Source organism: Achromobacter pestifer (genome assembly GCF_902859625.1).
GTDB classification, from domain to species: domain Bacteria; phylum Pseudomonadota; class Gammaproteobacteria; order Burkholderiales; family Burkholderiaceae_B; genus Achromobacter; species Achromobacter pestifer.
Genome location: NZ_CADIJX010000007.1, coordinates 227619 through 284785, shown reverse-complemented (window position 1 = coordinate 284785; position 57167 = coordinate 227619). Strand labels below are relative to the sequence as shown.

Genomic DNA, 57167 nt, shown 5'->3' with positions numbered 1-57167 from the left:
CGCGGCCTGCGCGGCTTCATCCGCGTCTACGCCAATATCTCCGCCATCACGCAATTCCTGCCCCAAGACATCAAGCTGTTCCTGAACGACTACCCGAACGTGCAGGTGGACCTGGAAGAAAAGATCACGTCCACCATCATCAAGTCAGTGGCCGAGAACGCCGCGGACGTGGGCATTTTTTCTGGCTCCGCGCCCGACCATGACGTCGAGATCTACCCCTACCGCGAAGACACGCTGGCGCTGGTCGTTCCCGCCGACCACCCGTTGCGGGACAAACCCGGCTTCCGCTTCGCCGACGCCCTGGAACACGACTTTGTCGGGCTGCACCGGGGCAGCGCCATCAATCGCATCCTGTCCAACGCCGCCACCGACGAAAAGCGCAACATCCGGCTCAAGGTGCAGGTCACGGGTTTCGACGCGCTGTGCTTCATGGTGAATTCGGGACTGGGCATTGGCGTGCTGCCGCTGGACATCGCGCGCCGCTATTCGGTCATGTTCGACCTGCGCATCATCCCGCTGTCCGAACCCTGGGCACGCCGCAAGATCCAGATCTGCGTGCGCTCGTTCGATTCGCTACCCACCGCTGCCAAGCTCTTCGTCAACCACCTTGGCCGTGGCCAGGCTTAGAAGGGCCTGGCCACGGGTTCGGTCTTGTTGCCCTGGCTATTGCTTCAGATCCTCAGGCTTGATCGCCTTCGTCACGGCGTCGTCCACCGACACCACCTTGCCGTCGATCCAGCGCACCAGGCGGAAGTCCTTGTACGACAGCGCCTCATGGTTGGCCTTGGTGAACGCCGGTGCATAGCTCTTGATCACGCCATCCACCTTGCCCAGGTTCTCAAGCGCCTGCTGAACCTTTTCGCCATCGGTGGACTTGGCCTGCGTCATGGCCGCCGCCAGGATCTTCACCGAGTCATAGGCATGCGCCGCGAACACGTAGGTGGGCAGCTTGCCCTCCTTCTTCATGATGGTGTCGTAGAGCGCCTTGGACTGCGGCGTGGAGTCTTCGGTGATGGACGCGGAGAAGATCATCTTCTTCGCCAGTTCCGGGCCGGCGATACGCAAGAACGGAGGGCTGAGATTCGACCATGAACCCAACGTGACGGGGTAATAGGCGATCTTCTCCTGACTGCGCATCAGGTGGCCATTGGAATCCGCCAGCGCGTAGACGATCAGCGTATCGGCGCCAGCGGCCTTGATCTTGTTCAGCTGCGAGCTCATGTCCGTGTCCTTCGGACCAAATTTCTCGTTGGCCACCGGCGTGATGCCGTGCAATTGCAGCACGGCGGCCGCGTCCTTGGCGCCTTGCTGCCCATAGCCCGTCGTGTCGGCGATGATGGCGATCTTCTTGTTCTGCGTGGCGCGCGCCGCGTAAGCGGCCAACAGCGTGATCTGGTCCAGGTCCCGCATGGACACGCGGAAGATGTAGTTGGCCGGTTCCTTGCTGTAGCGATTGGTGATCTCGGTGGCCGTGGCCGACGGCGAGATGGTCGGGATCTTCTTCTGCTGCACGATGTGCAGCCAGGCCAGCATGTTGCCGGAGTTCACGCCCCCCAGCATGGCAACGACCTTCTCGTTGTCGACGAGTTCATTGGCGTTCTGGATGGACTTGGGCGGCGAACCCACGTCATCGCGCGGGACGATGACGATCTTCCTGCCCAGCACCCCGCCGGCGGCGTTGATTTCCTCGGCGGCCTGCCGTGCGCCTGACAACGCCGACACGCCAAAGTCGGCCGAACCGCTGGCGGACATGTCGCTGTTGTATCCGATCTTGATATCGCTCTGCGCCCAGGCGCCTTGCGCGGCCACGGCCAAGGCGGCAGCCAACGCGAGTCGCGTCAGCGGATTCTGCTTGTTCATTGCTTTGTCTCCAGACTTTATGAAATGGTGCTTCGACTTACCGCCGCCATCGGTCTGTGCGCCGTTCGCGGTCCACCCTGCGCGCTGCTGATGTGGACACTGCCAAGAACAACCTACCCACTCAACACGCTAGAGAATCAATTCGATGGGATGCTCCAGAAAATGCCGGACTTCCTTCAGGAACCGCGCGCCCAACGCGCCATCCACCACGCGGTGGTCGGCGGACAGCGTCAGGCTCATGACATGGCCGATGGCAAGCGCGTCGCCTTCCACCACCGGCTGGCGCGTCACCGCGCCGGCGGCCAGGATCGCGGACTGCGGCGGATTGATGATCGCCGCGAACGACCGCACGCCATGCATGCCCAGATTCGACACCGTCAGGCTGCCGCCTTCATATTGTTCAGGCCGCAACCGGCCGCTGCGCGCCTGCTCGGCCAATAGCCGCACCTGGGCGGACAGCTCGCGCAGCCCCATGCGGCCGGCATCGCGCACAATTGGCGTGATCAGGCCCGACGCCAGCGCCACCGCCACGCTCAGGTCAACCTGCTGGTGATGCAGGATGCCCTCGTCCGTCCATTGGGCGTTGATCTCCGGCACCCGTTCCACGGCGCGCGCCACCGCCAGCAGCAGCAGATCGTTCACGGAATAGCGAACCGGATCAGGGCCCGCCTGGGCGCGCTGGTTCAGCGATTCGCGCGCCGCCATCACCGCGTCCATGCGGCAATCAACCGACAGATAGAAATGCGGGACTTGCTGCTTGGACTGCACAAGACGCCGCGCGATCGTCGCACGCATCGGCGTGTGCGGTGTCAGATCGCCACGGCCTCCTGGCAAGTCCGAGGCCGCTGGCGCAGGCTTGGCATCAGGCGCGGGCCGCGTTTGCGCAGCGGCATGCTCGATGTCCACGCGCACGATCCGGCCACCCGGGCCGCTACCGGCCAACGCATGCAGATCCACCCCCATGAGACGCGCCAGGCGGCGTGCCGACGGACTGGCGAAGAGACGGTGCGAAGACGGTTCGGCGCTTCCCTGCGCCGGGGCGGCCACGGGCGCAGCCGCCGCCGGCTTGATGGGCGCGGCCACGTCCTGCCGGACTTGCGGCGCGGCGGCCTTGCCCGACAGCAGCGTGGCGATGACGTCACCCACGGGCACCGCAGTGTCTCCCGCTTCGACATGGATACGGTCCAGCACGCCGCTGTCCACGGCCTCCAGTTCAATGACCGCCTTGTCCGTTTCGATTTCGGCAAGGATATCGCCCACCTTGACGGTGTCGCCGGACTGCTTCAACCACTGGAGAATCCTGCCCTGCGTCGTGCCCGCGCCAATCGCGGGCATCACGACTTCGATATCCATGTCTCACTCGCTTCAGGTGTTGGCCAAATTGCCCGTCTTCTCGATGTAAGCCGCCGCATCCGAAATATCCGCCACCACCGCGTCACGCGCGCCCTCCGCGTCGCGGCGCCGCAGCGCCTGCAATAGCGCGTCGTGGTGGCTGAACGATTCCCAGCTTTCCGACTTACGGTCCTTGCTGCTCATGCTGAGCGAAAACAGCGGCGCGATCTGAAGCCAGATGTTCTCGATCATCGTGACCAGCAGCGGCATGGCCGCGGCTTCATACAGCGTGAAATGCAGGTTGCGATTCGCTTCGATCGTCTTCAAGGGGTCGATCTTGCGCTGATGCCCCAGCTTGTTGAACTCGTGCGCGTGCCGTTCGATGCGCGCCACGGTATCGTCATTGATCACCTTCACCGCTTCCGCCGCGGCAAACCCCTCCAGACAGCAGCGAATGCGCACGATCTCCCGAAACTTCGGCAGGCTGGGCTTGGGCACGCGCAGGCCCCGGCTGGGCAGCATTTCCAGCGCGCCCTCGGCCACCAGCTTGTTCACCGCTTCACGCACCGGCATCGGGCTGGTGTTCAAGGCTGCGGCCAAGCCCCGCAAGGTGATTTTCTCGCCCGGCGGCACCGCGCCGCTCATCAGAAGCTGCCGCGTCTGTAGATAGATCTGGTCCGCGACGGTCACGCGCTCCTGCTTGTCCAGCAGGCCTTCCAGGATGCTGTTGTCCATATCTCGCGCCTAGTTCATGTAGACGCCACCGTTCACATCCAGCGTGGCGCCGCAAATGTAGCTTGCGCCATCCGAACACAAAAAGGCGATGGGCAAGGCGATCTCGCGGGGCTGGGCCATGCGTCGCAGGGGAATTCTATTCGCATCCAGGGGTGCGCCCTGCGTCATCGCCGTGGCGGTCGCGCCTGGCGCCACGCTATTGACGGTCACGCCCGAATCGGCCGCCTTGCGCGCCAGCCATTTCGCGAAGGCGTGCGTGCCGCCCTTGGCCGCCACATAGTGCGGGCTGGCCGCCAAGCCACCCATGCGCGCCGCCACCGACGACACCAGCACCATGCGGCCGCCGCCTTGCGTGGCCATCTTCGCCAGCGCCGCGCGCGTCAGGTGCATGACGCCCAGCAGATTGATGTCGATGACCTGCTGGAACACCTGGTCCCAACCGTCCGAATTCCAGTCGTCCCAAGGGCAGTAACCCGCGTTGGCCACCAACGCATCCAATCGGTCGATGCCGTGGATAGCCGCCTCTGCGGCGTTTCGGTCGGTGACGTCGAACGCGATGGCCCGTGCGCGGGATCCCCGTTCGCACAATTCGGCAGCCAAGGCGTCGGGCGCATCGCGGTCGGCCAGCACCAGCGCGGCGCCCTGTTCGGCGCAGACGCGCGCGGTCTCGCTGCCGATGCCGCCGGCCGCGCCGGTGATCAGGATGGTCTTTCCTTCAAGCGCGTAAGGCATGGACATTTCCTTGCGAGTGATCCAGAGCGCTGTCGCGCAGCATGCCGGCAATCAGCGTGCGCAGATCGTCTTCGTCAGCCAACGCCGCGCGCTCCAGTGCCTGCGACACCGTGGGCGGCGCCCAGCGGCCCGTGACGCGCTGCACCGGCTGGTCCAGATAGTCGAAATAACGGCGTTGGATCTCGTCCGCGATCAACGCGCCCAGACTGGCGCCGCGCGTGGTCTGTTCAACGATGGCGACGCGGCCGGTCTTCATGACCGAGCGCCCGATGGTGTCGTAATCGATATCGCGCTGCGACAGCGTGCGCAGGTCGATGATGTCGGCGCGCACCCCGGTTTCCAACGCGATCTGCCGGCATCGGTCGACCATGCTGAGCGTGGCCAGCAGCGTGATCTGGTCGCCTTCGCTCACGCGCTTGGCGCGGCCGATGGGAATGCAATAGTCCAGGTCCTTCGGCACCAGCGTCTTGTGCTTATGCAGTTCTTGCGGCTCGATCACCAGCACTGGATCCTGGCAGCGTAGCGCCGAATTCATCAGGCCCACATAATCAAAGGCGTTCGACGGCGCCACGATGCGCCACCCGGGAAACAGCGCGAACACGCCCGCCGGATCCATCGAATGCTGCGACCCATAGCCTTCCGCCCCCGGGATGCGCGTGCGCAACACCAGCGGCACGCTGGCCGTGCCATTGAACAAATGGCGGATCTTTCCCGCCTGATTCAGCAACTGGTCGCCCGCGACCAGGAAGAAATCGCTGTACATCAATTCGACCACGGGCCGCAGCCCCGACAACGCAGCGCCGGTGGCCAGCCCGCAGAAGCCATTCTCGGTGATCGGGGTGTTGACCAGCCGATCCGCATACGTCTGCGTCAGCCCGCGCGTGGCGCCGACCGTGCCGCCGCCCATATTGGCCACGTCTTCGCCGAACACGTAGATGCGTTCGTCCTCGGCCATGCGCGCGCCCATCGTGCGCGCCATGGCTTCGATGTAGGACAGGCTTTCCATGTCGTCCGGATGGAAGTCCTCGGCCTCGGCAAAGCGCGCGCCGTCGAACTCGCGCATATCGCTGGTCAGATGATCGTCCACGCTGGAGGCCGCCGGCCAGAGCTCGGCGCGGATGCGGGTGGCGGAGCCCGTCCCCTCCACGCAGGATGCCGCCGCAGCCTCCACGGCATCCGTCACGGTGGCGTCGATCGCCGCCAGCGCGTCGGCATCCAGAATGCCGCGCGCCGTCAATTCGCGCTGCAAGAACAACCAGGGATCGCGCGCTTTCCAGGCATTCTCTTCTTCGCGCGTGCGGTAACCGAATGCGCTGCCGGGTATCGACGAACTCTGATGGTAGTAGCGGTAGACCTCGGCCAGGATGAAGGCCGGCCGGCCCTCGCGTTCAATGTGCGCCTGGGCCCAGCGCGTGGCCAGCCAGACAGCGAAGGGATTCATGCCGTCCACCTTGACCGCCTCGATCCCGTGCGCTTGCGGACGGGTCAACAGTTCGGTCTGGAACGTGGATTGCTCCACACTCATCGACACGGCGTACTTGTTGTTCTCCAGGAAGAAGATCATCGGCAAGCCGTACAGCGCGGCCAGGTTCATCGCTTCGTGGGTAGCGCCTTGATGCACCGCGCCGTCCCCAAAGAACGTCACCATCAGCTTGCCCGAGGCGCGCTGTTTTTCCGCGAAGGCATGGCCGCAGGCAATGGGAATCCCCCCGGCCACGATGGCGTTGGTTCCCATGATGCCCAGCTCGGCGCGGCGCAGGTGCATGGAGCCGCCGCGCCCGCCCGTCCAGCCGTCCTTCAGACCCAGGATCTCGTGCATCAGGCCTTGCATCTCTTGGCGCATGCGCAAGCTCAGTCCGCTGGCAGCCGGGTCCATGCCTTCGTCATACAGCGCGTTGATCGCCTTCGCAACGCATTGATGATGAGCGCGATGGGTGCCGTTCATCAGCGTGCCGATGGGCAGGGCGGCGATGCAACCCGCCGCGCCGCCTTCCTGGCCAATGCTGGAATGAGCGGGTCCATGCACCAGGTTCAGCTTATCCAGTTGCAGGATCTTTTCCTCGAAGCGGCGTGCCGCCAGGAACAAGGTCGTCAGCCGCATGGCGTCGGCGCGCGTCAGTTGCGCCCAGTCGCTGTCTTCCACGACCAGCGTGCGCGCCTGCGCCCCCTGCCCGATATCCTCGAAAAGCATGTCTCCTCCTTGTGCCGGGCGACCGCTTGCGGGTAGCCCTGCGATCGGCCGGCTTGGCGCCGTTCAGATGTGCGCGGTCACGCCGCCGTCCACCACCAGGCTGGCGCCCGTCACAAAATCGGAAGCGGCGCTGGCCAGGAATAGCGTCGAACCGATCAAGTCTTCAGGTTCGCCCCAGCGGCCCAGCGGCGTGGTGGCGACCACCCGCTCGGCGTGGCCGGGAATGTCCACCCGCGCCTGGCGCGACAGCGCGGTATCGATCCAGCCCGGCTGGATCACGTTGACGGTGATGCCGTCCGCCGCCCAGGCGCATGCCAGCGAACGGGTCAACTGAAGCACCCCGCCCTTGCTGGCCGAATAGGCCGCCGTCACCGCATTGGAGGCCAGCGCCAGGATCGACCCGATATTGATGATCTTGCCCTTGCCGCGCAGGCTCATCGGCGCGTGCACGGCCTGGCACATGTTGAACGTGCCTTTCAGATTGATGTCCACGATGCGGTCCCATACGTCTTCCGCGTACAGCTCGGGCCGCATGCGCGTATTGACGCCGGCGCAGTTGATCAGCACGTCCACGCCGCCATGACGCGCCACGACCTCGGCCACGGCGTCGGCGCAGGCCTCGCGGTTTTCCACGCTGAGCGCGATGGCTCCGATCTTCGCGCCGGATTCGCGCAGCTGGGACGCCAGCGCGTCCAGCTTTTCCCCCGCCAGGTCGGCCAGCACCAGCGTCGCGCCGCCTTGGGCGAATGCCCGGCTAAGCGCTGCGCCGATGCCGCCTGCGGCGCCGGTAATCAATACGATCTTGTCTCGGACACTGAATAGTTGTTGGGTCATGCCTGGCTTCGCTGCTGACCGCGTTCTGGCGGATGCCAGACGCTATTTCTGATATGTGATCACAAATTGGATTCTAGGAATCACATTGGCGAGCGTCAACAGGATTGGGATCGGGGTCTACCCGTAGACCGGGCGCCCACTGCGGTGCAGCAAAAATAAAACGCCGAGGCGCAGGCCCCGGCGTTCATCGTCCGGCAGGCGTCCACCCGGACGCCTGGCAAGATCAGTACGTCATCCGCACGCCCAGCAGCACGCTGCGGCCGGGCAACGGCGCCACCGACGAGATGAACGAGGCGTGGTTGTATGCCAGCTTGTTCAGCAGATTGGTGCCGCGCAGATACACCTCATAGCCCGTCTCGCCGTAGCGGCCGCGATACGCCACCACGGCGTTGACCTGGTTGTAGCCGGGCGTGCTGCTTTCGTAGGACGCGATGTCCTTTTGCGAGAACACGCGCGCATATTCCACGCCGCCCGACCACTGCTGCCACGTCACGTTGCCGCGCACGCCGGCACGCGCCGCCGGGATGCGCGGCAGGTTGCCGTCGCCGCCCGTCAGCTTGCCACGCACGTAGTCGCCGAACACCGCCGCCGAGAACACCGGCGTGAATTGATGGCGCAGTTCGCCTTCGACGCCCGTGAACTCCGCGTCGCGCTGGGTGTATTCAATCAGGCGGAAGTCTTCATAGCGGTCCAACGTATTCGCGTAGATGTAGTTCTTCACGCGGTTGTGGAACACGCTGGCCGAGAACGTCGTGTCGCCCGAGTGCTTGCGCAGGGTCAGGTCGATGTTGTGCGAGGTCTCACGGCCCAAGTCCGCATTGCCCAGTTCATAGGTATTGGTGGCCAGGTGCACGCCGTCCGCATACAGCTCTTGCGCGCTGGGCAGGCGTTGCGACCGCGACAGCGACAGCGCGACCGAATACTGCGGCGCGAAGTCCCAGATGGCGGCGGCCGACAGCGAGGTGCCCGACATGCTATTGCGCGACGCCCCGCCCGACGGCGAGATGCGCTGCCAGTCCTGGCGCGCGCCCACTTCAAAGCGCCAATCGTTCAGCTGGTATTCCTCCAGCACGAACAGGCCGTTCGTGCGCGTCTTGCTGCGGGGCAGGAACGCCTCTTCGCCCTCGGCGCGGAAGTCGCTGTAGGCGTTCTGCACGCCCACCACGCCGCGCCATCCGGCGATGGGCTTGTGTTGCAGTTCCACGCGCAGGTCGTAGCCCTTGTTCTTGAAGCGCGTGCCGACTTGGCCGCCTTCGATTTCATCGTGTTGGTAGTCGGTCAGGCCGCCACGCACGCGGATCTTCTCAAAGCCCGCGAAGGGATCCTGATATTCCGCACGCAGATCCAGACGATTGCTGCGCAGCTTCACGTAGGGCGTGTCACCGCCCTCGTGCTCGTGATCATGATCGTGCCCTGCTTCTTCTTCTCCATGGCCATGGTCGTGACCACCGCAATGCAGATGCGAGCCGTGCGGATGGCAGCCTTCGTATTCGTGGTTGTGCCCAGGCAAGCCATACTTGCTTTCCAGGTGCGTGAAGGCCAGGCCGACATAGCCGCGCGGGGTGATCCACGACATGCCGACCGAGCCTTGCGTGGATTCGCTATACGAGCCCGCGAGCTTGCCGCCCGGCCAGTCGGGCACGTCGTAGTCACTGGTGCGGCGCTTCATGCCTTCGACACGCACGGCGAATTGGCCTTCGCCCGCCGTGATGCCCACGGCCCCGGCACGTTCCTTGGTGCCGGTTGCCCCGCGCAGTTCCGCTTCGGCCTCGATGCCCTTCTCCGGCACCGCGGTCGGGATCTTCTTGTCCACCACGTTGACGACGCCGCCAATCGCGCCGCCGCCATACAGCAACGTCGCCGGGCCGCGCAGTACTTCAATGCGCTCTGCCAGCAGCGGCTCGACGGTCACGGCGTGGTCGGGCGAAATGCTGGAGGCGTCCATCACGTCCGAACCATCGGACAGGACTTTGACGCGCGGCGCGGTCTGGCCACGGATCACCGGCCGGCTGGCGCCGCCGCCGAAGGTATCGCTATTCACGCCGGGCAGGTTCTTCAGCGTCTCGCCCAAGGTGCCGGTGCGCTGTTCGATCAGCGTGGCGCCCTCCAGCACGGAGGCAGGCAGCGTGGTGCTGTTCAGATCCAGGCCCAGCGGGTTGGCCGACACGGTGATGGGAGCCAGTGTCTTGGCGCGGTCAGGGTCCGTTTCGCTCTCTGCCTGCGCCACAGGCGCGATCAGCATCAATGAGCAGACCAGCGGTTTCAATGCGCCCCGGCGGCGTGCCCGCCCGTTGCCCGCCCCGCCGCCTGCCCCGCTACCCCCAAGCTTCTTGCCTTTCATTTTCGCTCTCTCGGATGTTATATCATTACAAATAGCTGACGAATGATATAACATTTCAAGATATGCACAAGAGCATGGCGACAAAGTGGGCAGGCGCCTGCGTCATGCCGCATCACGCCCGGATGTTGCCGTTACTGCGGAACCGGCTGGCTGCGTTCGGCGATTCCGCCCGCAGCCAGCCCTGGCTTTCCGATCAACCCGCCTTGAATTCCTTGTTCCAGAATTCCAGCATGTCCGCCTTGCCTTCCGTCAGGCTCTTCAGATCGTAGGCGTGCAACAGCTTCACTTCCGCGTCGGAGAAACCCACGCGCTTCAGGTTTTCCGGCAACGAGGCATTGGTCACCGTCGGCGCATAGCCCATTTTTTCGGCGAAGCCGATCTGGCCTTGCGGGTCCAGCATGGCGTTCAGATATTCCCATGCGGCGTCCTTGTTGCGGCTGTTCTTGGCCACCCCGGCCTCGAACGACACGGGCACGGAGCCTTCCTTGGGAATCACGAAACCCAGCGGCAAACCGCTGTCCTTCCATTGCAGCGCGCGCGCCTTCCACATGCATGCGATGGAGATTTCGCCCGACTTGAAGGCGGCGGCCACGGCCTCGTTGGACGGGTAGATGCGCGGCGCGTTGGCCTTGAGCTTGGTCAGGAAGCGTTTGCCGCCGTCAAAACTCTTGGTGTCGCCGCCCGCGCCCAGGCCCACGAAGACCGCGTTGTACAGATACAGGATGTCCGAGAAGCCGACCTGTCCCTTCAGCTTGGGATCCAGCAAGACCTCCAGTGAATCCGGCGGGGTCGGGAACTTCTCGGTGTTGTAGACGAGCGTCATCGCGCTGAAGATGTGCGGGATCGAATACGCCGTCTTCAGCGCACCAATGGCGTGTGCCAGATTGGGCAACTTCTTCGCGTCGATGGGTTCCAGCGTGCCCGAGCGCTCGGCGTCGTACATATCGACTTCGCCCAGCAACGCCACGTCCATGCTGCCGCGCCGCGAGTTTTTCTCGGCGCGCAGCTTGGTCACGCGACCCACGGCGTTACCGGTGTCATAGACGACCTTCACGCTCTGCTTGGCGACGATGGGGTTGATGATCTGTTGCAGCAGGTTCTGGTAATCGCCGCCCCAGGTCCCCACTACGATTTCTTTTTCGGCGGCGTGCGCCATGCCTGGCACCCAGCCCAGCGCTGGTGCCAGCGCCAGACCGGAGGCGGTCTTGATGAAGCCACGGCGAGTCAGGTTTTTGTCTTGCATAACAACCTCGTATCGAAGGGGAACTGACGACTTGCTACGGTGCGGATGCGCGGTCGGCTGTGCCCGGCCGCGCATCCCGGGTTCTGAAAACGTTCAGGCCAGCATTTCCACGGGCGCGTGGGGTGCGGACGCCCGGATCTCGCTGGCCTCGATGTCGCGTGCGATCACGATGATGGCGTCCGGCGCATCTGGTTGCCGGACCAGCCGTTGCGGCACGCTGAAGGTGGTGCCGACCGACTGGATCAGGATGGGCTCCACGCATTCCTTGACGCGCACCACGGCCTTGACGCGCAGCAGGCGTTCGCCGCACAAGCCCGCCAGGTTATCCAGCCATTCCGAGAATTCCGTCCAACTGATACCGGCTTGCGCGCGGGCCGCCATCACGCGAATGCGCGGATGCGCGGCGCGCGGCTCGCCCGCCCTCAACATCCGGGCGGCCAGCCCCGCCAGGTCGGCCACGCCTTGCGATGGCGCGAACGCGGTCTGCACGGCGCGCGCACGATCCGGGTCGGCAATGACGACGGCCAGCGGGTTCAAGGTCGCGGCGCGCGCCGCGCGCGGTGCCAGTCCTTGCGGCGCCAGCAGGTCCGTCTTCGTCAGCACGATGCGATGCGCTGCGCCGAACTGCGCCATCGCTTCGTCCATCTCGGCCAACGCATCGGGATCACGCCCGCAGTCGTCGGTGCAGACCACCGTCAGGCGCAAGCCGCGGCTGGCCAGTTCGGGGTCCGCCAGCGATGCGATGATGGGTCCGGGGCGGGACAAACCGCTGCATTCCAGGATCACGCGCTGAAGCGGGCCGGCCCCCTCCGGGCGGGGCGCGTCCAGCAATGCACTCAGCGTGTAGACCAGATCGCTGCGCAGCGAGCAGCACACGCAGCCATTGGCCATCAAGGTCATCGGCACGTTGTCGCTGTCGTTGGCGACGATGGCGCCGTCCACGCCGATCTGGCCCGCTTCGTTGACGATCACGCCCGTGTCCTTTGAGGCGGGATCACGCAGGTAATCGACCAGCAGCGTGGTCTTGCCGCTGCCCAGGAAACCGCACAACAGAAACAGGTCGATGGCCATGTCAGGGAGCCTCTTGCGGATCGTCGCAGGGCGAACCGGCGGGAGATCCACCGAAGGGCGGGCGTTCGCCGTCGGGGTCTTCCGCCCAACTGTCCCGCACCATCGCCCGCACATCCGCCAGCAGCTCAGCCGTGTCATACACCACGCCGGACTTGATGGTGGTACGCAGGCACCGCTGCCATTCCACCTTGGCCGTGTCGTCGTTCAAGCGCATGGCGCCCGTGCCGAACAGCAGTTTGAAGTCCGTCAATGGGTTCTGGTCATGGATCAGCAGGTCGGCGCGCTTTTGCACATCGATGGAACCCGTGTCGTCGTCAATGCCCAAGAGCGCCGCGCTTTGGGACGTGGCCGCGCGCAAGACTTCGACAGGGTGAAAGCCCGCTTCCTGCAAGAGTTCAAGCTCGCGCACGAAGCCGAAGCCGTAGATCTGGAAGATGAAGCCCGAATCGCTGCCCGCGCAGACGCGGCCGCCCAGGTTCTTGTATTCGTTGATGAACTGCATCCACAGCCGGTAGTTCTGCTTCCATTCGATTTCGTTGGTGGTGCTCCAGCGATACCAGTACGCCCCGTGCCCGCCGCGTTGCGGCTGGAAGTACTTCCAGACGGCCTTCCACGTGTATTCGTCGTGCCAGTCCGCGCGGCGCGCACGCATCAGATCCCGGTTGGCGTCATAGATGTTGAAGGTGGGCACGAAGGTGTGGCCAAGTTCCAGGAACTGATCCATCACCTGACGCCACTTGGCCGACCCAGGTTGAGCGGCCTGCATGAAGGTCTGGCCAGCCACGGCGAAGCGGTAGTACTCATCGCTGTAGTTGTAGTCCGTCGGGAAGGACTGCACCACGCGGTCCTCGAACAGCGCTTCCGGCAAGCCGTAATAGTGTTCGGAACTGGTCAAGCCCCAACGGGCGGACTTCAGCGCGTTCACGCGCGTGACCGCCATCTGCGCATGGTGGCAACCGGATCTCAAGCCCCATTGCGCCGCTTCATCCAGCGCCGCTTCCATGATGGCGGGCGGGGCGCCGAAGAACTTGATCCCGTCTGCGCCACGCGCCGCCAGCTTGCGCACCCATTCGCGACCCTGCTCGGGCGTATGGATGGTCTTGACGCGATCATTCACGGCCGGGAAAACGGAGTGCACGATCATGCGCGGCGCGGCGATCTTGTTGGCGGCGGACAGCTCCCGCTGTTCCAGCGTCCAGCCCAGCCCGCCCATGGCCCCCATCTCGCGCACGGTCGTCACGCCATGCGCCAGCCACAACTTATAGATGTAGTCGGCGGGCGGAACAATGCCGCTCATCGCGTGATACGGGGTGCCGATGTGCGCATGCGCGTCCACGAAACCCGGCGTCACGAATTTTCCGTGGCAATCGATCTCGTGGTCGCCCGGCCCGGGGCGGCGCTTGGGGTCGATGGCCTTGTGCGGCGTGCCCACATTGACCAGCGCCGTGATCCGGTCGTTTTCGATCACGATGTCCACGGGCCCCCAGGGTGGAGCGCCGGTGCCGTCGATGATCGTCGCGCCGCGCAGGATCAGCCGCGGGAATGGCCCCAGGCCGCGATCACGCGATGCCGGGGCCGACGGCGGATGCCAGCCCTTGGCGGCATTGACGTCACGGGATTCCTCACCAACCTCGGACTGCGAAAACGTGGGATCGCTCATGGCGCTTACACCCCCAGTGTGTTGTGTTCGATGACGCCGCCCTTCATGATCAGGGCCAGATGCTCGCCCTGCCCCAACAGGCAGGACAGATCACGATACGGATTGCCGTCCACCAACAGCACGTCCGCCAGGGCACCCGCCTGGATGCGGCCCAGCTGGCCGACCTGGTTCAATACCTCGGCCGCGGTGGTGGTGGCGCACTGGATGACTTCCTGCGCGGACAGGACTTCATTGCGGATGCGGAATTCTTCGCTCTGCAAGCGCTGCGACGGCCCCAGCAGATCCGACCCATAACCGATCTTCACGCCCGCCTTCTTGTAGATTTCCAGCGAATGCAGCCCTGCCGTGCGCACGGTGGCGATCTTCGCCACCGAATCCGGCGGCAAGCCGTAGTCCGCGCCTTCGTTGGCCAGTGCCTCGTAGGTGACCAGCGTGGGCACCACGAACGCGCCTTTCTCCGCCATGAAGCGCGCCACGCGCTCATCCACCAGATTGCCGTGTTCAATCGTGCGCACGCCGTTGCGGATGGCGCGTTCGATGGCGTCTGCCGTGTACGAGTGCGCCATCACATAGGTCTGCCGGCTGGCGGCCTCGTCGACGATGACGCGGATTTCCTCTTCCGAATAGCCGAATGAGGCAATGGGATCCGTGGGCGATGCAACGCCGCCCGAGGCCATCATCTTGATCTGGTCCGCGCCCATCTGTAGTTCCTGGCGCACCGCCTTGCGCACATCATCGATGCCGTCGGCCACGCGGCCGATATCCCCTGCCCGGAAGCAGCAGCCGCAAAAGCTCATCGGGCGCAGGTGGTCGGAACGCGGACGCGGATCGCCATGGCCGCCCGTCTGGCTGATGGCGCGGCCCGAGATGAACAGGCGCGGTCCCTTGACCGTGCCTTCGTTCACCGCGCATTTCAATCCCCAGCCCGCGCCGCCCGCGTCGCGCACGGTGGTGAAGCCACGGCGCAGCATGGCCGCCATGATGGGCACGGCGCGCATCATCACCAAAGCGTCCGGCAACACGCCTTGCGTGCTGAGGTTCAGTTGCGTCGCCAGCACATGCACGTGCAGATCGATCAGGCCCGGCATCAAGGTGCGGCCCGCCGCGTCGATCACCTGCGCGGACGCGCTGCTCAGAGGCTTGTCCGACACTTCCTTGATGACGCCGTCCTCGACCAGCACATGGTGGCCTTCCAGCAGATCGGCCTGCAAGGGATCAAGCAGGTTCGCGTTCTTGAACAATACGGATGCCATGAGAGTTCCTTGTTGTGAATTCGGAATCAAGACGCCATGGTCTTGATGTAGCGTCGATGGATCAGCCAGTTTGAGAGCAGCGCGATGACCAGCGTGCCGCACACCAGGATGACGGCCAGCGCGGCGCCGAACGGCCAGTTCGATGCCCGCGTGATCTGGTCGTACAGCGCGGGCGCCATCATCGTCAGGCCGGAACCGCCCAGCAGCACCGGCGTGGCGTAGGCATTCATGCAGAGAATGAACACCAGCATCGTGCCCGCCGCCACGCCCGGCGCGGCGATCGGCAGCACAATGCGGCGGAACGTCGTGAAGAAGCCGGCCCCCACGTTGCGGGCGGCCTCCTCCACCGACAGATCCATGCCTTCCAGCACGCTTTGCAACGTCAATATCAAGTAGGGCATGACGACGGCCGTGGTGCCAATGACGACGGCGGTGGGCGTGTACATCATGCTCAGCGGCTTATCGATCAGCCCCAGCCCCTGCAACACCGCGTTCACCACGCCCGCGTTGCCCAGCGCCACCATCCAGCCCGCCGCGCGCACCACGTTGCCCACCATCAGCGGGAACACCAGCAGAATCACGAACAGGCTCTTGTATCTGCTTTGCGTGCGGGCCAGGAAGTAGGCCACGGGAAAGCCCAGCACCAGTGCCAGCACGGTGCACAGCCCCGCTACCCACAAGGTGGTCAGGAAAATGTCGCGGTAGTAGGGATCGCCGAAGAACTTGGCGTAGTTCTCGAAGGTGAAGGCGGTCTGCATCAGATCCGCCGGGTCAAACTGGTTGAAGCTGTAGCGCGCCAATTGCAGGATGGGGACCATGATGATCACCAGCACCACCAACGACGCCGGAAACGCCAGCCCCGGCCCCAACCAGCGGCTGGGCCGCCCGTCTTGTATCGCGGTTGTCATGGCGGCTCCTATTGCGTGAAGGCCACGCAGTCTTCCGGCTCGAAGCACGCATAGACGCGCGTGCCCGTTGCCGGCTGCGCGCGTCCCGCGCCGCCGTTGACGATCTGGCTGATCATGCGGTTGCCGCCTTCCAACTGCACGCGCACCTCCAGCACCGAGCCCAGGTACAGCGACGATTCGACCACTCCCACCAGCGCGTTGCCCCCGGCGGGCTGCGCAGCCAGACGCACCCGTTCGGGCCGCACGCCCACGTGCGTGGCCCCCGCCCCACCCGGCGTGGCGATGCGTTGGCCCGCGTCAGTATGGAATTGGTTGTCGGCCTGGCCCCGGCCCGTGAATACGTTCATCTTGCCCAGGAAGTCGGCCACGAACAGATTGGCCGGACGCTCGTACAAGGTATCGGGCGCCCCCACCTGCTGCACGATGCCGTCGTGCATGATGGCCATGCGGTCTGCGATCGCCAGCGCTTCTTCCTGATCATGCGTGACGAACACCGTCGTCAGACCCAGGCGTTGCTGCAAGGAGCGGATCTCTTCGCGCACTTCCAGACGCAGCTTGGCGTCCAGGTTGGACAGCGGCTCGTCCAGCAGGAACACCTTGGGTTCGATGGCCAGCGCGCGCGCGATTGCCACGCGCTGCTGCTGGCCGCCTGACAACTGGCGAGGAAAGCGTTCGCGCAGTTCGGTCATGCGAACCATGTCCAGCACGCGCCGTATCTTGGCGTCGCGGTCGGCCTTGGGCACCTTGTGCATTTCCAGGCCGAACGCCACGTTCTCGGCCACCGTCATGTGCGGGAACAGCGCATAACGCTGGAACACCATGCCGGTATCGCGCTTGTGCACGGGCAGCCGGGTCACATCGGTGTCGCCGATGCGGATACGCCCGGCGGTAGGGGTGATGAAGCCGGCGATCATGCGCAGCGTGGTGGTTTTTCCGCAGCCGCTGGGGCCCAGGAATGTCACCAGCTCGCCTTCGGCGATCTCCAGTGAAAAGTCCGATACCGCGACCGCAGCGCCGAATTGCTTGCGGATATTCTCGATTGAGACCTTCGCCATTTCTTACACCACCTGACTGAGTTTCACGTAGCGGTCGGTCACAAGCATGATGATCCCCAACAGCAAGATTTGCACCGAAGCCACCGAAGCGATGGTCGGATCCAGATTGAATTCCAGGTACTGCATGATGGCGATCGGCAGCGTCGTCTTGCCCGGCCCCACCAGCGACAGCGATAGCTCCAGGTTTTCAAACGACACCACGAAGCTGAACAGTGCAGCCGCCACGATGGACGGCCGCAACATCGGCAGGGTCACGCGCAGGAACGCCACGGGCGCGCTGGCCCCCAGATTGCGGGCGGCTTCCTCGATGGACCCGTCCAGCCCCGCCATGCCGGCCGTGACCAGGCGCACCGTCCACGGAATCGTCAGGCAGACGTGCGCGATGACCAGACCGCCGAAGGTGCCGACGATGTCCTGGTCCAGCACCTCTTCGGCGCGCAGGTAGAACAGATAGATGCCCACGCCCGCGACGATCCCGGGGATCAGCAGCGGCGACAGCAGCAGAGTATTGACGCCCTTGCTGCCCTGGAAGCGGTAGCGCGCGATGCCGACCGCAGCCAGCACGCCCGTCACCACGCCAATCGCGGCCGCGACCAGCGACACTTGCAGGCTGAACAGGAAGCCGTTGGCGAACGCAGGGTTCTGCCACGCCTTCACGTACCAGGACAGCGTGTAGCCAGACGGGGGGAAATAGAGGATGGCGTCTTTGAAGAAGCTCAGCCAGACCACCAGCACGATGGGGCAGAGCATGAACGCATACATCAAGACGACAAAAACACGGTGCAACCACGTTGCCCACGGGATCACGCGAATAGGCTTGACCCGGGCGGCCGTGACGGCCGAGTTCAAAGGAGGCGTGCTATGCAAATCCTGTTTCCTTGTCAGCGAGGTGCCGGCTCGGTTTGAAACTCCTCCGGTTGGAACTCTTCGGTTCGCTCGGTTAACCCAAGCATATCGACGGGTTGCTGCTCAGCTCAACTAGGGATAACCCAACACTACCCGCCACTCACGGGTAATCCCTGCCGCATGCGGAAAACAGGTGCAACCCGCCGCAGCGCAACAGCGCTGGCGGGTGCAACCCGGGAATACAGGATCGTGCTTGATGAAGGCCGAAGGCCGCCCTTACCGGGCCGCCTCCAGCCCGCATAGCGCTTGCAGAACGGCCACTCGGCTTTGCCCCAGCACCATGCCGTGCCAGTCGTAGGCGTGGCAATAGAAGGCGTCCTGCGTCGCTTGCAGGATGTCGCGGCGCAATGCCGGCTGCGCGTCTGGGTGGGCGCGCAGCCAGTTGCGGCCCCGCAGCGCCAACACCACATCGTCGAAGGGCACGGTGCCATATTCCAGCGCCATCAGCGTCGGCGACGCCTCGGGACACACCTGATAGATCAGGCCCGCCAGATGACCCGTGATATCCACCGAGGCCGAACTGCCTTGATACGGCACGGCGATATCCGCGCCCCACCATTGCCGCGCGCGCGCCACTTCCGCATCGTCGCGCCGGCCGGCGTAGATTTTTTCGCCGTGGCCGCGCGGCCCCAGTCCGGTATGCACATCAATCCAGCCGATGTGCGCATAGCCATTCGCCTGGGTTTCCAGGATGCGCCGCAAATTCACGAGCGATGCCGCAGGCGCCGCGCCACCGTAGAACAGGCCATCGGCATGCGTGTACTGCCCACGTGATACGGCCTGCGCAAAAGCCGCCTGCCCGTGCTCGGCCACATAGCGCGCGATGTCCCGCTGGTTTGCGTCCGAGGGTGGCCACTCCGCTGGCAGCAGCAGCGGATGCAGGTCGCCGTAGCCCGGATTGGCGGGCAGCGGCTTGCCGTCGAACGGCTGGGCGTTGCGGTTCAGATCGACGTTGCCTTCATCCGTGCGGGCGATCCATGAAAAGCCGTAGGGATTCACGGCATGCACCAGCAGCACGGCAACGCCCGCCTGACGAGCGCGCTTGAGCAACGCGGCATCGTCCATCAAGGAAAACTGGCAACCCGCGCCGCAAAAGCCTTCCACGCCGTGCGTGGCGGAGGTCATGATCAGCAGACGCTGCGCATCCGGCCCGCCGATCAACGCCACATCCGTGGCCAATGCCTCGCCTTCGCTGCCCATGGCTTCGATCGGGTAGGACTGCACCGCCGCGCCCAGGCGTTCGGCGTCGGACAGAAAGCGCTGACGCGATTCGGCGTAGCTTCGGGGAAAGTAGCTGGTACTGCTGGGCATCATGCCTCCTGCTCGTCGATTGCATGGCCGGTGCGATCCTGTATCCAGAACAGCACCACGGTGGAAAGCGTCACGGTCACCATCAAATACCAGGCGGGCGCCATGGGGTTGCCGGTCACATGCAGCAGCCACGTCACGAAGAACTGCGCAAAGCCGCCGAAAACAGAGATACCCAGACCATACACGACGGACATCCCCGTCGTTCGCACCGCTTTGGGGAAGAGTTCAGGCAGCATCGTGATGACGGGCGCCGTCTGCAATGCCAGCAAGACGGCCAGCAGCGCGATCACGGTCATCAGCCGAGCCGTGCTGGGCGCGGACACCAGCCACTGAAAGCACGGCAGCAAGGCGCACACCGTCGCCGCACGCGACCAGAAGATCACCTTCTTGCGCCCCACGCGGTCGGCCAACATGCCCACGAACGGCGCAATCAGGAAGCCGATGGCGCCCAGCACCACGCTGGCGAACAACGCCGACGTGGCGGGCAGGCCCAGTTCCTTGTTGGCGTAGGCGGGCATGTAGAAGCCAATGATCTGGGCGCACACCATGCCGCCGATCACCAGCAGAATGCCCTTGACCACCTGCGCCTTGTGCGCCGAGAACACCAGGCGCAGGGGTTGGTGGCCGGATACGGCGCGCGCGCCTTGGGGAACGTTCGCGGGTTCCAGCGTTTCTTCCAGGTTGCGGCGGATATAGGCGCCGACCGGTACCGTCAGAATGCCGATCACGAACGGCACGCGCCAACCCCAGGCCTGCATCTGTTCCTTGCTGAGCGCGGCGGTCAACAGGGCCACCGTCAGCGCGCCCAGCATCACACCCAGCGACTGGCTGCCGAACTGCCAGCTGGAATAGAAGCCACGCTTGTCCACGGGCGCGTGTTCCACCAGCAAGGTGGTCGACGCGCCGACCTCACCGCCTGCGGCAAAGCCCTGGATCAGCCGCGCCAGCACCATCAGCACCGGGCCCGCCACGCCCATCTGGGCGTAGGTGGGAGCCACCGCGATCAGCGCGCAGCCCAGCCCCATCAGCCACAAGGTCAGCGTCATGGCGGCACGCCGGCCGTGCCGGTCGGCGTACGAGCCGATCAGCATCCCGCCCACCGGCCGCATCAGGAAACCCACCCCGAACGTCGCCGTCGTCAGCAACAACTGGCCGTAGCCGGACGCCGCCGGGAAGAACAGCGGCCCGATGACCAGCATCAGGAACGTGAAGACCGTGAAGTCGAAGAACTCCAGCGCGTTGCCGATGGTGGTGCCGGCGATCACGCGCCGACGCATCGTGGACGAACGCGGATCCAACCGGCCAGGCGCGGCGGCGATAGCGATAGACATGGTTTCCCCTTGATGTCTGTTGCCGGGGCGGTGGTCGGTGAACCCGGACGCTGTGCCTGCCCCATCGTCGTGAATATACGGATGGCGGACGATAAGGAAAAGATAGTATTTTTGTTCCAGTGAAAGCTTTTCCTTATATGCTGGCCAACCAGCAAGACCGTCCGAATCGGGTAGCCCCATGAACTTGCGCCAATTGCGCGCCTTCGTCCTGATCGCCGACCACCGCAGCATCCGGGCGGCGGCCCGCGCCCTGTTCGTCACCCAGCCCGCCGCCACGCGCAGCCTGCGCGAGCTGGAGCTGAGCGTGGGGGCCGAATTGGTGCGTCGCAGCGCTCGCGGCGTGGAACTGACGACCTATGGCGAAGCCCTCTACAAACGCGCGGTGCTGATCCTGCAAGAGGCCCGCAAGGCGCAGGAAGAGATCGGCCAGATGCGGGACGGCCAGGGCGGCACGCTGAATCTGGCCATCAGCTCTTCAGCGTTGAGGGCCCTGCCCGCCGCGCTGATGGCGTTTCGCGCCCGCATGCCGCGCGTGGCGGTGTCGTTCAACGAGGTCGCGCCGCCCTACAGCCACGAGCAATTGGAATCCGGCCGCTACGACCTGCTGGTACAAACGGAATACGACGGCAACATCGACGACGGCTTTGCGCGCCAGACTCTCTTCACCCTGCCCATGGCGGTGGGCGCGCGCGTGGGACACCCGCTACGCCATGCGCGCAGCCTGGCGGACATGCACGATGCGCTGTGGCTGCTGCCGGGAAACATCCAGGCGCCGTCGAACCTGTTGCGGCTGGCGTTTGACGCGCACGGGCTACCGCCGCCACGCGACATCATCCCCTGCCAATCCATCGCGATCGCGCTGGCCATCATGGCCGAAAGCGATGCGCTGGGCATCTTCGTGCGCGACTTGTTCGACCACCAACTGATGCCACGCCCCTTGCGCATGGTGCCGTTGACGCATGAGCTGCCTGCCGCGCGGGTGTCGATCCTGACGCGGGCCGACTCGCCGCCCACGCCCGCTGCCCAGTGCTTCATCGACTGCCTGCTGGCGGCGCGCGCCGGCCGGGCTGCCGGTTCCTAGATGCCGGCGGGCGGACTTCGCCGGGCAACCGGTTATCATGGGCGCCGTGCCTCGCCGGAGCCGTCCAGACCGGCCTGTCGCCTCTACTCTGCGGTCACCATCCATGGCGTTTCCACGACTTCCGTCTCCTCCCACCCTGACCGACACGGTCGCCAAGCGCTTGCTCGCCGAAATTGACGAGGGCCGCGTGCTGCCCGGTGAAAAACTACCCACCGAGGCCACGCTGGCGGAACAGTTCGGTGTCAGCCGCACCGTCATCCGCGAAGCCGTGTCGCGTCTGCGGCAAGACGGCATCGTCGAAGCGCGGCAAGGCAGTGGCGTCTATGTGACGGGCCTGACGGGCAACCGGGCGCTGCGTATTGATGCCGCCGAACTGACGTCGCTGGATGCCGTGCTGCACATCGTGGACTTGCGCCGTGCGCTGGAAACCGAGATCGCGGCCCAGGCGGCAGCGGTGCGCAAGAAGCGCGACATGACGGAAATCGACGACGCCCTGGCCGCGATTTCGCAAGCGGTCACCGATGGCGGCGATGGCGTGAAGGAAGACGTGGCGTTTCACCGCAGCATCGCGCGCGCCACCGGCAACCCGTACTTCCTGACGACCCTTGCCTTCGTCAGTCAGTTCCAGGAAGCGGCCACGCGCGTGACGCGCGGCAACGAAGCCCGCCACGCCGACCTGATGCGTGATGTGCTGCAAGAGCACATCGCCATCGTCGAAGCCATTCGCAACCAGGATGTGGAAGGCGCCCGCGAGGCGGCCCGCATCCACATGGTGAATGCGGCCAAGCGGCTGCGCCAGGCACACCGCTAGGCAATGCCGCGCGGGCTACCCGAATGCCTTGATGAAGAAATCCCGCGTGCCGAAGTTGCCTGATTTCAGGGCGATGCTGATATCGCCTTGCGCCGCTGGCGCATGGCCGGCGCACCAGGGCACGCCCGGGTCGATCTGTTCGCCGATGGCGATTTGCTCAAGGCCCAGCGCCTGCACCACCGCGCCCGACGTCTCGCCGCCCGCCACGATCAATTGCCGCACGCCGCGTTCAACCAGACCCACCGCGATCTTCGCAATGGCCGCTTCGATCATGGCGCCGGCGCGCGCGGCGCCCAACGCGCCCTGCGCCTGCTTCACCTGATCTGGCTCTGCGGTGGAATAGACCAGCACCGGCCCGTCCTGCATGCGGGGCTCGGCCCAATCCAGTGCTTGCGCAACCACGTCCTCGCCCGCCGCCAACCTGATGGGGTCCAGCGCAAAGGCCGGACGGCCGCTTTTGATGAACGCGGCGACCTGCCCGTTGGTGGCGCTGGAGCAACTGCCCGCCACCACGGCTTGCAACCCTTGCGCCCGGGCCTGGCTGGCGGCGCTGCCCGGGGCCAGCCCCCAGTTGCCCGGCAGGCCAATGGCCACGCCCGACCCGGCCGTCACCAAGGGCATGCCGCGCAGCGCCGGCCCCAGGGCCAGCAAGTCATCGTTGGAGATGGCATCCACGATGGCGATCTCGATGCCCTCCGCCGTCAACTGCGCGATACGTTCGCGGATCGCATCGCTGCCAGCAGCCACCACACGATGGTCGATCAGACCGACCTTGCGCGACGTCTGCGCCGACAGCACGCGCACCAGGTTCGGGTCCGTCATGGGCGTCAGCGGATGATGCTGCATGCCGGATTCGTTCAGCAGCACGTCGCCCGCGAACAGATAGCCCTTGAAGACCGTGCGCTTGTTGTCGGGAAACGCGGGCGTGGCAATGGTGAAAGCCGTGCCCAACCGCGTCATCAGTGCGTCGGTCACGGGGCCGATGTTCCCCTGCGGCGTGCTGTCGAACGTGGAGCAATACTTGAAATAGATCTGCTCGGCGCCTTGCGCACGCAACCATTCCAGCGCCGCCAATGACTGCGCCACGGCCTCGTCCGCAGGCAGCGTGCGGGTCTTCAGTGCCACGACCACCGCGTCGGCGTCATCACGCAACGGCGCACCGGGGATACCGATCGTCTGCACCGTGCGCATGCCGGCGCGCACCAGATTGTTGGCCAGGTCAGTGGCGCCCGTGAAATCGTCTGCGATGCAACCCAGTTTCAAGCTCATGTCGACTCCGGCAACGTGATGCCCGGGAAAATCTTGATCACCGCGCTGTCGTCCTCGCGGCCATGCCCCGCCGAGGACGCCTGCATGAACATCTGATGCGCGGTGGACGCCAGCGGCAACGGAAATTTGGTTTGCCGTGCCGTGTCCAGCACCAGCCCCAGGTCCTTCACGAAGATGTCCACCGCAGACAACGGCGTGTAGTCGCCTGCCAAGACGTGCGCCATGCGGTTCTCGAACATCCAGCTGTTGCCCGCGCTGTGCGTGATGACCTCGTACAAGGCATCGGCATCCACGCCTTCGCGCAGGCCCAGCGCCATCGCCTCGGCCGCCGCCGCGATATGCACGCCGGCCAGCAATTGGTTGATGATCTTGACCTTGCTGCCCGCGCCCGCGCTGTCGCCCAGGCGATAGACCTTGCCCGCCATGGACTCCAGCACCCCGCCGCACGCCTCGTAGGCCGCCGCGCGGCCGGCGGTCATCATGGTCATCTGGCCAGCGGCCGCCTTGGCCGCGCCGCCCGAGATGGGAGCGTCCAGATACAGGACTCCCTGGGCCGCCAACCGCGCTTCCAGCGCGATGGACCAGCTGGGATCAACGGTGGAACACATCACGAACACGGCGCCTGGGCGCAGGGCGGCGGCGATGCCGCCTTCGCCATACAGCACGGCGTCGGTCTGCTGGGCGTTGACGACAACGCTGACCACGATGTCGCAAGCAGCGGCCATGTCGGCCAGCGTGGCGCAGGCCACACCGCCCTCCGCAGCGAAAGCCGTGGCGGCGTCGGCACGGATGTCATAGACGTGCACGTCGTGCCCCGCGCGGCGCAGGCTTTGCGCGATGCCCGCGCCCATGGCGCCCAGGCCGATGACGCCGACCCGGCGCGGAGACGTAGGCGTAGAGGATTGCGCAGGGGTTTGCGCGGGATTGTTGTTTTGCGTCATCGCGGAGAATTCCAAGAAAAATCAGGGCGTACGCGGCTTAGCGCGGCAGGTCGTCGGCCATGTAGGCACGGATGATTTCGGCAAAGTCGCTGTCGCCCTTCAACCCCAGGCGTGCAGCACGGGTGGTGTCCCAACGACCGGGCCAGCTGCCAACGATGCGTTCAACGCGCTCGTCCGCCTGCCAGGTAATACGATCAGCAACCGAGTCGCCCGCCACCTCGCGCAGCGCCTGCGCCATCTCGGCCACCGTGACCGACACGCCGGGCAGATTGATCGGCGCACGGTCGGCCACGGACTCGGCGGACAGTTCGCAACCCGCGATCAGCGCTTGAATCGCGCCGCGCGGCGACAGCAGCCACAAGCGCGTATCGGCACCCACCGGGCAGACCGCGGCCTCACCATTCAAGGGTTCGCGGATGATGCCGCTGGCAAACGAGGATGCGGCGGCATTGGGACGGCCCGGGCGCACGCTGATGGTGGGCAGGCGCAGCACACGGCCGTCGACGAAGCCACGGCGCGTGTAGTCCGCCAACAGCAATTCGGCAATGGCCTTCTGCGTGCCGTAGGACGACTGCGGATTCAATGCCGTGTCGTCTCGCACGGTGTCGGGCAACGCACCGCCATACACCGCCACCGAGCTTGTGAAGATCACCCGCGGCTTGTGACCCAGCGCGCGGCAAGCGTCCAACAAGGCGCGCGAGGCATCCAGGTTGATGCGCATGCCCAGATCGAAATCCGCTTCTGCCTGGCCGCTGACGATGGCCGCCAGATGAAAGATGACTTGGGTGTTCTTGCTGATGGCCTGGCGCAACACCGCTGGGTCGGCGATGTCGCCCACCAGCGATTGCACGCGAGGATCCGTCAGTCCGTCTGCCTTGACGACATCCAGCAGGTCGATCTGCGTGATGGGTTGTGGCCCGATGGCGTCCAGCGTCAGCGTGCCTTGCTCAAGCAGTTTGCGGGCCAGCCGCTGGCCCAGGAATCCGGCGCCGCCGGTGATCAGAATCTTCATGTTGGAGTGCTCAGTGTTTGGCAAGATAAGAGGAGGCCCAGCCCAGACCCGCGGACGTGCCTGCCTTGGGGCGGTATTCGCAGCCGATCCAGCCCGTGTAGCCCAGCGCATCGATGCGATCGAACAGATAGGGATAATTCAATTCGCCCAGATCGGGCTCGTGGCGGTCGGGCACGCCGGCAATCTGGATGTGGCCGATGCCCGCCATGTCGCGTTGAAGCTTCACCGCGATATCGCCTTCGACGATCTGGCAGTGATAGCAGTCGAACTGCACTTTCAGGTTGCTGGCGCCGACCTCGGCGCAAACCGCCTGCGCATCATCCTGGCGGTTCAGGAAGAAGCCGGGGATATCGCGGGTATTGATGGGCTCGATCACCACCGTGATGCCAGCCGACGCCGCCGCCCGCGCCGCGAATGCCAGGTTCTTCAAGTACACATCGCGGTGGACCGCGCGGTCGTCGCCCGCGCGGATCAGCCCGGCCATCACGTGCACGCTGCGGTTGCCCAGTTGAGCGGCATACTCCAGCGCCTGGTCCATGCCGCGCTGGAACTCGCTTTCGCGGCCCGGCAGGGATGCGATGCCGCGTTCGCCCGCCGCCCAATCACCAGGCGGCGCATTGAACAAGGCTTGTGTCAGGCCGTTGTCTTGCAACCGCGCTTTCAGGTCGACGGCGGTGAAATCGTAGGGAAACAGAAATTCGACGCCGGTGAATCCGTCGCTGGCGGCCGCCCTGAAGCGATCCAGGAAGGGATATTCGGCATACATCATGGTCAGGTTGGCGGCCAGGCGCGGCATGGCAATTCCTTAAGGGTCAGAGGGCGCAGTGGCGCATGGGCATCAACGGTTCACCAGCTTGGCCGGCGTGAACCAGACCGCGATGGCGCCGACGACCAACACCGCCGCCAGCACATACATGCCGGAGGCTGTGGATTGCGTCACGTCTTTCAGATAACCGATCATGTAGGGGCTGGCAAAGCCCGCCAGGTTGCCGACCGAGTTGACGATGGCGATGCCCGCCGCGGCCGCAGTGCCTGACAGGAAAGCCGTCGGCAACGACCAGAACAGCGGCGCGCAGGTGAGCACGCCTGCGGCGGCCATCGACAGGCAAATCAGCGACACCACCGTGTTGTCGGCGAACGACGCAGCTGCGGCAAAGCCCACCGCGCCCGCCAGCGCCGGCACGATCAGGTGCCAGCGGCGTTCACGCCGGCGGTCGGCGGAATGGCCCAGCAGGTTCATCACGATGATGGCGCACAGGAACGGGATGGCGCTTAGCAGGCCGATATTGAAGGCGCCCGTGACACCGGTCGACTTGATCAGCGTCGGCATCCAGAACGTCAGGCCGTACTGGCCGGCGACGAACGCGAAGTAGATCAGGCACATCCACCACACGCGCTTGTCGGCGAACACGGCGCGCAGCGAGTGCTTCTGCGTGCCCGTCTGCTTCTGGTCCTGTTCGATCTCGCGGGTCAGCAGCTTCTTTTCGTCGTCGGTCAGCCACTTGGCGCTGGAAATGCCATTGTCCAGGTACATGACGGTGACCACGCCGATGAGCAACGCGGGGATGGCCTCGATCAGGAACATCCACTGCCAGCCCTGCAAGCCGTGCGTGCCGTGAAACGCCTCCATGATCCAGCCGGACAGCGGATTGCCGAAGATGCCCGCCACCGGGATGGCGGACATGAACAACGCGATGATCTTGGCGCGGCGGTGGGCCGGATACCAATAGGTCAGGTACAGGATCACGCCCGGATAGAAACCGGCTTCGGCCAGCCCCAGCAAGAAGCGCAGAATGTAGAAGCCGGTGGGCGTCTCGACGAACATGAACATGCCGGACAGGATGCCCCACGTGATCATGATGCGCGCGATCCAGATGCGCGCGCCCAGGCGGTGCATGAGCAGATTGCTGGGCACTTCAAACAGGAAGTAGCCGATGAAGAACACACCGGCCCCCAGGCCGAACACGGTTTCACTGAAGCCCAGGTCTTGCGACATCTGCAACTTGGCAAAGCCGACGTTGACGCGGTCCAGATACGCGATCACATAGCAGAGCATCAGGAACGGGACCAGCCGCCAGAACACCTTGGCGTAGGCTCGGGCGGTCTCGCGGGATTCTGGCTGTGTCGCCGCAGCGGGCGCGGCGTTGGACGCCAATTCCATCGGGGGCATGACAAGTCTCCAAAAGGGTGCGCCGCCGCGTTACGCGCAGCGCGCGTCCGGACGGCTTTATAGGAATAAAGGGGTCAGTAACGCGCGCCGAAGGTTGCGCGTAGTGCTTCGATGGCCTGGTCGGTCAACGGCGCGGGCCGGGGATCACTCATCAGCCACAGGCGGGCGGTTTCCTCCAGTTCTTCCAGCGCATAGGAGGCATGCGCCACCGAACGCTCCCACACCACCGGGCCCAGCCGTTCAAACAGCGCGCCGCGCACCTGTCCCGCCACGGCGGCAACGTCTGCGGCAGCCTGCGGGTCGCCCGGCCGGCGGTAGCTGATCAGCGGAATGCGGCCCACCTTCATGACCTGATATGGCGTGATCGGCGGCAGCACTTCGTCGGGCCGCCAGACGCCGGCAAGCGTCAGCGCAACCAGATGCGTCGAATGCGTGTGGATGATGCCGCGCGACTCGGGGCTGGCACGGTAAATGCCCTGATGCAGCACCAACGTCTTGGAAGGCTTGGCGCCAGACACCCATTGGCCGTCCTGATCGACCTTGGCCAGTTCCGCCGGGTCCAGCCGGCCCAGGCAGGCGTCGGTGGGCGTGATCAGCCAGCCGTCATCCAGCCGCGCGCTGATGTTGCCCGCCGCGCCCACGGTGTAGCCCCGGTTGTAGAGGCTGGCGCCGACCGTGCAGATCTCTTCGCGAATGCGGGATTCATCCGTCATGGCGCACCCGGGAAAGGCTGGGGCGGATCAGCGGAGAAACCCGCGAAAAAGTCGGCGGCGCAACCAGCATGATGACGTGTCTCTTGAGTTGAAGTTATCGGGTCATCATACAAATTATGGCTTTCGGACCGATACCGGGTAAACCCGTATTCGCCCAAAAAAGCCTGCCGGCTACCGAACGCCTGACACGAAACCACGGCGGCGCGCGGCCGCGTCCGCCATGTGTTCCGGCATGCTGGCATCCGTCAGCACGCGGGCCTGAGCCAAGGTGGCGCTGTCCGCCAATTCCGGGCGGCCGCAGCCGTTCGGAGGCTCGGGCGCGTACTCCATCACCAGCTCGATCGTCCGCGCGGCGTCGATCCCGGCCCACTTCTCCACCATCACCAGGCCGAAGTCGATACCCGCCGTGATGCCGCCGCCGCTGGCGCGGTTGCGGTCGATCACCACCCGCCCCTCATCGGCAATGGCGCCGAACTTGTGCAGGAATGGACGCGCGCTCCAATGCGACGCGGAACGGTAGCCTTGCAGCAGGCCGGCCGCGCCCAGCAGCATCGATCCGGAGCAGACGCTGGTCACCCATTTGGCGCCCGCGCCCACGCTGGCCATCGCATCCAGCAGGGCATCGTCCTGCATGGCCTCGAAGACCGGCAAGCCGCCGCCCGGCACCAGCAGCACGTCCGGCGTCTTCGACACATCGCTGAAGTCATGCGTGGCACGAACGCCTAAGCATGCGTCCGTCATCACCTCGCCTTTGGAGGCCGCCACGAATTCAAATTCCACATCTGGCATCATCGACCACACCGTCATCGGGCCCACCATGTCTTGCAAGGTGAATCCGGGGAACATAAAGCAAACTACCTTCATCGCTGCACCTATTGATTGTCCATGCGTTATCGCCCCTTGTTTATAGTGTTGCCCGCCTCCGCGGGCCATGTGTTCCTGCCGCTGGATTCCGCCAATCGCCCCGCAATTTCCGCCACCTTGCCATGACGCCTTCCCGCCCCTTCCGACGCACTGTCGTCATCGCCATCCATGAAGGCGCGGCGGCCCTGGACCTGGCCGGGCCCATGGATGTCTTTTCGGCGGCCAACACCGTGCTGGGCGAAGGCCATGGCTACCAGACCCTGCTGATCAGCCATGCCGGCGCCCCGACGCGCTTGTCCAACGGCACGCGCGTGCTGCCTGACCTGTCCTATGACGACGCGCCGGGCCCGTATGACATCGTGCTGGCCGCAGGCGGGCCTTCGCCGTCGGAGGACCCCGTGCAAGCGGAGTGGCTGCGCACCGCCGCGCCTCTGGCCGGCGTGCATGGATCGATCTGCACCGGCGCGTTCGCGCTGGGCCGCGCGGGCTTGCTGGATGGACACACCGTCACGACGCATTGGGAATATGCGGCCGAACTGGCGGCGCGGTATCCCGCCGCCCGGGTCGAACCCGACCGCATCTATGTGCGCAGCGGCGCGCTCATCACCTCTGCCGGCGTGACCTCGGGCATTGATCTGGCGCTGGCCTTGGTGGCGGGCGACCACGGCGCCGAACTGGCTTTGCAGATCGCCCGGCGCCTTGTCGTGCTGGCGCAGCGGCAAGGTGGGCAATCGCAATTCAGTCCGTATCTGACGGCGCCGCTGACGGACGGGTCGCCCATTGCGCGTGCGCAGGCCTTCGTGATGGATAACGTCGGTCATGCCTTCACCGTGCAGGCACTGGCCGACGCCGCCGGCATCAGCGCCCGCAGTTTTGCGCGGCACTTCCGGCAGCACACAGGCATGACGCCGCATGACTTCATCGAGCAGGCCCGCATCGACGCTGCGCGCCGGGTGCTGGAAAGCACCCGGCTGCCGCTGAAGTCAGTCGCCTACGATTGCGGCTTCGGCAACGCGGACAACATGCGCCGCGTCTTCATGAAACGTCTGCAAGTATCGCCAGCGGACTACCGCCAGCGTTTCCTGCGAGACGAGTAGCGCGCGTCACTCCAGCACGCGCCCCTTCGTCTCCGGCAACAGCAATGCCATCACGATCACCACGGCGTAAGCGCCCGTGGCGAAGGCTCCGATGGCCCAGGCCAACCCGTGCGTCTGGCTCAGAAAGCCGACCAGGCTGGGGAACAACGCACCGATGCCGCGCCCGAAGTTGTAGGCAAATCCCTGGCCCGAGGCGCGTACGCCTGACGGGAACAGCTCGGTCAGGTAGGCGCCGATACCGCTGAAGATGCCTGACGCGGCAAACCCAAGGGGAAAGCCCAGGAACAGCATCTGGCCATCGGTCAGCGGCAGCTGGGTATAGGCGTAGACGCTGATCGTGGACAGCACCGAGAAGATCAGGAGATTGGCACGACGGCCCAGCCGGTCAGCCAGATAAGCGCCGGCAATGTACCCGCAGAACGATCCAAAGATGATGACCATCAGGTAGCCGCCGGTGTTCAGCACGGACAACTGCCGTTCGACCTTCAGATAAGTCGGCAGCCAGGTGGTGATGGCGTAGTAGCCGCCCTGCACGCCGGTGCACAGCACCGCGGTGATGAGGGTGGTCTTCAGCAGCCCGGGCGAGAAGATCGTCCAGAACGACGCCCGAGCCTCGCCTGCCTGCACCTTGGCCTGCGCGCGCTGGAACACCTCGGGTTCGGGCACATTCCGGCGGATGTACAACACCAGGAATGCGGGCAGCACACCGATCCAGAACAAGCTGCGCCATGCCCATTCGGCCGGCAGGACAGAAAAGGCGACCGTATACAGAATGGCCGCCACGCCCCACCCCACGGCCCAGCCGCTTTGCACGGTGCCCACGGCCTTGCCCCGGTGTTCGGCCCGCACGATCTCGCCCATCAGCACCGAGCCCACGGCCCATTCGCCGCCAAAGCCCAGGCCTTGCAAGGCACGCAGTACGAACAATTGCTCGAAGTTCTGCGCGAAGCCGATGGCCACGGTGCAGGCCGAGAACCACAGAATCGTGTATTGCAGGACACGCACGCGGCCGTACCGGTCGGCCAGGATGCCCGCCAGCCATCCGCCGATGGCGGAGAACAGCAGCGTGACGGTGCCCAGCATGCCCGCGTGCCCCTTGTCGATGCCCCATAAGGTCATCAACGTGGCGATCACGAAGGTGAACACCATGAAGTCCAGGGCGTCGATGGCCCAGCCCCCGAACGCGGCAATGAAGGTCCGCCGTTCCGTCTTGTTCAGCTCTCTATACCATTGCATGGCTTGCCTCTTGGAAGGTTCTGGCCTGAGGAATTACTGCGCGGGAGAAAAACCGTACAAGCGTTCGGGGTTGCTGACCAGGATGCGGCGGCGCAGGTCGGCATCCGGCGCCCACAGCGCCAATTGGTTGCGCAAGCGGCCCGTGTTGACCATGCGGGTCTGATGCACGTGTGGCCAGTCGCTGCCCCAGAGCATGCGATCCGGCGCGGTGTCGATCAGCGCTTGGGCCCATGGCACCACGTCGCTGAAATCGTCAAAGCGTTCACTGATGCGGTACGCGCCCGACAGCTTGACCCACCAGCCATGGTCCCGCACCAGATGCTGCAACGCTTGAAAGCCCGCGCTGTCCACGCCGTCGGCGACCGGCATGTGGCCCATGTGATCCACCACGCCGGGCACCGGCAGCTTGCGCATGCGCGGCAGCAGCTCGGGCAGTTGGCGCGCATCCATCAGGAACTGCATGTGCCAACCCAGGCCGGCGATGCGATGCGCCAGTGTTTCCATCGCGTCAAAACCGATGCCGCCCCCAAACAGGACATTGATGCGCAAGCCCCGCACGCCAGCGGCATGCATGTCCTCAAGCTCGCGATCCGTCACCGAGGGCGCCACCACGCCTACGCCGCGCAGGGTGTCGGGCGAACGCCGCAACACTTCCAGCATGTAGCGGTTATCGGTGCCGTAGACGCTGATCTGCACGAGCACGCCGCGCGTCATGCCGGTTTGGCTCAGCATGTCCAGATAGGCAGACTCGGGCGCGGGTGGCGGCGTGTAGGTGCGCTCCGGCACCAAGGGATAGGCCGTGGCATCAGCCGCCACCACGTGCGCGTGGGTATCGCAGGCGCCGGGCGGCACGTCGAAGACCGCCGCATCCATCTGGGGCAGCGGCCCCAGGCACAAAGGCGGTTCTTGGGGAGGCAAGCCAGAAGGGGTCGGGCACATGCGCGGGTCTCCTTTAATTGACCGTGATGTTGGCGTCCTGGATCAGCGTGGCAAAGTGTGGCACGTCACGAGCAATCAGTGCCTGAAACGCGGCCGCACCCTGTTCTTTCCCAGTGGGCGCCTGCGCCGCCAATTTGTCCAGCGATTCACGCACGTCCGGACGCTTCAAGGCTGCCGCCAGCGCCTGCTCAAGCCGCGCGACCACGGCGGGTGGCGTCCCGGCGGGCGCCGCGATGCCGTTCCATACGCTCATGTTGAAGTCGGGCACGCCGGCCTCAGAAAACGTCGGCACATCCGGGATCTGCGGCAACCGGCTTGCACTGGCCACGGCCAACGCCGTGACGCGCTTGCCTTCATGGATGGGGATCATCGTGACCGTCTGGTCGATGACCGCGTCCACCGTGCCCGCCATCAAGTCCGCAATGGCCGGGCCCGCGCCGCGATACGGAATCTGCATGCCTTGCGTATGCGTGACGTGCATGAAGTACGCGGCCGCGATGTGGCTGGTGGAGCCCGAACCGGCATTGCCGAAATTCACATCGGCGCCGTTCTTCTTCATGCGCGCGACAAAGTCGGACAACGTCGTGATGCCGCTTTTCTTGCTGACCGACAGCACCATTGGCACCGTGGCCACCAAGCCCACGGCCACCAGATCGTGGCGGGGATCGAACTTGCTCTTGGGATACAGCGACGGCGCAATCGCCAGCGACCCCATGTTGCCGAAGGTGATGGTGTAGCCATCGGGCGCGGCGCGCGTGACGCGCTGATTGCCGATCATGGTGCCGCCGCCTCCCAGGTTTTCCACCACGATGGTCTGGCCCAGGTTTTCACCCATGGCCTGCGCCACGATGCGGGCCAATCCGTCGGTGGACCCGCCCGCTGCATAGGGCACCACCATCGAGATGGCGCGCGTGGGGTAGTCCTGCGCGCTAGCGTTTGCGCCAAGCGCGTTCAGGCCGGCGGCCATGGCCGCCAGGAATGTCTTGTTCATGTCTTGCTCCTCGCTATTTCTGCCGGCCGCAGCCGGTCCTCCGCCTTGTCCTGGCGGTTGGGGTGATGCAGGTTGAAAGAGGCGGCGCGGGTCTGCCGCGCCGCTTGGATGAAGCGGTCTAGTCTTTCTTGGCGGCCAACTCCACGCCGGCCAGTTGTTCGGACAGGCGCGCAACGGCGGTGTGGTCCTGCCCCTTGCCCAAGGTCTTGCCCGCCGACGCCCACAGCTCGCGGCACAGGGACGAGAACGGCGTGGGCGTGCCGGTATCCGTGGCAATGCCCAGCGCAATGCCCAGGTCCTTGACCATCAGATCCAGGCCGAAGCCCGAATTGAATTCGCGCGACAGCACGAACTGCTTGAACTTCTTCTGCGTGGAATTGTTCATGCCCGTGGACGCATTCAGCACATCCACGATCACGTTCGGATCCAGGCCGAATTGCTGACCGATCAGCATGGCTTCAACCCCGATCAGGAAGCCGCCCGCCGACACCAGGTTGTTCAGCGCCTTCATGGCATGGGCGCTGCCCACATCGCCCACGGCAGTGATCGACGTACCCATCGCCGACAACGCCGGACGCACGCGCTCCAGCGTGGCGGCGGGGCCGCCGAACATGATCGCAAGTTCACCCGTGCGCGCACGCGGCACCCCGCCCGACACGGGCGCGTCCACCATCTGGCCACCGGCGGCGGCCACGGCCTGGGCCAGCCGCTGGGTGTGCGCCGGCACGCCAGAGCTCATCTCCACCACGACGCTGCCCGGGCGCAGGCCGGCCAATACGCCATCGGCGCCGGTCAGTACCTGTTCCACGATGGCGCTGGTCGGCAGCATCGTAAAGAGGATGTCGGACTGCGCCGCCAGCGCGGCGCACGTGGCAGCGGCCTGGCCGCCCACTTCCCGCGCGAATTTTTCCGCCTGACCGGGCACGGCATCGAAGACCGTCACGGCGTAGCCCGCCTGCACCAAGCGCGCCGCCATGGGCCAGCCCATGCTGCCGATGCCGATCAGGCCCACGGCTTCTTGCGGTGCGCTCATGCTTGCTGCTCCTTGAAGGCGCCCTCTTCTTCCAGCACCTGGTTGGCCACCTTGAAGGCGTCCAGGCCTGCGGGAATACCGCAATACACCGTGGCTTGCAGCAGGATTTCCTTGATCTCTTCCACCGTGACGCCGTTGTTCAGCGCGCCTTTGACGTGCAGTTTGATCTCGGCCGGCCGATTCAGTGCCGTCAGCATCGCCAGGTTCAGCATGCTGCGCGTCTTCTTCTCCAGGCCCGGACGGCCCCAGGTGTAGCCCCAGCACCATTCGGTCGTGATGTGCTGGAACGCCATCATGAAATCGTTGGCGCGGGCCAGCGAACCGTCCACGTATTCGGTGCCCAGCACCTCGCGACGCAGATTCAGGCCTTGATCGAACAGGGCTTGGGTTTCGGATTTGATGTCTGCCATAGGTTCCTCGTTGGTGATGATGACGAGCGTCGATTCGCGCTTTCGCCGGATTTGGTTTGTCTGATTGTCAGTCCATTTTCGTCAGATCGTCAATAGTCAGATTGTCGGACAATATGCTTGACTGCTTAAAAAATGAACACAATAATGCGGCAAAGCGCCGGGCTGGCTGCCGTGCGCCCACACCCACAAAAGCCAGGAGACAAGCATGAAACGCAATCCCCAACAGGCCGTGCGCCATGGGCGCCGGGAATTTGTCGCCGGACTGGGCGCAGCCGCGCTGACCGCCGCCTTGCCCAGCCGCGCGCTGGCCGCCCCCGCCGACATCAATGTCGGCGTGATCCTGCCGCTGTCCGGCGCCAACGCGCAGTTCGGCATCAATTCCCGCCAGGGGCTGGAATTGGCGGCGGACGAAATCAACGCGGCGGGCGGCATCAAGTCGCTGGGCGGCGCCAAGCTCAAGCTGGTCATCGCGGACGCCACCTCGCAACCCACCACCGCCGCCACCGTCGCGCAGCGGCTGATCACGCAGAATCGTTGCGTGGCGCTCATCGGCGCCTATGCCTCGTCGTTGACGCTGGCCGTGTCGGAAGTGACCGAGCGCCGTGGCATCCCGCTGCTGACCATGTCGTTTTCGGACGTGCTGACCGAACGCGGCTTCAAGCACATCTTCCAGGTGGTCTCCAAGGGTTCGGTGCTGGGCCGCGCGCAATACGACTACGCCGCATCCGTCGTGGCGGGCGCCTCCGACATCAAGAAGATCGCGCTGCTGTACGAGGACACGGCCTACGGCACGTCGCAAGCCGTGGGGGTGCGCAACGCGGCCAAAGCGGCCGGCGCCCAGATCGTGCTGGATGAGGCCTACCCGCTGGGCATCACCGACGTGACGCCACTGATCAGCAAGCTGCGCGGCTCGGACGCCCAGATCGTGTTCCCGATTTCGTATCTGAACGACAGCCTGCTGATCATCCGCGTGATGCGTCAGCAGCGCCTGACGGTACCCATCGTGGGCGGCGCGGCGGGCTATGTGATCCCCGACTTCGCGAAGGCACTGGGCCGGTATTCCCAGGCCGTGCTGTCGATCGCGCCGGCCAACTATGACCAGGCGCCGGAATACACCGAACGCTACCGCAAGCGCTTTGGCACCTTCATGCCGCACGAAGCCCTGGAGCACGCCGTGTGCGCTGGCGTGCTGGCGCTGGCGCTGGAAGTGGCGGCATCCGACAAGCCCGAAGCCGTGTCCAAGGCCCTGCGCGCGCAGAAGTACGACCAAGGCTGGGCCGGCGTGATGTCTGGCGGCGGCGTGCACTTCGACGCCAATGGCCTGAACACGCTGGCGCAACCCATCATGGTCCAGTGGCAGAACAACGAACTGGTCTCGGTGTGGCCGCAGGCGTTGGCCAAGGGCCGCGTCATCACCGCCAGCTGAGCGCCGCGCGCGGCACGGAGAAACGGTCATGCAATTCTTGCAGGCACTGGTGGACGGCATTCTGCTGGGCGGCGTCTACGCGGTCATCTCGATCGGGTTGACGCTTGTTTTCGGGGTGGTCTCCATCGTCAACTTCGCCCAGGCCGAGTTCCTGATGGTGGGCATGTTCGTGGCGTATTTCGCCTGGAAGCTGTGGGGGCTGGATCCGCTGATCGGGTCTTTGCTGTCGTTCGCCGTGGCCTTCGTGCTGGGCGTGCTGACGCAGAAATTCCTGATCAACCGGGTGCTGAAGGCGCCAGCGGTGGCGCAGATCTTCCTGACGGTGGGCCTGCTCATCGTCATGGAAAACCTGGCGCTGATCCTGTTCGGATCGGAGTTCCGCTCGGTGCAGACGCCCTATCAGATGACCGCGCTGGCGGTCGGGCCGATTCTCTTGAGCGCGCCCTATCTGCTGGCCTTCGTGGTGGCGGCGGTGGCCGGCTTGACGCTGTGGTGGGTCCTGAAGAAAACCTGGTGGGGCATGGCAGTGCGGGCCACCGCCCAGGACCCCATGGCCGCCCGTCTGTCCGGCATCTCCACCCACCGTGTCCACCAACTGGCGTTCGGGCTGGGCGTGGGCCTGACGGCCTTGGGCGGCGGCATCATCCTGCCCTACCTGACGGCCTCCACCACCGTCGGCGCGCAGTTCAGCGTGCTGATGTTCACGGCGGTGGTGCTGGGCGGCCTGGGCAGCGTGATGGGGGCAGTGGTGGGCGGCGTGGCGGTGGGCGTGATCCAGTCGCTGTCGTCGCTGGTGCTGCCCATGCAACTCCAGAACCTGGTGCTGTTCGCCATCTTCATCCTGGTCCTGGCCGTGCGCCCGGAAGGTCTTTTGAAAAGAGCAGCCTGATGACCATGACTCGACAATCCCTGCCTTGGGCGGCATTTCTGGCCGTGGCCCTGGCCGCCCCCTGGATGATGGAAGACCAGGGCTACGGCATCCGCGTCCTGACGCTGGTGCTGCTGTTTGCCGCGATGGGCCAATCCTGGAACATCGTGGGCGGCCTGGCCAACCAGATTTCGCTGGGCCATGCGGCCTTCTTCGGGCTGGGCGCCTACACCTCGACGTTGCTGCTGCTGCGCTATGGCATTTCGCCGTGGCTGGGCATCGTGGCCGCGATGGCCGTCGCGGGCGTGGCGGGCGCCTTGCTCAGCCTGCCCACGATGCGGCTGCGCGGGCACTACTTCGCGCTGGCCACGCTGGCGTTTGGCGAAGTGCTGCGCGCCATCGCCAACACCTGGGCCTCGGTGACGGGCGGGCCAGTCGGCCTGTCCATCCCGTTCTCGGAAGGCCTGGCGCAGATGCAGTTCAAGTCCAGCATCCCGTACTACTACCTGATGTTGGGCGCCGCGCTGATCACGTCCATCGTCTTCGCGCTGATCAGCCATTCGCGCCTGGGCTATCGCCTGCGCGCCGTGAAGGCCAATCCGCAGGCGGCCGAAGTCATCGGCGTGAACACCGCGCAAACGCGCATCCTGGCCGCCGTGATCTCAGCCGCGCTGATGGGCGCCTGCGGCACGCTCTACGCGCAATTCATCTACTTCTTCGATCCGGACACCGTGTTTTCACTGGTGGGCATTTCAGTGCGCGTGGCGTTGATCTGCATCATCGGCGGCGTGGGCACCGTGGCGGGCCCGCTGATCGGCGCGCTGGTCATCATCCCGCTTGAGGAAGTGTTCAACGACTGGCTGTCGGGTCACACGGCGGGCGTGTCCCAGCTGGCGTTCGGCCTGATCCTGATCGCCATCATCCTGATCGAGCCGCGCGGCCTGTCGGCGCTGTGGTCACGGTTGCGCAACCTGACGCGGAGCCAGCATGCCTGACATCCTGAAGGTATCGAACGTGCAGCGCCGCTTTGGCGGCCTGAAAGCCGTGGACGACGTGTCGTTCAGCGTGGCCCGGGGCGACATCCTGGGCCTGATCGGCCCCAACGGGGCCGGCAAGACCACCCTGTTCAATCTGCTGGTGGGCCTGTACGCCAGCCAGGGCGGACGCATTGAACTGGAAGGCGAGGACATCAGCGGCCTGCGCCCCCACCAGATCGCCGCGCGCGGCATGACCAAGACGTTCCAGAACGTGGCGCTGTTCCCGGAAATGACCGTGCTGGACAACGTGCTGGTCGGCGGCCTGCTGCGCCATGACGTGGCGCGCGCCCGACAGGTCGCCCGCGACAACCTGGACCGCGTGGGCCTGTCCGCCATCGCGGCCAAACCGGCGGGCGAACTGTCGTTTCCGGAACAGGCCCGGGTGGAACTGGCCCGCGCGCTGTGCACAGACCCCAAGGTCTTCCTGTTGGACGAGGTCATGGCCGCGCTGAACGAATCCGAAATGGACGCGCTGCTGGACCTGATCCGCACGCTGCGCGACGAAGCCGGCATCACCTTCATCGTGGTCGAACACCACATGCGCGCCATCATGCGGCTGTGCAACCGCATCCTGGTGCTGTCGTTCGGCCAGAAGATCGCGGAAGGCAGCCCCGCCGATATCGCGGCCAACCCCACGGTGATCGAGGTCTACCTGGGCAAATCGATGGAACAGGCGGAGGTGGCGGCATGACCCTGCTTCAGATCCAGGGGCTGACCGCCTCCTACGACCGCAGCCCGGTGCTGCACGAGGTCTCGCTGGACGTGCCCGAAGGCGGCTTCATCGCGGTCGTCGGCGCCAACACGGCGGGCAAGAGCACGCTGCTGCGCTGCATCTCGGGGTTGCTGGACAGGGTCAGTGGCCGCATCGCCTTCGACGGCCAGGACATCCTGCGCCTGCCGCCGCACCGCATCCCTGAACTGGGCATCGCCCACGTTCCCGAAGGCCGCCACGTGTTCCCCGAGATGACGGTGGAAGAGAACCTGTACCTGGGCGGCTACACCCGCCGCCGTGATGCCGCCGCGCTCAAACGCAGCTGCGACCGCGTCTATGCCTTGTTTCCCCGGTTGCTTGAACGGCGCAGGCAGCAGGCCGGCACGCTCTCGGGCGGGGAACAGCAGATGGTGGCATTCGGCCGCGCCCTGATGCTGGAACCCCGGCTACTGCTGCTGGACGAACCCAGCCACGGCCTGGCGCCCAAGGTCGTCGAGGAAATGCACCAGGCCATGATCGACATCCACCGCAGCGGGCTGACCATCCTGCTGGTGGAGCAGAACACCCGGCTGGCCCTGTCGGTGGCCGAACATGCCTACGTGCTGCAATCGGGAACGATGGTGCTGTCCGGCCCCAGCCACACGCTGCTGGAAGACAGTCGCGTGCGTGCCGCCTACCTTGGGTTGTAGCCATGGGCCGTCGGCGGGATATATTGCGTCTTTACGTTGAATCGGCGGTTCGCCGTGGCCGGGCCAAAAGCCCGCGCTGCCGCCTGCGCCCGCCGCTACGCTAAGCGAGAGACAGCCATGCCCAGCCCCACCAGCGCGATATTCGAAAAACCGACGACCTTGCGCACCCGCGTCGAGGAATTCCTGCGCACGTCCATCATGGACGGACGCCTAAAGGGCGGAGAACGCCTGCGCGAAGCGGAACTGTGCGAACAGCTGAACATCAGCCGCAGCACCCTGCGCGAAGCGTTGCGCACGCTGGAAGCCGAACGCCTGATCTCGATCGAACCGCACCGGGGCCCGACGGTCGTGCGCATCACCGAAAAGGCCGCGCGCGACCTGTATTCCTTGCGCGCGCTGCTGGAAGGCTTCGCCGCCCACGAATTCGCCCGGCTAGCCAGCGACACGGACGTCGAACGCCTGCGCAAGGCGGTGGACGCGCTGCACCGCCAGGCCAAGGGCAGCAACAAGTCGGCCTTGCTGGCGGCCAAGCACGATTTCTACGACGTGTTGCTGTCGGGCTGTGACAACGATTTGATCAAAGACATGCTGCCCGGGCTGCTGTCGCGCATCAACCTGCTGCGCGCCACGTCGTTCGCGCGCGCGGATCGGCTGCCGGAAAGCATGGCCGAAATCGACACCATCTTCGAGCGCATCCAGGCTCGGGATCCACAAGGCGCCCAAGCGGCCGCACAGAGCCACATCGTGAATGCGGAACGCACCGCGCTCGAAGTGCTAAGGCGCCAACAAGAGGAGGCATCCACACGTGAAGGCGATCGTTCAGGAACTGAGGGCCGCGGCGGCCCTGGCGCAGCAGGATAGCGAGTTCAATGCCGCAGCCCGGGGCCTGCCGTGCGCCCTCTGGCTGCAAGCCGGCGAAGATCCGCAAGACCGGATTTCCGCCTGGGCTGGTCAACCCGCCGCCCCCTCGCAGTGCATCGTCATCAGCGCCCCGCCAGACACCTGGCGCAAACTGCTGAGCCCCACCCCGCCTCCGGGCTATCACTCGTTCACCGCCGCGCATCGCCAGGCCCAAGGCCTGCGCGTCAAGGGCGACGCCCTGGCCATCGCCCAGGCCTTGCATCCCCTGGAACGACTGTTCGAGATTCTGCGCGGGCAACTCACCGCCACGCCTGCCCTGCTGGATCGCAGCCCCATCACCGGCCACTACGCCACGCTGGATCTGGGCGCGGCAGGCACTTCGCTCTACTACGAAACCAGCGGCCTGACCGACGGCCCGCCGCTGCTGATGCTGCATACCGCCGGCGCCGATTCCCGCCAGTACCACGCGCTGATGGCGGACCCGGACCTGCGCCGCCAATGGCGCATGCTCGCCTTCGATATGCCGGGCCATGGCCGCAGCATGCCTTTGCCGGGACACGCCTGGACGGAAGACGGGCTGACCCGCGACACCTACCTGCGCACCTGTCTGGCGGTCATCCGGCAACTGGCCGGGGCCCCGTGCGTGTTGCTGGGCTGCTCGATGGGCGCGGCGATGGCGCTGGTGATCGCCGCCACCCACCCGGCCGACGTCGCTGGCGTGGCAGCGCTGGAAGCGCCTTGGAAGGCAACCGGCCGGCGCACGCCGATGCTGTGCCATCCGCAGGTCAACCAGGCGGCGCACAACCCGGCCTATGTGCGCGGCTTGATGGGCCCCGCGTCCACGCTGGAAGCGCGCCGCGACGCCGCCTGGATCTATGCGCAAGGCGGCTTCAATGTCTACGCCAACGACCTCTGGTTCTATAGCGAGGACTTCGACGCTGCCCAGCACTTGACCGGCCTGGACACCCGCGCCTTCGGCGTCTCGCTGTTGACCGGCGCCTATGACTATTCCGCCAGTCCTGAAGACTCGCGCCGCGTCGCTGCGCTGATTCCAGGCGCGCGTTTCACCACCATGCCCGAACTGGGCCACTTTCCCATGGTGGAAAGTCCCCAGCGCCTGCTGGACTATCTGCGACCTGAACTCGACCACATCCGAACCGTCCGGGGAATCGCATGACGCTGCCGAACCACGAAGTCTATGCCTTGCGCTACGCCACCGTCGGGCGCCGCCGCAGCCAGAATTTCATCACGCCGCCCGACCCGCACGACGGCCCCATGCCGATGGATTACTTCGTGTGGGTCATCCGCCATGGCGCGCGCGTCTGGCTGGTCGACACCGGCTTCAACCAGGCCGCCGCCGAGGCGCGCGGCCGCGAATTCCTGCGCTGCCCCATCGACGCCCTGAAGACGCTGGGCATCGCCGCCGCCGACATCCAGGACGTGATCGTCACCCACCTGCACTACGACCACGCCGGCAACATCCGCAAACTTCCCCACGCTCGCTTGCACATGCAGGAAAGCGAACTGCACTACGCCTGCGGCTGCAACATGCGCTTTGACATGCTGCGCCACGCCTACGCAGTGGAAGACGTGGTCGATGTCGTACGGGGGGTCTATGACAAGCGGGTGGCCTTCTACCACGGCCATGACGACCTCGCGCCAGGCCTGCAATTGCTGCACATCGGCGGCCATACGCAAGGCTTGCAGGCGGTGCGCGTGCACACGGCGCGCGGCTGGATCGTGCTGGCGTCAGACGCCAGCCACTACTACGACAACATGGGGCTGGACGCGCCGTTTCCCATCGTGCTGAACGTGGCCGACATGCTGGCCGGGTATGAAACCCTGGCAAAGCATGCGGAATCCCCCGCGCACATCGTGCCGGGGCATGACCCGTTGGTCAGAAGCCGCTATCCGGCCGTCCTGCACGGCAATACCGAGGTGGTGGCGCTGCACCTGGCGCCCATGGCACCGTCTGAACCGCAAGCGGCTTACAACGAGTAGCGGTAGTCGCAGTTCAACGTGGCTTTCAGCGGCGTGTTCGTTTGCGCACCCGCCGCTGAACGCGGACGGGGCGCCGTCAATTTGGCCTGGAACGTCCCGGCCAGATCATGGTCGGAGGTCTTTTCCACGGCCACGCTGGATGGCAAGGCGTAGAGCGTCAACGCGATGCCCTGGGTCGGCACCAGCAGCGTGAACACCGATTGCGGGAAGTCCGACACCACATAGCTGCTGGCAGTGGTGTCGGAACTGAAGGTCAGGTCCGCGTCGAAGTAGCTCAGCTTCACGTTCAGGTCTTCCGAGGACGGCGACGGAATGACGCCCTTCAACGCGACCTTGCCGCTTTCCGAGATGCACGATATTTCGGCCGGCGCAGAGCCGGCATGGGCCACGCCCGCCAGCAGCAGGCAGGACAGAAACCAGGATGCGCGTAGGATCATGAGCGTAGCCTTGCAGGATGTTGGCGGCGGGGGTTGAGACGGGTGAAGCGGCAAGTGTAGGCGGAAATCCGGGCCTCAATGCCACGGACCCGCGCCATACCCTTACCCCCCGACCGCCCGGCAGAACGCCTGAGCATCGCCATCGATGATCACGCCCGACGGCAGATAGCCTTCGCGCTGTTTCGCGGCACGCAATTGCTGCGCCAACGCGGCATCACCGTCCACCGCGTAAACAAAGACCCGCACCGATTGCCTCGCAGCGTCGCTCAACAGTTGCGGATTGGCGGCCAGCGTGGTCGCGTCCACATGCACGCCGACAGGCGCCCCCACCTTGGCCGTCAGATTGGCCAGCCATTGCCGGTTGAGCACGGGCGCCGAGGCGCGCTGCGACACATAGCGGCTCAGCGGATTCGCGCCAGCGGCTTGGGCATTGCGCGGATCAAACACGATCAGCCCCAGATAGCCTTGCGGATCGGACTGGCGCACGCAGCGCAACGCTTCCGGAAAGGCCGAGGTCATCATCCAATTGCCGTGCGGCAGCGCCCGCTTCATGTCCAGGACCAGCTTTCTGACCGGTTCACAATCGCGATAAACCACCTTCAGTTCCGCGTTGAAGGTCTTGGCGGGCTGCGCGGCCGCGACCCGCAGCGCGTCGTCCAGGAATGGCGGCGGTGACCCGCCGCCCTGCCCCAGCAGCTTTGCGCCGCGCCAATCGGCGCTGCTCAGTTGCAGCACCGCCTTGCGCCCGGCCCCACCCACCGTCCTGCCCGTCAGCAGGTCGTGATGCAGCACCCAGCGCCCGTCCTGCAAACGCTGCATGTCGATCTCAACCCCGTCCCAACCGCCCGCGTACGCAGCGCTGATCGACGCCAGCGAATTCTCCGGCAACTGGGGCGCTCCGCGATGCGCGTGTATCTGCATGCCCAGGCAGGCGGCGCCCGCGTTGGACCAGGACAGCGCGGCGATGAGGGCCACCGCGACCCTGCGATCAATCCGCATCGCCGTGGTATCCATACTTGATGCCGCCCAGCACGCCCGTGCGCACCGCTTCGTTGAACGGGTAGGTGTACGCTTGCCCCACCACGACCACGTGCGCCACATTGCTCAATACGCGGCGGCGCAAGGCCTGCCCGATCGATTCATCGTCGCGGCTCGCGTCCGCGCGCGCCATCTGCTGGAACAACTCGCTGCGCGTAATGCCGTTCTGCATGAAGGAAAATGCCGTCCATACGCACACCAGCGTCAGTACCAGCGCCAGCCCGGCGGCGCGCGTCGCGGTGCGGCCAGGCTCTTGGCCCGCGGGCGTGCGCAGCCACACGATCAGCTTGGCGATCAGGTACAGCAGCTTGGCAAAGTGGCCGACCGCGCCCAGCAGCGAAAACAGCAACGCCACCGGCGGAACGATCGCCGCCCGCGCGGCGTCCTGGCCCAGCTTGTAGTGCTGGCCTCCGCGCCCGAAGTCCGTACTGGTGGCGGAAAAGCGCGGCATGGCCTCGTCCACGGCGCGATCCAGCATGCCGTCGTAGAGCCGCTTGAAGCTGGCCGGGTCGGTGTAATTGGACGCCACGCTCATGCTGGCCGGCACCATCAAGGTCTGCCGCAATAGCCTCTGCACGCCCGGACGCGCCACGAAGTCCTCATACGACAGCCCCGGCGGAATCGCATCGCCTTCCACATGCACGGTGCGGCTGCGCATGGTCTTCCAATATTGCTGCGCAACCGCCTCATTGAAGGTGGCCCGATCATGCGGCTGCCAATCCCCGGGCACGGGAATGCGTTTGCGCACGTCACGCACCACGCGGTCCTGGTAGCGGGCGGGCACGTTCTCGGGCGTCCAGCCACGCTTGGACAGGTTCCTGCGGTAGTCGCTCCAGGCGCGATCCTGCTCACGCCCCAGGCCGATGTCGGACGCCACCGGCACGCCCGCGTATTGCTTCCAACGGCTGGCGACGGACTGCATCACGCTGGTGTAGACCTGGTGATAGCCGCGGATGCCGGGCGCCGTCATCCGGACGTCGTGCCCATCAACGGTGAAGGTCTTCATCTGCCGTTGCAGGTCCGTGCGGATCACTTGGCGTTTCTTGGGTTCGACCTTTTCGTCCAGGTTTTCGATGTTGGACAGCAGCACCTGGAACACGGCCAGGAATGCCTTGCCCTCGGGGCGGGCATAGACCTCGTCGTCGACCAAGCCGTCCAGATGCAGATCGCCCTGCACCAAAGACCGCTGCAACAGGCCGGCGTTGGCGGCGATGCGGCGGAAATCACCGTCGCGCGTGTCCACCAATACATTCACGATCAGCTTGATCGCGCCGAACACCAGCAGCGCGGTCAGGCCGCAGGCTAGCGCGATCTTCAGGACCGACGGCTGGCCGCCCGTGCGCAGGCGCCGCGTCAGCAGCAATTGCAGGACCACCAGCGCGGCGGCAATGCCGGACAGCGTGCGGCCGAAGAACTCCAGTTCTTCAATGTCGTGCGGCGTGGCGCGGCTGCCCACGACATCGAGCAGGCGCGCGTTGAATCCCAGCTCGAAGCTGAGATAGATGACCGTCAGGACGATCAGGAAAAGAATCTGGCGAATCTGGGCTTGCCGCACGTCAATCTCTCAGGTCAAGGCGGGTCGAGGTGATTTCCTCGTCAGGCAGGTCCAGCTTGGCCGGCACCCGTGATGCGCCTCCCGTGCGAGGGGTGGCGCTGGCGGTGGAGGCAGGCGCGTCGCTGCCAGGCACCCGCTGCGGTGGCGGGGGCACCACGCGGCCCGCCGTCTGGGTGTCCGCAGGCGTTTGCCGCGCGGGCGCATCTGGCGTGCCGGGACTTGCGGGTTTGGCTGGCTTGGCGGGTCGGGCGGGTTTACCGGACTTGCCGCCCTTGCCCGCTGGCGCCGCCGAAGCGGCCGGCGGCGGAAAGACGCCATGCTGGCGCAGCGCGTCCAGATATCCGGGCGGATACAGGGATTCGTCGGCAAAGGGCTTGGCGCGCGGATTCAAGCCCGCCACTGTCTTCACATCGCCACGACGCATGCGGCCGTCCTGCGTGTAGACAAAGCGTTCGATGTTCGAGCCCTTCGGAAAATCGAAGGTCATGGCGCTACGGTCGTCCTGCACCAGCACGGCCGGCCGATCGCGGCAATTGCCCAAGTCCCAGGACAGCACGTCGGACCCCTCGATCGCCAGCACGGTATAGCGATAGTCGCAATTGCGCCGCTGCGTCTCGATGACCACCACGGTTCGTGCCCCCACGTATTCGCTACGCGCGATGCGGGCGGCATCCACGTTGTTCAACGGAATCACACGTTGGTTGCCCGACAGCTTGACCGAGAATTTCGTGCCTTCGCGGCGCAACGTGCCTTCGCCGCCGCTTTGCAGCGCGAACTGGCCAATCTCGGTGCCAAACAAGGCCGCGGTGTCCACGCCGTAGGTGTAGCCGCCCCGAGAATTGGTCTTAACGGCGCACGCGCTCAACCCTCCCAGCAGAAACAACACGGTCAGCAAACGTAGGGTCAGGGGACAAAGGTGGCGCAGGCGCATCGAAATCATCGTAGTCACGGGAAACCCGGCCGCCACCAAGCGCGATCACGGGTGGGATGTCATGGGGCGGCAAGGCGGAGGTTCCGGCAAAGCCCTGCAATGTATCTCAAAGTTACAGCACAGGGACAGGCCTGTTTCAATTCCGCCGCGCGGGAAGCCCTCTTAGTTCGTCGCTTCGGCGTTGCCTTGCTTGAGCTCGATCGCGATCGCCACGACCTGGCTTGCACCATGGCGGATCGCCGACACGCAACGTGCCACGATGGCACGCAGCAGCGCCTCATCGGGCAGCGTGTCGGGTGCCGCGACAAAGCTTTCGACCGCCGCCGATACGCGGCCGGCCGCGGCGCCGTTGCCCTGTTGCAAGCTCAGTTTCACGGCCTTGCAGCGATGATTGACGACGTTGATCACTTCCAGCAGTTGCTGGCGGGTCAGGCCCAGTTCATCCGCGTCGACGAAGCTCGGGTAGACCAGGCGCAGGAATTCCGGGTCCGTGTCGACCAGGCTGAAGAACATGGTGCCCAGGTCGGGATGGCGGAACAGCACGTCGCCATCTTCGTCCACGCGGGCGACCAGGCCCGTTTCTTCCTGGACGACACGTTGGTAAAGGCTGGCAAGCGCGGTGGGGTTGGACATGATTCGACTCTCCGTTGGAATGGATGGCGGCGGGAAAATCCGCGCCCTTGCTCATCGCTACGCCGTTGGCCCGGAAAAGTTTGAAAAATTTTCCGCAAAAAAAAACCGAACCTTTTCCTCGCCCATGCATAGCGATCCATGCAGGCATCCGCTTGCGCCCACTGAAAAGGAAGACCCATGCAAGGAAATGCGCTGCGCGAAGTGTTGACGCTGGCCAAGACTCACGGTGGCCGCTGGGCCGCCACCGCCGCCACCCGCGTCAATCGAGGCGATGCCGTGGGTGCGCTGCTGTTCCTGCTGGCCACCACCGTGTTCTCGGTGATCACCGTGCGCCTGATGGGCTCGCACGCCAGCCTCACCTTCTACGATCTGCTTCGCATGCAGAACGGCGGCGACCTTCAGGGCGCGCAGAACCAGGGCGCCGGCATCTATGCGCTGCTGTGGCTGCTGGCCGTCGTCGGCCCGTTGCTGCCGTCCCTGTTCCCCGCCGTGCTCCCCCGCCGCCTGATGACGTTCGCCTACTTCCTGCCGCTGGCGCTGTGGGGCGTGACGCTGGCCGGCGTTGCCTCCGAAGTGCGCGAGCTGATGAACGCCAGCCGTCAATTGGCCGGCTTCCTGGGCAATTCGCGCGCCAGCCGCAACATGGCGCAGGACATGGCACAGACGATCTGGAACAACCTGAGCTTCGGCTTCGGCTTCTATCTGTCATTGGCCATCGTGGCGGGTTTCACCATTCGCGGCATTGCCGTGCTGCGGCGCCGCGCTTGATTTTCCCCTCGTGCGCGGCTAAGGTGCCGCTGCCCTCGCCCCGGAGGGCGCCGGCACCGATCCGCCGATGGGCTGACGTTCTGCGTTCAGTTCGACAACAAGAATCTGAACCATGAACACGCTCGACCCCAAGCGCTACGTCATCAACAACGTCGACGCGCTGCTGCGCATCATGCATGCCGACCCCCGCTACGCACTGGACTTCCGCAACAAGGCCGAGCAGCACATCACGCTGAAGCTGCGCAAGAAGTTCTTCAACACCTCGCCCGAAGGCGTGGTGGATGCTTTCAACAATGCCCTGATGAAGTTCCTGCAAACACGCTCGTTCCGTGACGAAGGCTTCCAGCACGGCCAGCCTGCGGGCGGCTGGGCCGCGCATGAACTGGCGCTGAGCAAGCTGGGGGGCTATCTCTACCGGGGTTCGCTGCACGAGCTGATTCAGGCGCATCGCCGCACCCGGCATGAAGTGCAATGGACCGAGCCCGACGACGACGGCCAGCCGCCCGACAGCGTGTTCGATGAATCCGCGGACCTGGGCGACCCTTCACCGTTCGCCGACCCCGCACAAGCCTACGAGCACCTGTCGCTCGTCAAGCGCATGCGCGACTGCCTGAACAAACTTAGCGACACCCTGCGCACCACGATGTTCCTGTACCTGGACGAAATGCCGATGGAACAGATCGCGAAACAGCAGGACCTGCACGTGCCCACCGTCAAAAGCCGCCTGCACGCCGCACGCAAGCTGGTGACCGAATGCACGCGCAAAGGAATGGACTGACCATGTCTGAAGACCGAGTGCTGTCCTACTTGTCGGGCGAGCTCGACCCCGATGCCCGCCGCGCCTTCGAGGCCGATCTGGCACGCGATCCCGCGCTGCGGGCCGAGGTCGACGAATGGCGCGCGCTGGCACAAGCGCGCCAGCTGGCCCACAACGATATCGGCCAGGCCGACCGCGACACTGCCTTTCTGCGGGCGCTGGCAGAACGCCCCGCGGCCGCCGCCGCGCCCCAATCAGCCGGCCGCCGGCTCTGGCAAAAGCTGTGGCCCACGCCCGTCAGCCCCTTGATGCCGTTGGGTTGGGCGTTGGCCATCATGTTGTCCGTCGTCGTCGTGATGCAGGCGCCGCGCGACGTTCTGGTGTCGGACGGCGTGCTGACTCGGGGTGGCGGTGCGTGCCCGCGCCTGATGGTGGACCTGCCCGATACCGTCACCGCCAAGCAATTGCGCAATACCTTGTCGCAATACGCGGTGTCCATCGTGGCGGGCCCGACTGAGGATGGGCGCTTCCTGCTCGCCGCGCCGCGCGAGTCTTCGTTGCGCGATGCCGCCACCGCGCTGGGCGCGCTGTCCGCCGTGCCCGCCACGCCTGGCGCTTGCCTCCGGCCATGAAGAACGCCGCAACCATGCTGAACGCTGCCGAACCCTCCGGGAACCGCCGGCGCCTGTTGACCGCGTTGCTTGGCGCCAGCCTGCTGGGCGGACACGCCGCCGGCATTGCCAACCCGGCAGTGCACGCACCGGCTCCGGCGCCGGTTCCCGCGAAGCGCCGCCATGCACTGGTCATCGGCAACGCCCGCTACGCCGTCGCCGCCAACGTATTGATCAATCCCGTCAACGACGCTCGCCTGATCGCAGGGTCGCTGCGCAAGCGCGATTTCGACGTCACCTTGCTGACGGACCTGACCACCGCGCAGATGGAAAGCGCCGTCGACGAGTTTGCCGCGCGCGCCGCCAGTTCAGATCTGGCGCTGGTGTATTTCGCGGGCCACGCGGTGGCGGTGGATGACGTGAACTATCTGTTTGGCGTCGAGCTTGCCGTGCCGCTTGCCGATGTCGGCATCCGCATCGCGCAGCAAAGCTCGCTAAGCCTCGCGCGGGTGTCGCAGGCGCTGCGCCGTGCCCAGGTTCGCGCCCGCCTGCTGGTGCTTGACGCCTGCCGCACCAACCTGACCCGGGGCGCGGCCTCGGCCGGCCTGGTCCATACGGTGCCTGCGGGCGGCGAACTCATTGCATTTTCCACGCAGCCAGGCGCCACCGCCGAAGATGGATTCGGCAACGAAGGCCCACGCCACAGCCCTTACGCCTTCTACTTCGCGCAAGCGCTGGACGCTTTGCAGGGCGCCGTGCCGGTCGAGAATTTCTTCAAGCAATTGACGGGCGACGTGCAGATCGCCACCGCTTACCGGCAGATTCCGCATTACGCCAGCAGTCTCGTCGGCACCGTCACCTTCAACAGCTTGGCCGACGGCCAGACCGCAGCCAAACCCGGTGGCGGCGCAAGCGCCAGCGCCAACCGCGGACCATCGCCGACCTTGGGCCGTGATCTGATCAAGGCCCGCATCAGCGCATGGGAATACGAGATCGAGCGCGGCGCCCAGTATCTGGACGAGCCCCGCCTGGCTTCATTGCAAGCACGCGCCAAGGCAGGCGATGTCGTGGCCATGACCACGCTGGGCCTGATCGCAGAAAACGGCGAACACGTCCAACAGGACTACAACATCGCGGCCCGCTGGTATCAACGCGCTGCCGACCAGGACTTCGCCCCCGCACAAACCTATCTGGGCGAACTGACCGGCCTGGGACGTGGCGTGCCCAAGAACTACACCGTGGCCGAACGCTTGTTCCGGCAGGCCGCGGATGCCGGTCATCGCCGCGCCGCGCTGGATCTGCTGGACCTGCGCGTGCGCATGGGTGAACCGCTGGACCCGCGCGAATGGGCCACCGTGCTGCAAGACGCCGCCCGCAACCCGCCAGGCATGCCGCTGCCGGGCATGCCGCCGGTGCAGGGCCTGCCGGATATGTTGCGCGCGCTGGGCGTGCGCCCGCCCGGGCAGCCCTGAGTTCGTCGCCAGACGTCACTTCGGCTAGGATGGAAGCATCGCCCCAGCCGAAGGAAACAGCCATGCCCTCTCTCAAGCATCTGGCCTGCGCGGCCGTCATCGCCCTATCGCTACCCTGGGCCGCGCACGCCGAGACCGTCACCTTGCAGGCGGCAAGCGCCACACCAGGCGCTGATCCTCAAACCGGCGCGCGCGTCGTGGACGTGGCATTGAAGCCCGACAGCCAGAAAGCCTTGGCCGACTTCACGCGCGACCGCGTCGGCAAGCGCATACAGCTGCGATCCAACGGCGTGCTGCTGACCTCGGCCACGCTGCAAAGCCCGCTGGAAGGCGACAGCTTCCGCATCACGGCGGGCGAACACGGCTTTGCAGGCAAGTCCGCCGAGGAAATCGCCCAAGGCATCATGAAAAGCGGCGGGCTGACGGTGGACGACGAGAACACCGCGAAATAGCGCGGCACGGTCCTCCCCCCACCGACTCCCCAGGCTGGCGCCGTGACCACGGCGCCAGCCTTTTTCTTGCATGTTCGCGCGGTTTTGGCCACGGTATTCAGCCAACTGTCATGAACCTTTCATTTGTGACTTCTAGCATTGCTCGTCCCATCTAGGCACAGCCCCCCCCGCCAGGAATCCAAATGAGCAAATCCATTTCCGACAAGACCGTCCGCAATCCCAGCCAGAACAGCCCATTCAGCGAGATCCTGGAAAAGAACCTGTCGCGCCGCACGATGATGCGCGGCGGCCTGGCCGCGGCATTCGCCACGATGACCAGCCTGGGCCTGGCCGGCTGTAACAGCAGCGATGACGATGACGACATCGTGGACGGCGGCAGCCCGGAGCCCACCCCGCCCGTCACCCCCGTCGAGCCGCCCGCCGCGCTGAAGCTGGGCTTTGAGTCCCTGCCCACGTCGATGACCGACGGCTGCGTGGTCCCCAACGGCTACGTCGCCCATGTGTTCGCGCCCTGGGGCACCCCGCTGAACGACAACGCGATGGCGTGGGACCAGAACGGCAACAACTCGTCGAACGATCTGCTCAACGCCATGGGCATGCACCACGACGGCATGCACTTCTTCCCCATCGAGGGCAGCTCCACGGAAGGCCTGCTGGCGATCAACCACGAATACATCGACGAAAACGCCCTGCATCCGAATGGCCCGACCCGCGTGGCCGGCAAGCGCCCCGCTGAAGAAGTCCGCAAGGAAATCAACGCCCACGGCGTGGCCATCGTGCACGTGCGCCGTGAAAACGGCAGCTGGACCATCGTCAACAACTCGCGCTACAACCGCCGCTTCACGTCGGCCACCGCCATGAAACTGGCCGGGCCCGTCGGCGGCACGGACTGGGTCAAGACCCCGTTCTCGCCCAATGGCGCCCAAGTGCGCGGCACCAACAACAACTGCGGCAATGGCTACACGCCGTGGGGCACCTACATCACCGCCGAAGAAAACTGGGCGGCCTGCTTCGTGAACACCGGCACGCGCCCGGCGCACCAGCGCCGCGTCGGCGTGTCCGCCGGCCCCGCCGGACGCTACCAATGGGAAACCGCCGCACTCGACCCCTCGGAAGTGCTGGGTGAATTCGCGCGCTTCAATGTCACCGAAACCGGCGTCGACGCCACGCAAGACTGGCGCAACGAGGTCAACGGTTTCGGCTACCTGGTCGAGATCGATCCCTACGACCCCACCAGCATCGCCACCAAGCGCACGGCCATGGGCCGCTTCGCCCACGAAGGCTGCGCCTACAGCAAGCCCGAAGCCGGCAAGCCGCTGGCGTTCTACAGTGGCGACGATTCGCGCTTTGAATACATCTACCGCTTCGTGTCCGAAGCCGTGTGGGATCCGAAGGACGCGGAACGCACCGACCGCCTGGCGGTGGGCGCCAAGTACCTGGACCGTGGCACGCTGTACGTCGCCCGCTTCAACGCGGACGGCACGGGTGAATGGCTGGCGCTGACGGGCACGACCACCGGCACCGGCGGCCGCACGCTGGCCGATGAATTCGGCAGCCTGGACGCCATCCTGATCAACACGCGCGGCGCGGCCGACTTCGTGGGCGCCACCCCGATGGACCGCCCCGAGTGGACGGCCACGCACCCCACCAACGGCGACATCTACCTGACGCTGACGAACAACAGCAGCCGCAACGCCACCACCGGCACCAACGCGCCGAACCCGCGCCTGAACAACGTCAACGGCCACATCGTCCGCTGGCACGACGAAGCTGGCTCGACGAAATTCGAGTGGGACATCTTTGTCTTCGGTTCGGATGCCGGCGCCGATGCCGACACCAACCGCTCGGGCCTGACCACGCTGAACCAACTGGCCAGCCCCGACGGCCTGGGCTTCGACACCCGTGGCATCCTGTGGATCCAGACCGACAACGGCATCGACGGCGGCCGCAACAACAACGTGGCCCGCGCCACCAACGACCAGATGCTGGCCGTGATCCCCGGATCGCTTGCCGACAGCACCGGCACCGGCCCGGCCATCAATGCGTCCAACCAGGCCGACTTGCGCCGCTTCTTCGTCGGCCCCAACGAGGCCGAAGTCACGGGCTTCGCATTCACGCCGGACTACACCAGCATCTTCCTGAACATCCAGCACCCGGTGAACTGGCCGGCATACGGCACGGATGACGCAACGACCTCGGCCACGGGCACCGTGCGCCCGCGCTCGTCAACGGTGGTAATCCAACGTGCGGACGGCGGGCCGATCGGCGTTTGATCGGATTTGATTGAGCTGGCAGTCGGTATTGAATCGCTGCGGCTCGTGCAAAACAGGGAAAAGCCACCGCAATGAACTCACCCCAAGAAGTTGGACAACGTTCCAACCTTGGGGTCAGTTCACAAGGTGGCTTTTTTCGTCACGGGTCACATCCGCTCACCCGGCAATTTACTGGCCTGCCTGACCCAATCGCTGAATTGCGCCTCGTCCAGCACATCGTCTTCGCGAATATCCAGATAGCGTGTGTCCTGGCTCTTGGACGCTCCGGGCGGCACGGGCTGCAACGACAAGCCACGGAAGAACGCGACTTTGACGTACTTGGTGAAGCAATGCAGGCTAAGAAACCAGCCCTCGCCTTCCAGCCCGTACAGCGGCGAATTCCATTTGACGGCCTTGTGCACATTGGGAACCGCCTGCACGACAAGCGCATCCAGGCGCTGGCCTAAATCCCGTTTCCAGCCTGGCATCGCCGCGATATAGGCCTGCACAGGACCATCGCCTTCCCCTTTCGGAATTTGCGGATTGCCGCCAGACAGCAGCGCTGGTTTGGCATCGGTCTTCTTTTCAGCCATGGCATGGCTCCGGTAAGGAAGAGGGTACGAAAATAAACCAAGTCTTCCTGACCGCCAAGCGCCGCAAACTTCGCACGCTCATACAAGAAAAGCCGCGGACGCTTCGTGCTGCCTGAACGAGTGACTGCATGCCTGGCGACAGCTCATGGATGCCGTGCATTCCACGAGCCCAAACGCAAAAAAGCCGGCCCGCTTGCGCGATACCGGCTTCTAGCTAAAAGTGTCGGGAAACACTTTCAAAAATTCGACCACATCAAGTGGTCGGGGCGAGAGGATTCGAACCTCCGACTCCTGCGTCCCGAACGCAGTACTCTACCAGGCTGAGCTACGCCCCGAGTCTTATTGAGCCTTCTTTCCTAGCAAGGCCCTCACTATCTGGAACATTGCTGCTCCACTTACTTGCTCGGCTACGCTCAGTGCAACCAAACATCTTCGCTGATCAACAGCGACCGCTATTAGAACCTAAATTCAGTTTTTTTGAAAATCGGGCTTTTAGTCCCGGGGTTGGTTTTTAATCCCAGGGTTTTAACCCCCGGATTTTTCAACCCATCTTCTCAAAACCAACTTGAGGTTTTCCGCTCAGCGATCTCTATTCACCGCGAAAGCGCAGAATTCTAGCAGAGAATTCAGGAAAGGCGAAACGGGGTAACCGGACAGGGCTTCGCGGGCACGATCGGCTTCAGCCACAGCGGCTTGGCGGGCGTGTTCCAGCGCGTCCGTCGCCTGGATGGCGGCGGCCACGGCGGCGAAGTCGGCGTCGCCGGTCTTGATGGCGTCGCGGATCAGTTGCTGCTGTTCCGGGGTGCCCACTTCCATCACGCGGATCAATGGCAAGGTCGGCTTGCCTTCGCGCAGGTCATCGCCCACGTTCTTGCCCAACGCGGTGGCGTCGCCGCTGTAGTCCAGCACGTCGTCCACCAATTGGAAGGCGGTGCCAACGTGGCGGCCATAGGCCGCGGCGGCGGCTTCCTGCTCGGGCGTGGCGCCTGCCAGCACGGCGCCCACCTGGGCGGCCGCTTCAAACAGTTTGGCGGTCTTGTAGCGCACCACTTGCAGGTAACGCTCTTGCGACACGTCCGGGTCGTGCACGTTCAAGAGTTGCAGCACCTCGCCTTCGGCGATCACCGTGGTGGCTTCGGACAGGATGCTCATGATGCGCATCGAGTCAGCCTCGACCATCATCTCGAACGAACGGGAATACAGGTAATCGCCCACCAGCACGCTGGCGGCGTTGCCGAAGACGGCATTGGCGGTCTCGCGGCCACGGCGCAGGTCGGACTCGTCCACCACGTCATCGTGCAGCAAGGTGGCCGTGTGGATGAATTCCACCACGGCAGCCAGCAGTTGATGATGCGTCCCTTCATAGCCCAGGGCGCGCGCCACCATCAGCACCATGGCCGGGCGCATGCGCTTGCCGCCCGCGCCAATGATGTAGTCGCCAATGGTGCGGATCAGAACCACATCAGAATTCAGCCGCTCGCGGATAACCGCGTCGACAGCCTTCATATCGTCAGCAATGGGGGCAATAAGCGCGGGGAGATTCAAGACGTATCCGACAAGTGAAACGAGCCGCATGGGGGCTCTTACCGCTGGGCCCACCGGCAACGGCGGGGGATTCGACCAGCGATTATACGGGGTGTTACGGGGGGCCGACAGCGCGCCCGCCCCCCCTCACGCCACCGATCTGCCCGTTTCTACAGACCGCGCTTGGCCAGGTTGGCGTACAGCGCCCGCACGCCAAAGGTCCAGGGCGCGATTTCGGTGGACAAGCGCACTTCATTGACCAGCGCACCGATGCGTTCGGATGCAATCACGACGCGATCGCCCAGTTTGTGCGTGAAGCCGGTGCCAGGGCCCATGCGGTCCTGGCTGGGCGAGAACATCGTGCCCAGGAACAGCATGAAGCCGTCGGGATACTGGTGGTGCGCGCCGCACGCCTGACGCACCAGATCCAGGGGATCACGGCTGATTTCGCGCATGTGGCTCACGCCATCCAGCTGAAAACCGTCCGCGCCTTCGATCCGCAACGACACATCGGCCTGGCGCACGCTGTCCATGTTGAAGCTGTCGTCGAACAGGCGGATGAAGGGGCCGATGGCACAAGACCCGTTGTTGTCCTTAGCCTTGGTCAGCAGCAAGGCGCTACGGCCTTCGATGTCGCGCAGGTTGACGTCGTTGCCCAGGGTGGCACCCACGACGTCGCCCCGGCTGTCCACCGCCAGCACGATTTCCGGTTCGGGGTTGTTCCACTGGGATTCGGGCAGTACGCCGATCTGAGCGCCAAAACCCACTGACGCCATGGCGGGCGTCTTGGAGAAGATCTCGGCGTCGGGGCCGATGCCCACTTCCAGGTACTGTGACCACTGGCCCCGCTCAACCATCCCGGCCTTCAACTTTGCGGCCTCTGGCGAGCCGGGACGCAAGCGCGACAGGTCCGAACCGATCAGCGCCTGCATCCGCACCCGGATGTCATCCGCGCGGCTGGCGTCGCCACCCGCCTCTTCTTCGATCATGCGTTCCAGCAGGCTGATGGCGAAGGTCACGCCGGCCGCCTTGACGGGTTGCAGGTCGCAAGGGGCCAAGAGGCGCGGCCCGTCATCGCCTTGCAGCGTGGCGGCCATCAGGGCGCGCACGTCACCCAACGATTCCCCGGCAGCGCTTTGCGCCAGCGCCACGCGATCAGGACGGTCCAGCAAGTCCGACACGGTGGGCGTCACGGCGGTGATGTCGAAGACCTCGCCATG

General features: G+C 65.2%; 54 protein-coding genes and 1 tRNA gene (2 of these 55 cut by a window edge). 18 read left to right on the top strand and 37 right to left on the bottom strand.

The genetic code is table 11. The features are described from left to right. Positions 1-627, top strand: partial view of a LysR family transcriptional regulator gene (locus tag HV753_RS24790; protein WP_175177228.1) — the 3' portion only. 264 nt of this gene lie to the left of the window's left edge; only the last 627 of its 891 coding nucleotides appear in the window; its start codon lies beyond the left edge, outside the window; the stop codon is at positions 625-627. Positions 628-663: 36 nt separating this feature from the next. On the opposite strand, the gene HV753_RS24785 is transcribed toward HV753_RS24790, so the two are convergent. From HV753_RS24785 to HV753_RS24710, 16 genes are all read right to left on the bottom strand, one after another. After that, positions 664-1860 (bottom strand): ABC transporter substrate-binding protein, encoded by a 1197-nt coding sequence (locus HV753_RS24785; protein ID WP_175177227.1) that lies wholly within the window; start codon positions 1858-1860, stop codon positions 664-666. A 129-nt stretch (positions 1861-1989) separates the two neighbouring features. Next, complete coding sequence (locus HV753_RS24780) at positions 1990-3213, bottom strand: dihydrolipoamide acetyltransferase family protein (protein ID WP_175177226.1); 1224 nt, start codon at positions 3211-3213, stop codon at positions 1990-1992. 12 nt (positions 3214-3225) lie between these two features. Beyond that, positions 3226-3927: a GntR family transcriptional regulator gene (locus HV753_RS24775; RefSeq protein WP_175177225.1), complete on the bottom strand. Its 702-nt coding sequence runs from the start codon at positions 3925-3927 to the stop codon at positions 3226-3228. Between the two features lie 9 nt (positions 3928-3936). Continuing rightward, positions 3937-4659: an SDR family NAD(P)-dependent oxidoreductase gene (locus HV753_RS24770; protein WP_175177224.1), complete on the bottom strand. Its 723-nt coding sequence runs from the start codon at positions 4657-4659 to the stop codon at positions 3937-3939. Continuing rightward, a complete protein-coding gene (locus HV753_RS24765) occupies positions 4643-6850 on the bottom strand; it encodes an alpha-ketoacid dehydrogenase subunit alpha/beta (RefSeq protein WP_175177223.1) in 2208 nt (735 codons plus the stop codon). Before HV753_RS24765 ends, HV753_RS24770 begins: the two co-directional genes overlap by 17 nt. Positions 6851-6913: 63 nt before the next feature. Next, entirely contained in the window at positions 6914-7684 is a 771-nt protein-coding gene (locus HV753_RS24760) for an SDR family NAD(P)-dependent oxidoreductase (protein ID WP_246288384.1), read from the bottom strand. A gap of 223 nt (positions 7685-7907) precedes the next feature. Next, a complete protein-coding gene (locus tag HV753_RS24755) occupies positions 7908-9926 on the bottom strand; it encodes a TonB-dependent receptor domain-containing protein (RefSeq protein ID WP_246288389.1) in 2019 nt (672 codons plus the stop codon). 292 nt (positions 9927-10218) lie between these two features. Then, complete coding sequence (locus tag HV753_RS24750; protein WP_175177221.1) at positions 10219-11268, bottom strand: ABC transporter substrate-binding protein; 1050 nt, start codon at positions 11266-11268, stop codon at positions 10219-10221. Between the two features lie 93 nt (positions 11269-11361). Beyond that, on the bottom strand, positions 11362-12339 hold the full coding sequence (locus HV753_RS24745; protein WP_175177220.1) for a CobW family GTP-binding protein: 978 nt from the start codon (positions 12337-12339) through the stop codon (positions 11362-11364). A gap of 1 nt (position 12340) precedes the next feature. Next, complete coding sequence (locus HV753_RS24740) at positions 12341-13999, bottom strand: amidohydrolase family protein (RefSeq protein ID WP_175177219.1); 1659 nt, start codon at positions 13997-13999, stop codon at positions 12341-12343. A 5-nt stretch (positions 14000-14004) separates the two neighbouring features. Further along, positions 14005-15252, bottom strand: coding sequence for a metal-dependent hydrolase family protein (locus HV753_RS24735; RefSeq protein WP_175177218.1), 1248 nt, complete (start codon positions 15250-15252; stop codon positions 14005-14007). A gap of 26 nt (positions 15253-15278) precedes the next feature. Continuing rightward, positions 15279-16160: an ABC transporter permease gene (locus tag HV753_RS24730; RefSeq protein ID WP_175177217.1), complete on the bottom strand. Its 882-nt coding sequence runs from the start codon at positions 16158-16160 to the stop codon at positions 15279-15281. 8 nt (positions 16161-16168) lie between these two features. Beyond that, complete coding sequence (locus tag HV753_RS24725; protein WP_175177216.1) at positions 16169-17215, bottom strand: ABC transporter ATP-binding protein; 1047 nt, start codon at positions 17213-17215, stop codon at positions 16169-16171. 3 nt (positions 17216-17218) lie between these two features. After that, positions 17219-18082: an ABC transporter permease gene (locus tag HV753_RS24720; RefSeq protein WP_246288383.1), complete on the bottom strand. Its 864-nt coding sequence runs from the start codon at positions 18080-18082 to the stop codon at positions 17219-17221. A 255-nt stretch (positions 18083-18337) separates the two neighbouring features. Further along, on the bottom strand, positions 18338-19435 hold the full coding sequence (locus tag HV753_RS24715) for a M14 family metallopeptidase (protein ID WP_175177215.1): 1098 nt from the start codon (positions 19433-19435) through the stop codon (positions 18338-18340). Beyond that, a complete protein-coding gene (locus tag HV753_RS24710) occupies positions 19432-20763 on the bottom strand; it encodes an MFS transporter (RefSeq protein ID WP_175177214.1) in 1332 nt (443 codons plus the stop codon). The genes HV753_RS24715 and HV753_RS24710 overlap by 4 nt, the downstream gene beginning before the upstream one ends. Positions 20764-20941: 178 nt before the next feature. On the opposite strand from HV753_RS24710, the gene HV753_RS24705 reads away from it, so the two are divergent. Further along, positions 20942-21844: a LysR substrate-binding domain-containing protein gene (locus HV753_RS24705; protein ID WP_175177213.1), complete on the top strand. Its 903-nt coding sequence runs from the start codon at positions 20942-20944 to the stop codon at positions 21842-21844. Positions 21845-21947: 103 nt separating this feature from the next. Then, positions 21948-22655, top strand: coding sequence for a FadR/GntR family transcriptional regulator (locus HV753_RS24700; protein WP_175177212.1), 708 nt, complete (start codon positions 21948-21950; stop codon positions 22653-22655). 15 nt (positions 22656-22670) lie between these two features. Here HV753_RS24700 and otnK read toward each other — a convergent pair whose 3' ends face one another. The 7 genes from otnK to HV753_RS24665 form a co-directional block, all read right to left on the bottom strand. After that, positions 22671-23924: a 3-oxo-tetronate kinase gene (otnK, locus tag HV753_RS24695; RefSeq protein WP_175177211.1), complete on the bottom strand. Its 1254-nt coding sequence runs from the start codon at positions 23922-23924 to the stop codon at positions 22671-22673. After that, complete coding sequence (ltnD, locus tag HV753_RS24690) at positions 23921-24865, bottom strand: L-threonate dehydrogenase (protein WP_175177210.1); 945 nt, start codon at positions 24863-24865, stop codon at positions 23921-23923. Before ltnD ends, otnK begins: the two co-directional genes overlap by 4 nt. Positions 24866-24902: 37 nt before the next feature. Continuing rightward, on the bottom strand, positions 24903-25877 hold the full coding sequence (gene denD, locus HV753_RS24685; RefSeq protein WP_175177209.1) for a D-erythronate dehydrogenase: 975 nt from the start codon (positions 25875-25877) through the stop codon (positions 24903-24905). Positions 25878-25887: 10 nt separating this feature from the next. Further along, positions 25888-26673 carry a 2-oxo-tetronate isomerase gene (gene otnI, locus HV753_RS24680; RefSeq protein WP_175177208.1) on the bottom strand — a complete coding sequence of 262 codons (786 nt, stop codon included), beginning with the start codon at positions 26671-26673 and terminating at the stop codon, positions 25888-25890. Between the two features lie 42 nt (positions 26674-26715). Then, positions 26716-28038 carry an MFS transporter gene (locus HV753_RS24675; RefSeq protein ID WP_425485930.1) on the bottom strand — a complete coding sequence of 441 codons (1323 nt, stop codon included), beginning with the start codon at positions 28036-28038 and terminating at the stop codon, positions 26716-26718. A gap of 83 nt (positions 28039-28121) precedes the next feature. Continuing rightward, entirely contained in the window at positions 28122-28760 is a 639-nt protein-coding gene (otnC, locus tag HV753_RS24670) for a 3-oxo-tetronate 4-phosphate decarboxylase (RefSeq protein ID WP_175177206.1), read from the bottom strand. A gap of 171 nt (positions 28761-28931) precedes the next feature. Further along, positions 28932-29624, bottom strand: a complete 693-nt coding sequence (locus HV753_RS24665; protein WP_281370986.1) for a DJ-1/PfpI family protein — start codon at positions 29622-29624, stop codon at positions 28932-28934. 122 nt (positions 29625-29746) lie between these two features. Here HV753_RS24665 and HV753_RS24660 point away from each other — a divergent pair, with 122 nt between their 5' ends. Then, positions 29747-30721 (top strand): GlxA family transcriptional regulator, encoded by a 975-nt coding sequence (locus HV753_RS24660; RefSeq protein WP_175177204.1) that lies wholly within the window; start codon positions 29747-29749, stop codon positions 30719-30721. A gap of 6 nt (positions 30722-30727) precedes the next feature. Here HV753_RS24660 and HV753_RS24655 read toward each other — a convergent pair whose 3' ends face one another. The 5 genes from HV753_RS24655 to HV753_RS24635 all read right to left on the bottom strand — a co-directional run bounded on the left by HV753_RS24655 (position 30728) and on the right by HV753_RS24635 (position 35330). Next, a complete protein-coding gene (locus HV753_RS24655) occupies positions 30728-31957 on the bottom strand; it encodes an MFS transporter (protein ID WP_175177203.1) in 1230 nt (409 codons plus the stop codon). Between the two features lie 33 nt (positions 31958-31990). Continuing rightward, entirely contained in the window at positions 31991-32896 is a 906-nt protein-coding gene (locus HV753_RS24650) for an amidohydrolase family protein (protein WP_217481495.1), read from the bottom strand. 13 nt (positions 32897-32909) lie between these two features. Further along, positions 32910-33887: a Bug family tripartite tricarboxylate transporter substrate binding protein gene (locus HV753_RS24645; RefSeq protein WP_175177202.1), complete on the bottom strand. Its 978-nt coding sequence runs from the start codon at positions 33885-33887 to the stop codon at positions 32910-32912. Positions 33888-34005: 118 nt separating this feature from the next. Continuing rightward, a complete protein-coding gene (locus HV753_RS24640; RefSeq protein ID WP_175177201.1) occupies positions 34006-34920 on the bottom strand; it encodes an NAD(P)-dependent oxidoreductase in 915 nt (304 codons plus the stop codon). Then, on the bottom strand, positions 34917-35330 hold the full coding sequence (locus HV753_RS24635) for a carboxymuconolactone decarboxylase family protein (protein WP_008163645.1): 414 nt from the start codon (positions 35328-35330) through the stop codon (positions 34917-34919). The genes HV753_RS24640 and HV753_RS24635 overlap by 4 nt, the downstream gene beginning before the upstream one ends. Before the next feature lie 205 nt (positions 35331-35535). On the opposite strand from HV753_RS24635, the gene HV753_RS24630 reads away from it, so the two are divergent. From HV753_RS24630 to HV753_RS24595, 8 genes are all read left to right on the top strand, one after another. Next, positions 35536-36756, top strand: a complete 1221-nt coding sequence (locus HV753_RS24630) for an ABC transporter substrate-binding protein (protein ID WP_175177200.1) — start codon at positions 35536-35538, stop codon at positions 36754-36756. A gap of 28 nt (positions 36757-36784) precedes the next feature. After that, on the top strand, positions 36785-37645 hold the full coding sequence (locus HV753_RS24625) for a branched-chain amino acid ABC transporter permease (protein WP_175177199.1): 861 nt from the start codon (positions 36785-36787) through the stop codon (positions 37643-37645). Then, positions 37645-38619, top strand: coding sequence for a branched-chain amino acid ABC transporter permease (locus HV753_RS24620; RefSeq protein ID WP_175177198.1), 975 nt, complete (start codon positions 37645-37647; stop codon positions 38617-38619). The genes HV753_RS24625 and HV753_RS24620 overlap by 1 nt, the downstream gene beginning before the upstream one ends. Next, entirely contained in the window at positions 38612-39352 is a 741-nt protein-coding gene (locus tag HV753_RS24615; RefSeq protein ID WP_175177197.1) for an ABC transporter ATP-binding protein, read from the top strand. Before HV753_RS24620 ends, HV753_RS24615 begins: the two co-directional genes overlap by 8 nt. Continuing rightward, positions 39349-40062, top strand: a complete 714-nt coding sequence (locus tag HV753_RS24610; protein WP_175177196.1) for an ABC transporter ATP-binding protein — start codon at positions 39349-39351, stop codon at positions 40060-40062. Before HV753_RS24615 ends, HV753_RS24610 begins: the two co-directional genes overlap by 4 nt. Before the next feature lie 117 nt (positions 40063-40179). After that, the gene (locus tag HV753_RS24605; protein WP_175177195.1) at positions 40180-40923 is read left to right on the top strand and encodes a GntR family transcriptional regulator; all 744 of its coding nucleotides are present in this window, start codon (positions 40180-40182) and stop codon (positions 40921-40923) included. Next, positions 40868-42100 carry an alpha/beta fold hydrolase gene (locus HV753_RS24600; RefSeq protein ID WP_175177194.1) on the top strand — a complete coding sequence of 411 codons (1233 nt, stop codon included), beginning with the start codon at positions 40868-40870 and terminating at the stop codon, positions 42098-42100. The genes HV753_RS24605 and HV753_RS24600 overlap by 56 nt, the downstream gene beginning before the upstream one ends. Then, entirely contained in the window at positions 42097-42924 is an 828-nt protein-coding gene (locus HV753_RS24595) for an N-acyl homoserine lactonase family protein (RefSeq protein WP_175177193.1), read from the top strand. Before HV753_RS24600 ends, HV753_RS24595 begins: the two co-directional genes overlap by 4 nt. Here the strand turns inward: HV753_RS24595 and HV753_RS24590 are convergent. The 5 genes from HV753_RS24590 to HV753_RS24570 form a co-directional block, all read right to left on the bottom strand. After that, positions 42912-43361, bottom strand: a complete 450-nt coding sequence (locus HV753_RS24590) for a hypothetical protein (protein WP_175177192.1) — start codon at positions 43359-43361, stop codon at positions 42912-42914. The two genes, HV753_RS24595 and HV753_RS24590, sit on opposite strands and share 13 nt — an antisense overlap. 102 nt (positions 43362-43463) lie before the next feature. Next, positions 43464-44375: a glycerophosphodiester phosphodiesterase gene (locus HV753_RS24585; protein ID WP_246288382.1), complete on the bottom strand. Its 912-nt coding sequence runs from the start codon at positions 44373-44375 to the stop codon at positions 43464-43466. Next, entirely contained in the window at positions 44350-45954 is a 1605-nt protein-coding gene (locus HV753_RS24580) for a hypothetical protein (protein ID WP_175177191.1), read from the bottom strand. The genes HV753_RS24585 and HV753_RS24580 overlap by 26 nt, the downstream gene beginning before the upstream one ends. 1 nt (position 45955) lies before the next feature. Continuing rightward, the gene (locus tag HV753_RS24575; protein ID WP_246288388.1) at positions 45956-46894 is read right to left on the bottom strand and encodes a hypothetical protein; all 939 of its coding nucleotides are present in this window, start codon (positions 46892-46894) and stop codon (positions 45956-45958) included. 153 nt (positions 46895-47047) lie between these two features. Then, positions 47048-47518, bottom strand: a complete 471-nt coding sequence (locus tag HV753_RS24570) for a hypothetical protein (RefSeq protein WP_175177190.1) — start codon at positions 47516-47518, stop codon at positions 47048-47050. Positions 47519-47695: 177 nt separating this feature from the next. Between HV753_RS24570 and HV753_RS24565 the strand changes: the two genes are divergently transcribed. From HV753_RS24565 to HV753_RS24540, 6 genes are all read left to right on the top strand, one after another. Next, a complete protein-coding gene (locus HV753_RS24565; protein ID WP_175177189.1) occupies positions 47696-48286 on the top strand; it encodes a hypothetical protein in 591 nt (196 codons plus the stop codon). 112 nt (positions 48287-48398) lie between these two features. Continuing rightward, positions 48399-49064, top strand: a complete 666-nt coding sequence (locus tag HV753_RS24560) for an RNA polymerase sigma factor (protein WP_175177188.1) — start codon at positions 48399-48401, stop codon at positions 49062-49064. A 2-nt stretch (positions 49065-49066) separates the two neighbouring features. Beyond that, a complete protein-coding gene (locus tag HV753_RS24555; RefSeq protein WP_175177187.1) occupies positions 49067-49675 on the top strand; it encodes an anti-sigma factor family protein in 609 nt (202 codons plus the stop codon). Then, positions 49672-51126 (top strand): caspase family protein, encoded by a 1455-nt coding sequence (locus tag HV753_RS24550; RefSeq protein WP_175177186.1) that lies wholly within the window; start codon positions 49672-49674, stop codon positions 51124-51126. Before HV753_RS24555 ends, HV753_RS24550 begins: the two co-directional genes overlap by 4 nt. A gap of 62 nt (positions 51127-51188) precedes the next feature. Next, positions 51189-51578 carry a SecDF P1 head subdomain-containing protein gene (locus tag HV753_RS24545; protein WP_175177185.1) on the top strand — a complete coding sequence of 130 codons (390 nt, stop codon included), beginning with the start codon at positions 51189-51191 and terminating at the stop codon, positions 51576-51578. A 182-nt stretch (positions 51579-51760) separates the two neighbouring features. Beyond that, positions 51761-53851: a PhoX family protein gene (locus tag HV753_RS24540; RefSeq protein WP_175177184.1), complete on the top strand. Its 2091-nt coding sequence runs from the start codon at positions 51761-51763 to the stop codon at positions 53849-53851. Positions 53852-53997: 146 nt separating this feature from the next. Here HV753_RS24540 and HV753_RS24535 read toward each other — a convergent pair whose 3' ends face one another. The 4 genes from HV753_RS24535 to HV753_RS24520 all read right to left on the bottom strand — a co-directional run. Beyond that, positions 53998-54423, bottom strand: coding sequence for a DUF1801 domain-containing protein (locus HV753_RS24535; RefSeq protein ID WP_175177183.1), 426 nt, complete (start codon positions 54421-54423; stop codon positions 53998-54000). 258 nt (positions 54424-54681) lie between these two features. Next, positions 54682-54758: transfer RNA gene (locus HV753_RS24530), tRNA-Pro, on the bottom strand. Between the two features lie 244 nt (positions 54759-55002). Next, positions 55003-55968, bottom strand: coding sequence for an octaprenyl diphosphate synthase (gene ispB, locus HV753_RS24525; protein WP_175177182.1), 966 nt, complete (start codon positions 55966-55968; stop codon positions 55003-55005). A gap of 149 nt (positions 55969-56117) precedes the next feature. After that, on the bottom strand, positions 56118-57167 hold the 3' portion of the coding sequence (locus HV753_RS24520) for a fumarylacetoacetate hydrolase family protein (protein WP_175177181.1). It continues 105 nt past the right edge of the window; 1050 of the gene's 1155 nt are visible here — the last part of the coding sequence; its start codon lies beyond the right edge, outside the window; its stop codon occupies positions 56118-56120.

Coding starts and splice junctions, on each gene's coding strand:
- HV753_RS24785 (WP_175177227.1), bottom strand. CDS start 1,860: ATGAACAAGCAGAATCCGCTGACGCGACTCGCGTTGGCTGCCGCCTTG.
- HV753_RS24780 (WP_175177226.1), bottom strand. CDS start 3,213: ATGGATATCGAAGTCGTGATGCCCGCGATTGGCGCGGGCACGACGCAG.
- HV753_RS24775 (WP_175177225.1), bottom strand. CDS start 3,927: ATGGACAACAGCATCCTGGAAGGCCTGCTGGACAAGCAGGAGCGCGTG.
- HV753_RS24770 (WP_175177224.1), bottom strand. CDS start 4,659: ATGCCTTACGCGCTTGAAGGAAAGACCATCCTGATCACCGGCGCGGCC.
- HV753_RS24765 (WP_175177223.1), bottom strand. CDS start 6,850: ATGCTTTTCGAGGATATCGGGCAGGGGGCGCAGGCGCGCACGCTGGTC.
- HV753_RS24760 (WP_246288384.1), bottom strand. CDS start 7,684: ATGACCCAACAACTATTCAGTGTCCGAGACAAGATCGTATTGATTACC.
- HV753_RS24755 (WP_246288389.1), bottom strand. CDS start 9,926: ATGCTGATCGCGCCTGTGGCGCAGGCAGAGAGCGAAACGGACCCTGAC.
- HV753_RS24750 (WP_175177221.1), bottom strand. CDS start 11,268: ATGCAAGACAAAAACCTGACTCGCCGTGGCTTCATCAAGACCGCCTCC.
- HV753_RS24745 (WP_175177220.1), bottom strand. CDS start 12,339: ATGGCCATCGACCTGTTTCTGTTGTGCGGTTTCCTGGGCAGCGGCAAG.
- HV753_RS24740 (WP_175177219.1), bottom strand. CDS start 13,999: ATGAGCGATCCCACGTTTTCGCAGTCCGAGGTTGGTGAGGAATCCCGT.
- HV753_RS24735 (WP_175177218.1), bottom strand. CDS start 15,252: ATGGCATCCGTATTGTTCAAGAACGCGAACCTGCTTGATCCCTTGCAG.
- HV753_RS24730 (WP_175177217.1), bottom strand. CDS start 16,160: ATGACAACCGCGATACAAGACGGGCGGCCCAGCCGCTGGTTGGGGCCG.
- HV753_RS24725 (WP_175177216.1), bottom strand. CDS start 17,215: ATGGCGAAGGTCTCAATCGAGAATATCCGCAAGCAATTCGGCGCTGCG.
- HV753_RS24715 (WP_175177215.1), bottom strand. CDS start 19,435: ATGATGCCCAGCAGTACCAGCTACTTTCCCCGAAGCTACGCCGAATCG.
- HV753_RS24710 (WP_175177214.1), bottom strand. CDS start 20,763: ATGTCTATCGCTATCGCCGCCGCGCCTGGCCGGTTGGATCCGCGTTCG.
- HV753_RS24705 (WP_175177213.1), top strand. CDS start 20,942: ATGAACTTGCGCCAATTGCGCGCCTTCGTCCTGATCGCCGACCACCGC.
- HV753_RS24700 (WP_175177212.1), top strand. CDS start 21,948: ATGGCGTTTCCACGACTTCCGTCTCCTCCCACCCTGACCGACACGGTC.
- otnK (WP_175177211.1), bottom strand. CDS start 23,924: ATGAGCTTGAAACTGGGTTGCATCGCAGACGATTTCACGGGCGCCACT.
- ltnD (WP_175177210.1), bottom strand. CDS start 24,865: ATGACGCAAAACAACAATCCCGCGCAAACCCCTGCGCAATCCTCTACG.
- denD (WP_175177209.1), bottom strand. CDS start 25,877: ATGAAGATTCTGATCACCGGCGGCGCCGGATTCCTGGGCCAGCGGCTG.
- otnI (WP_175177208.1), bottom strand. CDS start 26,673: ATGCCGCGCCTGGCCGCCAACCTGACCATGATGTATGCCGAATATCCC.
- HV753_RS24675 (WP_425485930.1), bottom strand. CDS start 28,038: ATGGAATTGGCGTCCAACGCCGCGCCCGCTGCGGCGACACAGCCAGAA.
- otnC (WP_175177206.1), bottom strand. CDS start 28,760: ATGACGGATGAATCCCGCATTCGCGAAGAGATCTGCACGGTCGGCGCC.
- HV753_RS24665 (WP_281370986.1), bottom strand. CDS start 29,624: ATGAAGGTAGTTTGCTTTATGTTCCCCGGATTCACCTTGCAAGACATG.
- HV753_RS24660 (WP_175177204.1), top strand. CDS start 29,747: ATGACGCCTTCCCGCCCCTTCCGACGCACTGTCGTCATCGCCATCCAT.
- HV753_RS24655 (WP_175177203.1), bottom strand. CDS start 31,957: ATGCAATGGTATAGAGAGCTGAACAAGACGGAACGGCGGACCTTCATT.
- HV753_RS24650 (WP_217481495.1), bottom strand. CDS start 32,896: ATGTGCCCGACCCCTTCTGGCTTGCCTCCCCAAGAACCGCCTTTGTGC.
- HV753_RS24645 (WP_175177202.1), bottom strand. CDS start 33,887: ATGAACAAGACATTCCTGGCGGCCATGGCCGCCGGCCTGAACGCGCTT.
- HV753_RS24640 (WP_175177201.1), bottom strand. CDS start 34,920: ATGAGCGCACCGCAAGAAGCCGTGGGCCTGATCGGCATCGGCAGCATG.
- HV753_RS24635 (WP_008163645.1), bottom strand. CDS start 35,330: ATGGCAGACATCAAATCCGAAACCCAAGCCCTGTTCGATCAAGGCCTG.
- HV753_RS24630 (WP_175177200.1), top strand. CDS start 35,536: ATGAAACGCAATCCCCAACAGGCCGTGCGCCATGGGCGCCGGGAATTT.
- HV753_RS24625 (WP_175177199.1), top strand. CDS start 36,785: ATGCAATTCTTGCAGGCACTGGTGGACGGCATTCTGCTGGGCGGCGTC.
- HV753_RS24620 (WP_175177198.1), top strand. CDS start 37,645: ATGACCATGACTCGACAATCCCTGCCTTGGGCGGCATTTCTGGCCGTG.
- HV753_RS24615 (WP_175177197.1), top strand. CDS start 38,612: ATGCCTGACATCCTGAAGGTATCGAACGTGCAGCGCCGCTTTGGCGGC.
- HV753_RS24610 (WP_175177196.1), top strand. CDS start 39,349: ATGACCCTGCTTCAGATCCAGGGGCTGACCGCCTCCTACGACCGCAGC.
- HV753_RS24605 (WP_175177195.1), top strand. CDS start 40,180: ATGCCCAGCCCCACCAGCGCGATATTCGAAAAACCGACGACCTTGCGC.
- HV753_RS24595 (WP_175177193.1), top strand. CDS start 42,097: ATGACGCTGCCGAACCACGAAGTCTATGCCTTGCGCTACGCCACCGTC.
- HV753_RS24590 (WP_175177192.1), bottom strand. CDS start 43,361: ATGATCCTACGCGCATCCTGGTTTCTGTCCTGCCTGCTGCTGGCGGGC.
- HV753_RS24585 (WP_246288382.1), bottom strand. CDS start 44,375: ATGGATACCACGGCGATGCGGATTGATCGCAGGGTCGCGGTGGCCCTC.
- HV753_RS24575 (WP_246288388.1), bottom strand. CDS start 46,894: ATGATTTCGATGCGCCTGCGCCACCTTTGTCCCCTGACCCTACGTTTG.
- HV753_RS24570 (WP_175177190.1), bottom strand. CDS start 47,518: ATGTCCAACCCCACCGCGCTTGCCAGCCTTTACCAACGTGTCGTCCAG.
- HV753_RS24565 (WP_175177189.1), top strand. CDS start 47,696: ATGCAAGGAAATGCGCTGCGCGAAGTGTTGACGCTGGCCAAGACTCAC.
- HV753_RS24560 (WP_175177188.1), top strand. CDS start 48,399: ATGAACACGCTCGACCCCAAGCGCTACGTCATCAACAACGTCGACGCG.
- HV753_RS24555 (WP_175177187.1), top strand. CDS start 49,067: ATGTCTGAAGACCGAGTGCTGTCCTACTTGTCGGGCGAGCTCGACCCC.
- HV753_RS24550 (WP_175177186.1), top strand. CDS start 49,672: ATGAAGAACGCCGCAACCATGCTGAACGCTGCCGAACCCTCCGGGAAC.
- HV753_RS24545 (WP_175177185.1), top strand. CDS start 51,189: ATGCCCTCTCTCAAGCATCTGGCCTGCGCGGCCGTCATCGCCCTATCG.
- HV753_RS24540 (WP_175177184.1), top strand. CDS start 51,761: ATGAGCAAATCCATTTCCGACAAGACCGTCCGCAATCCCAGCCAGAAC.
- HV753_RS24535 (WP_175177183.1), bottom strand. CDS start 54,423: ATGGCTGAAAAGAAGACCGATGCCAAACCAGCGCTGCTGTCTGGCGGC.